The organism is Paracoccus shanxieyensis, assembly GCF_009711265.1.
Lineage (GTDB): Bacteria > Pseudomonadota > Alphaproteobacteria > Rhodobacterales > Rhodobacteraceae > Paracoccus > Paracoccus shanxieyensis.
This window is the reverse complement of sequence record NZ_WMII01000011.1, coordinates 57,484-112,357: the sequence shown is the minus strand read 5'-3', so window position 1 is coordinate 112,357 and position 54,874 is coordinate 57,484. Positions and strand designations below refer to the sequence as shown.

Here is a 54,874-nt window from a genome sequence, read left to right as displayed (position 1 = left end):
GGCTCCGGTTCCTGTGCATGTGCCCCGGTGTCGGGGGTCAGCCACCTTATACGCAGAAAGCGCCGGGATGGGCTACTGCACGGGGCGGGAAAAGTGTCGCATCGGCCCGGTTTGGGGCTGATTGCCGAATGCGGCCCGATCGCCTAAAGCTGCCCGCATGACGATACCCGCCACATATGCCGCCATCATCACCGCCGCCGGTCGCGGCACCCGCGCCGGGGGCGATCTGCCCAAGCAATGGCGCGACCTGCTGGGCCAGACCGTCATCGCCCGCAGCATCGCGGCCTTTGCCGACGCGCCGCGCATCGTCGTCACCCTGTCGCCCGAGGACATGGCGCGCGGCATCGCCCAGCTGTCCGGCCCCGTCACGCTGGTCGCCGGCGGCACGACGCGCAGCGAAAGCGTCCACGCCGCGCTCAAGACGCTGGAAGGCAGCGGCGTGACCCATGTGCTGATCCATGACGGCGCGCGGCCCCTTGTGTCGCAGGCGGTCATCGCGGGTGTGGTGCAGGCGCTGGAAAACGGCGCGGTGGCTGCGGCCCCCGCCTTGGCCGTCACCGATGCGCTGTGGCGCGCCGATGGCGGTGTCGTCACCGGCACCGCGCCGCGCGACGGGCTTTACCGCGCGCAGACGCCGCAGGGCTTCCGGCTGGACGCCATCCTTGCCGCGCATCGCGATTTCCCCGAAGGTGCGGCGGATGACGTGGAACTGGCGCTGCGCGCGGGCCACCCGGTCACCGTGACGGCCGGTGAGGATGACAATCTGAAACTGACATGGCCCGGCGATTTCGACCGTGCCGAACGTATTCTGGGGGGCGCGATGGATATTCGCCTTGGCAATGGTTTCGACGTTCACGCCTTTACCGAAGGCGACCATGTCTGGCTGTGCGGCGTCCGGATCGCGCATGACAAGGCGCTGCTGGGCCATTCCGATGCCGATGTGGGCATGCATGCGCTGACCGACGCGATCTATGGCGCCTTGGCGCAGGGCGATATCGGCCGGCATTTCCCGCCCTCGGACCCGCAATGGAAGGGCGCGGAAAGCCATATCTTCCTGCGCCACGCGGCGGATCTGGCGCGCGGCATGGGCTTTGCCATCGGCAATGCGGATGTGACGCTGATCTGCGAACAGCCCAAGATCGGCCCGCATGCCGGCGCGATGCAGGCGGAACTGGCGCGGATCATGGATGTCGCCCCCGACCGCATCAGCGTCAAGGCCACCACCTCCGAGCGGCTGGGCTTCACCGGACGCGGCGAGGGGATCGCGGCCATCGCCACCGCCACGCTTCTGAAAGGGTAACAGGATGGACAAGCAGATCGCCACGCTGTTCGGCATCGGCAGGATGCGCCCCGGCCCCGGCACATGGGGATCGGCCGCCGCGATCCTGCTGGGGGTCGCGCTGCACCGGATCGGGCATTTCCCGCTGCTGGCCGTGGCCACCCTCATCGCCACCGTCGCGGGCTTCTGGGCCGTGGGCCGCTTTACCGCCGACATGGCCGACAAGGACCGCCCCGAGATCGTCATCGACGAGGTGGCGGGGCAATGGATCGCCCTGCTGTTCCCCTCGGCCGGGTTCTGGCTGATGGGGCTGCCTGCGTCGATGTTTCCCTATCCGGGCTGGCTGGCGGCCTTTGCCTTCTTCCGCCTGTTCGACATCTGGAAGCCCTGGATCATCGGACGCGCCGACCGGCGCGGCGATGCAATGGGCGTGATGCTGGACGACATCATCGCCGGGATCTTCGCAGGCATCGCCACGATGATCGCCGCAGGCATCGCACACGGAGTTTTCATGTCATGACCACGGCCGCCGAAGTGCTTGATATCGCCCGCGCGCGCGGCGTCATGATCGCCACCGCCGAAAGCTGCACCGGCGGGCTGATCGCGGGACGGCTGACCGACACGCCCGGCTCCTCGGATGCGTTCGAGCGCGGCTTCGTCACCTATTCCAACCTCGCCAAGATCGAGATGCTGGGCATCCGCCCCGAAACGCTTGAGGCGCATGGCGCGGTCAGCGAACCGATTGCGGCGGAAATGGCCGCAGGCGCGCTGGCGCGTTCCAAGGCGGGGATCGCGGTGTCGGTCACGGGTGTCGCCGGGCCCGGCGGGACGGAACACAAGCCCGAAGGCCGCGTCTGCTTCGGCATCGCCAGCGCCTTCGGCATCCATACCGAGACCGTGGATTTCGGCGCGCTTGGCCGCGCACAGGTCCGCGCGGCCACCGTCGATCATGCGCTGGAGCTGCTGGCCGAACGCCTGCGAGCCTAACGCATCAGATCCAGAAACGCCGCCACATCCTGATCCGTGGTGGCCCAGCTGGTGACCAGACGCACCGCGACGGGCTGATCCTTTGCCGGCGGGCTGTCCTGCCACAGATGATAGGTCGCGCCATGCGCGCGGGCGCGTTCATGCGCCTCGAACGGAATGCGGGCAAAGACCTCATTGGCATGAACCGGCGCGATCAGGCTGCCGCCTACCTGCTGGACGCCCAGCCCCAGCCGCGTGGCGCAGGCATTGGCGTGGCCCGCCAGCCGCAGCCACAGATCGTCCTGCAACAGCGCCAGCATCTGCGCCGCCAGATAGCGCTGCTTGGAAAACACATGCCCCGATTGCTTGCGGCGATAGTCGAAGCCCTTGGCATGGGCGGGATCGAAGAACACCACGGCCTCGGCGGCCAGCGCGCCATTCTTGGTGCCGCCAAAGCTGAGCGCATCGACGCCCCGCAACAGATCGGGCAAGGCGCAGCCAAGCCCCGCCACGGCATTGGCCAGCCGCGCGCCGTCCATATGCACGGGCAGGCCCGCCTCATGCGCCACTTGGGCAATGTCGGCCACGTCCCCGGGTGTGTAGCAGGTGCCCCACTCGGTCGCATTGGTGATCGAGACCATGGCATTCGCGCCGTCATTCAGCCCGCCCGCCGCGCCGATGCGGATGGCCTGGGCCAGATCGGCGGGCGCGATGCGGCCCTGTTCGCCCGCGATCGGCACCAGCTTCGCGCCATGCGAAAAGAATTCCGGCGCGGCGCATTCGTCCAGATGGATATGCGCGGTCTGATGGCAATAGATCCGGCCATAGCTGGGCGACAGCTGCGCGCAGACCAAGGCATTGGCCGCCGTGCCCGTCGCCACGAAGCGCACCACGGCATCGGGCGCGTCCAGCACCTCGCGATAGGCGGCCTCGGCCCGCGCCGTCACCGGATCCGCGCCATAGGATCCGACCGCGCCGTCATTGCAATCCACCAGCGCCTGCATGATCGCGGGATGGGCGCCATGGGCGTTGTCGGATGCGAATTTCATGCCAGATCCTCGATGATATAGTCGTCCCAGTCGTCCTCGGTGACCGTGGCCTCGCTGACGGTCCAGCCCTGCACGCTTGCGCCTGCGCGGTGGATGGCGTCGCGGTCGCCCGCGATCAGGTGGTGCCAGTCGTAAAGCGGCTTGCCCTCGGCGCGCAACCGATAGGCGCAGGTCGCAGGCAGCCACCACGCGATTTCCTTCAGCTTCTTCGGCGTCAGGACGATGCAGTCGGGCACGAATTGATGCCGGTTGGCATAGCTGGAGCATTGGCAGCTTTGCCCGTCCAGCAGCTTGCAGGCGACGCGGGTAAAGGCCAGTTCGTTGGTGTCTTCATATTCGATCTTGTTCAGGCAGCATTTGCCGCAGCCGTCGCACAGCGCCTCCCATTCGTCGGGCTTCAGCGATTTCAGCGGCAATTCCCAGAAACGGTCGCGCATCACCGCGCCGCCAGAATCTCGCGGGCCTTGGCACTGTCGTCGTCCATCTGGTCGATCAGGTCCTGAAGGCTGGCGAATTTCAGTTCCGGGCGCAGGTATTCCACCAGCGCGACCGAAACATGCTGGCCGTAAAGATCACCTTTGAAATCAAAGATGTGGGTTTCAAAGTTCGGAACATTCTCGCCAAACATGGGCCGCACGCCCAGATTGGCCACGCCCTTGTAGCCGCCGCGTTCCGGGCCGGTCAGCACGTCGATCATCACCGCATAGACGCCCATTCGCGGCAGATGCAGGCCGGTGACAGCCATGTTCGCCGTCGGATAGCCCAGATCGCGGCCGCGCTTGTCGCCATGCAGAACCTCGCCGTCGATGCGGTGGAAATGCCCCAGCATGCGCTGCGCATCCTGCATCCGGCCTTCGGCCAGCGCCGCGCGGATCGCGGTCGAGCTGAACTGGTTTTCCCCGTCCCCGATCAGCGGCGCGACGGTCACGCCAAAGCCAAGCGCCCGGCCCAGTTCCGCCAGCGTCTGCGCATTGCCCGAGCGTTTGCGCCCGAAGCAGAAATCCGCGCCCACCGTGACATGCGCGATGCCAAGACCGTCGACCAGCACCTGCCGGGCGAATTCTTCGGGCGACAGTCCGGCCAGCACGGTGTCGAAGGGCAGTTCGTAAAGATGCTCGACCCCCAGCCGCGACAGGCGGTTGGCGCGGGCCTCGGCATTCATCAGGCGGAAGGGCGGCGCGTCGGATTGAAAGAATTCGCGGGGATGCGGCTCGAACGTGACGATGCCAAGGGGCGCATCCGCCGCCGCACGGGCCGCGTCGATCACCGAGCGGTGGCCCAGATGGATGCCATCGAAATTGCCCATGGCGACCGTCGCCCCGCGGGCGTCCAGCGGCAAGGCTTTCCAGTCGTGATGGATGCGCAATCAGGCCCCCATGGGCCGATCCGCGGCCCGGTCAGTCGAACTTGCGGCTTGGCGCCAGAACGACGGCCTCACCTTTCAGGACGACCGTATCACCGACAAGGCAGCGGGTTGCAAGGGTCACGCGGCGTTTGGCGTGATCGATTGTTTCAACCGTCACTTCCGCGCGCACCATGTCTCCGGGCCGGACAGGTGCCATGAATTTAAGCGTCTGGCCCAGATAGACCGTGCCGTGACCGGGCAATTGCTCACCGATTACCGCCGAGATCAGGCCCGCCGTCAGCATGCCATGCGCGATGCGGCCCTGAAAGATAGTGTCGCGGGCATAGTCGTCATCCAGATGCACCGGATTATGGTCGGTCGAGACCTGCGCGAACATCTGGATGTCGTCATCCGTCACCTGCTTTTGCAGATGACGGGTCATGCCGATTTCCAGATCTTCGATGACGATGGTGCCACGCGGCAAGTTGTCCAGCATCATTCACGGCCTCCGATTGATCGGTGCTGCATAGCAGAAGATCAACCGTCGCGCAACAAAACAACGCATGACGTCGCTTTGGTGAATATATATTACCGAAGCCTGCCGATGGCATATTTCGGATCTTCGCTGCGCATGGACAGCCATTCTTCCAGCATGGCGGCTTCCGGGTTCTCGATATCGTCGCCGAACTGGTCGAAGGCCAGACCGCCCGACACGAACAGCGCGTCGATCCCCTGCATCCGCGCACCGGGCACATCGGTCGGGATGCCGTCGCCGATGGCCAGAATGCGCGCATCCGCCGCCAGCCCCAGCCGCTTGCGGGCCAGATCATAGATCGGCGCATGCGGCTTGCCGAAATACAGCGAGGTGCCGCCCAGATCCTCATAGAACTCGGCCAGGGCACCGGCGCAATACAGCCGCTTTTCGCCCAGATCGACGATCAGATCGGGATTGGCACAAAGCAGCTTCAGCCCGCGCGCCTGCGCATCGGTCAGCCAGTTGCGGTAATCCTCGGGGGTTTCGGTTTCGTCGTCGAACAACCCGCAGCAGACGATGCCCTCGGCCTGATCCAGCGGCACGCGCTGGATCGCGGGGGCGTTCTGATGTTCAGCCGGGATGTCGGTGAAGAAGCCCTCATCCTTTTCCATGGCGATGGCCCAGACCTTGCGGCCGACCGCGCCGGAAAACATCGCATCCTGCGCGGCATCGCCGGAACTGACGATCACGTCCCAGGCGTCTTTTGGCACGCCCATCCGGTCCAGCTGCGCGGCCACGTATTTCCACGGGCGCGGCGCGTTGGTCAGCAGCACCACCTGCCCGCCCGTGGCGCGGAACTGGCGCAGCGCGGCAACCGCCGCCGGATAGGCTGCGACGCCATTGTGCAGACAGCCCCACAGGTCGCAGAACAGCACATCGTAATCGGCCGAGACCTCGGCCAGCGCGTTGATGATCCGGGTCATGCGCGCTTAGACCGCCAAGGCCGGAATGATCTGCTTCTTGCGCGACATGATGCCCGGCAGCACCACGCTGTCGCCGGTCACGGTGGCGTTGAAGCTTTTCTCGGCCACCGTTTTCACGAAATCATTCGGCACCAGCAGGGTGGCTTCCTCATTCAGGATGTCGATGATGAACAGCAGCACCTCATCGGCGCTGTCGGCGGCAGCGACCTGCGGCATGGCGGCGATCAGCGCGGCCTTACGGTCCAGCAGCACCTGCGGCGCGGTGGTTTCCAGAACCGAGACCCGCAATTGCTTGCCGCCCAGTTCGTATTCCTTGCTGTCCATGCGCAGCAGCGCGGCGTCGTCAAAGGCCGACACGTCCGATTTGGCGGCAAACATCTCGGCGGCATAGGCCGGGATCGAGACGCCCAGATCGCGGGCCAGCGTTTCGGCCACGAAACGGTCATGCGGCGTGGTCGTGGGGCTGCGGAATTCCAGCGTGTCCGACAGGATGCAGGTCAGCATCGCGCCCTTGATGCCACGCGGCGCGCGGGCCAGATCCTCGGGGCCGATCAGGTCATGCATGATCGTCGCGGTGCAGGCCAGCGGGCGGATGGTGATGTTGATGGGCAGGCGCGTCTTGATGCCGCCGGCCAGCAGGTGGTGGTCGATGATCTCGATCACTTCGGCCTCGGCCAGCGAGGCGGGCAGTTCGGCCGGGTTGTTGGTGTCGACGATGACGCATTTGTCGCCCGCCGCCACATCGTCGATGATCTGCGGCTTTGCCAGATCCCATTTGGTCAGCATCCACGCGGCTTCGGTGTTCGGCTCACCCTGCAGGACGGCGATGGCGGGCTCTTTGCGGACTTCGGACAGATACCATGCCCAGATGATGGGCGAGCCGGTCGAGTCGGTGTCAGGAGCCTTGTGGCCGAAAACCTTGATCATGGGATTACCCTTGCAAGCTGCGGGAAAAGTCGCGCGACTTATAGGACCGGGGGTGGGAAATGTCTATTGACCCAGCGATATTCCGGCATTCACCGCCAAAGCCAGCAGCACCGTATTATAGAAGAACGAAAACGCCGAATGCAGCATCGTGACGCGCCGCGCCCGCGTGTCCAGCACCGCCACATCCGAGGTCTGCGCCGTCATGCCAAGGGTGAAGCTGTAATACAGGAAATCCCAGATCCCGGCATCGGTGGCATCGCCCGGAAATTCCAGATTGCGCGATTCCTGCCCCTGCGCGTCGCGGGCATACCAGATGCTGGCATAGTGAAAGGCCATGACCGTGTGGATCATCGCCCAGCCCAGCGGCACCGACAGCAGCGCCAGCGCCGGGCGCAGCGCCAGCCCGGAATGCGGATCGGCGATGGTCAGCAGGATCGAGCCAAGGCTGATCGCGACCGAGCCTGCGGCGATCAGCACGATCAGCGGCATGCCTTCGTCATCCAGATCGGCGCGGCGGCGCAGGAAATCGACATTGGCGCGATGCAGCATCGTCGCCGTGATGCCCAGATAGATCATGCTGAAGGTCACGGAAAAGATCAGCACGCGGTCCACAAGCTGCAGATGCCAGCCGCCCAGCCCCGCCAGCAGGCCCAGCACAAAGGCCGCCAGAAAGCGCAGATGGTGACGCAGATCGCGGATCATGCCCCGATCATACCGGCGTCTGCTGATGCTGGATGATGCGCCAGTCGCCCTCGCGCCTGCGCCATGTCGTCGTGCACAGCGCGCGATAGGTCTTGGCCCCGGCACGGCGCGCGGTGGCGCGATAGGCCAGAACGCAGACCTCGTTGGTTTCCAGCACCGCCCGGTCGGTGATGGTGACTTCCTGCCAGCGAGGCGCTGCGCCAAGTGCTTCGATGACGCGGCGCCGCGTCAGGATGCCTGCCGGGCCAAAGGCCATCAGGCAGCCTTCGTCCAGCTTGCGCACCGCCTCGGCCACGCCAAGGGTCCAGAAGTCGCGCTCTTCGCGCCAAAGCTCATCCGCCATTCGCACCTCCCTGCGGCTGGACCTGCGTGATCGTCCAGCCATCGCGCTGCAACAAGGCCAGAACGCCGTTCTTGCCCGGAAGATGCAAGGCCCCGAAGCCCACCACGATGTCGCGCCCCTGCGCCGCAGCATCGGCTGCGGCCTGTTCGATGGGCGCGATCCATGCCTTGTTGCGCTGATCCATCAGCTTTTCCTGCGCCTGCGCCATCTGATGATCGACCTCGGCGCGGGTCATGCCGGAATTTTCATAGGCGTCGAAGCGGCCGAATTCCCAGATCAGCCAGCTGTCGCCGCTGAAATAGGCATCGGTCAGCGTCACGGTATAGTCATCGGCATATTCGGCGGCGGGCATGCTGGCGCGGATCATGTCGATTTCTTCGTCGGGCGTCATGCCTTGGAACAGCGTGAAGACCGTATCCCATGGCTCCAGCGCGCGCACGGGCACATCCGCCGCCTGCGCGCGCGCGATCAGCTGATGGTCCAGCCCGCCGGTGTCGCCATTCGCCTTGACCTGCGCCATCATGCAGGGCGAGATCCCCAGCATCATCGAGACATACCACGGCCGCATCCGGCTGGTAACGACCGCAGGCAGGCCGCGCAGTTCCAGCGCCTTCCACAGCGTGTCCCATTCCTCTTTCTCCATCCGCTCGGGCAGCGTCGGGCCGGTGGAATCAAGGATCAGCGCCGGGTTTTCGGCCATGGCACGGCCCAGCTTTTCCTCTTCCTCGGGACCGGCTTCGACCAGAAGGGCCGCGGCCTTGTCGATCAGCGGGCCGAACTGCGCCATGGTCGCGGCGTGGCGCGGATCGTCGAAATGATAGGTGCCCAGCAGCGTCACCGTCTGATCGCCCTTGGTCGCGCGCCAGAACAGGCCCTGATGGAACGGGATGTCCTGCGTTGCCGCGTGCAGCGCCGTCAGTTGATCGGGCGTCATGTCCTGAAACAGGTTGCGGCCCACGCAATCCTGCGCGGCGGCAGGCAGGGCAAGGCAAACCAGGGTCAGGGCAGCAGGCAGGGTCAGGCGCATCGGGTCCATCCGTGGTGATGGGGTCAGGATGGCACGGCGCGGCCAGACACGCCAGACCGCGCCGGATCGCGCCAGATCGGCGACCACGGGCGCGGGGCGGACTAGCGGCGGCGGGGCAATTCCTGCGGCAGCGGGCGCTTGTCCAGAACAGCGCGCCAGATGCGTTCGATCTGCGCGGCTTTGGCGGCCCATGTAAACTGCCCCATGACCTTGGCCTGCCCGGCCTGCGCCATGGCGGGCAGCACGGCCGGATCTGCGGCAATCGCCTCAAGCCGGGCGCGCAGCCCTGCGACGATCTGCGCCCGGCTGCCCATCGGAATGCGGAACCCCGTGGCGTCATCGACCAGCTCGCCCGGCCCGGCGTAATCGGCGATGACCGGCACGACGCCAAGCGCCATCGCCTCCAGCACGACGCCGCCGCCGAATTCGCGGACCGAGGGGAAGACCAGCATCTGCGCGGTCGCCGCCACCGATTGCACCTGCTTGTGGTCCAGCCAGCCATGCATGGTGACCGCGTGGCCCACGGATTCGCGGGCGATCAGCGCGCGCAAATCATCCGCCTGCGGCCCGTCGCCGATGATGTCCAGATGCAGCGCGCCGCTGCGCAGCAAAGGCAGCGCCGCCTCGATCGCCATATCCGCGCCCTTATAGGGCACCAGCCGCCCGATGAAGCAGCCCCGCAGAGGCAGCGTGCCGGGTTGCGGTGCGGTCAGGCTGAACCGCGCGGGGTCGATGGCGTTTTCCGGCAGCCAGACGGTTTTCGCGTGATATTTCGCCGGGATCTCGCTGAAGGTGAATTCCGAGCCGCAGATGATCGCGCTGGCGGCGTCCAGCGACGCCCCCCGCCCCGGCATCGCCTTGTAGGCGCCGCGAATATAGGACAGCCATTCCTTTTCGCGCCGCCGTTCGGCATCGAACCCCTTGGGCCATGGCACGCCGCCATTCAGCGGCCCCATGACGAAAGGCACGCCCGCGCGACGGGTGCGCGCGCCGATCAGGCTGTTGGCGGTAGGGGTCAGGGGCGTCACCCGATGCACGATGTCATAATCGCCCGCCCGGATCGCCGCGCCGAATTGTCGCCAGACCAGCCGTTCAAAATAGCCATAGCCCAGCGTGGTCACGGCGGTCTTCATCGTCCAGCCGACGCCCTTGCCCATGCTCAGCCGTTCGGCCAGTTTCCACAGGGGTGCTGCCAGCTTTTCGCTGTCGATGGCGGTGAAATCGCGGCCCTCGACAAGGCCCGCACGGATGAAGGCGTCGCGGTTGCGGATCTGGGTGACGATATGGACATCCGCCACCTCGCGCAGCGCCGAGGACAGCGACCAGCCGATCAGCGGAACCGAAACCCATTCGGGATTTGCCGCCTCGGCAATGACAAGCGCCCTGATCCGCCGTTCCATCATTCCCCCGTCTGCGACCAGGATTTGCCTAGCCGCGCCCGTCAAACACAGTCAAGCGGATTTCCCGGCAATTTTTCTGGGCCGACCACGTTGACAGCAAAAGACGTGCTGCCTAGATGTTCCGGCACTGGCACTCACCAAGCCCGAGTGCCAACAACATACAGCAACCTGTAACACCGGAGTGTTCACATGGCTTTCACACCGCTGCACGACCGCGTTCTGGTCCGTCGCGTCCAATCGGACGAGAAAACCAAGGGCGGCCTGATCATCCCCGACAGCGCGAAAGAAAAACCCGCCGAAGGCGAAATCGTTTCGGTCGGCGCCGGCGCGCGCAAGGACTCGGGCGAGCTGATCGCACCCTCGGTCAAGTCTGGCGACCGCGTCCTGTTCGGCAAATGGTCCGGCACCGAAGTGACGGTCGACGGCGAAGAGCTGCTGATCATGAAGGAAAGCGACATCCTGGGCATTATCGCCTGATCGTCCTTTCCCAATAACCCCTTACAGGAGAAGAACAAATGGCTGCTAAAGAAGTCAAGTTCAACACCGACGCCCGCGACCGTATGCTGAAAGGCGTGAACATCCTGGCCGATGCGGTCAAGGTCACGCTGGGCCCGAAAGGCCGCAACGTCGTCATCGACAAATCCTTTGGCGCACCGCGCATCACCAAGGACGGTGTGTCGGTTGCCAAGGAAATCGAACTGTCCGACAAGTTCGAGAACATGGGCGCCCAGATGGTCCGCGAAGTCGCTTCGCGCACCAATGACGAAGCTGGCGACGGCACCACCACCGCCACCGTTCTGGCGCAAGCCATCATCAAAGAAGGCATGAAGTCGGTTGCGGCTGGCCTGAACCCGATGGATCTGAAGCGCGGCATCGACCTGGCCACCGCCAAGGTCGTCGAAGCGATCAAATCGGCCTCGCGTCCGGTCAACGACTCGGCGGAAGTCGCGCAGGTCGGCACGATCTCGGCCAATGGTGAGCAGTTCATCGGTCAGCAGATCGCCGAAGCCATGCAGCGCGTCGGCAACGAGGGTGTCATCACCGTCGAAGAAAACAAGGGCATGGAGACGGAAGTCGAAGTCGTCGAAGGCATGCAGTTCGACCGTGGCTACCTGTCGCCCTATTTCGTCACCAATGCCGACAAGATGATTGCCGAGCTGGAAGACGCCTACATCCTGCTGCACGAGAAAAAACTCTCGTCGCTGCAGCCGATGGTCCCGCTGCTGGAAGCTGTCATCCAGTCGCAAAAGCCGCTGATCATCGTCGCGGAAGATGTCGAAGGCGAGGCTCTGGCCACGCTGGTCGTCAACAAGCTGCGCGGCGGTCTGAAAATCGCTGCCGTCAAGGCTCCGGGCTTCGGCGATCGCCGCAAGGCCATGCTGCAAGACATCGCGATCCTGACCGGCGGTCAGGTCATCAGCGAAGATCTGGGCATGAAGCTGGAAAACGTGACCATCGACATGCTGGGCCGCGCCAAGAAAGTTTCGATCAACAAGGACAACACCACCATCGTCGATGGCGCCGGTGACAAGCCCGAGATCGAAGCCCGCGTGTCGCAGATCCGTCAGCAGATCGAGGAAACCACCTCGGACTATGACCGCGAGAAGCTGCAAGAGCGTGTTGCCAAACTGGCAGGCGGCGTTGCCGTCATCCGCGTCGGCGGCATGACCGAAATCGAAGTCAAAGAGCGCAAGGACCGCGTTGACGATGCGCTGAACGCGACCCGTGCGGCCGTTCAGGAAGGCGTTGTCGTCGGTGGCGGCGTGGCTCTGGTTCAGGGCGGCAAATCGCTTGACGGCCTGACCGGCGCGAACTCGGATCAGGACGCAGGCATCGCCATCGTCCGCCGCGCTCTGGAAGCTCCGATGCGCCAGATCGCTGAAAACGCTGGCGTCGACGGCGCTGTCGTGGCTGGCAAAGTGCGCGAGTCGACCGACAAGGCGTTCGGCTTCAACGCCCAGACCGAAGAATATGGCGACATGTTCAAATTCGGCGTCATCGACCCGGCGAAAGTCGTGCGCACCGCGCTGGAAGACGCAGCCTCGGTCGCAGGTCTGCTGATCACCACCGAAGCGATGATCGCTGAAAAGCCCGAGCCGAAAGCTGCGGCTGGTGGCGGCATGCCCGACATGGGCGGCATGGGCGGCATGATGTAATCAGCCCCCTGCCTTCGCAGGATCGGCCGTCCCGAAAGGGGCGGCCTTTTTCATTGCACTGGAAAAAATGTCAGTCTCTGCCATGCTACCCCTGACCCGGCAATGGATCAGATGGTTTATTCATGAGCTTTTTTGCAGATCTGAACGAACTCGATCGCTTCGGCGTCGAAAGCAACACCAACAAGGCCAGCAGCTGGGTTCCACCCGGTCGTCAGCGGGAAAGCTGCGAGGGGCTGTTGAAACGCTATGATTTCTTCCTGTCGCGCCTGCGCCAGCAAGGGGCCTCGCGGATTCTGGAACTGGGTGCGGGACCAGATGACAATATCGGGGCGTCGCTGCGCATGTGGAAACGCTATTTCCGCGAGGGCGCCGAAATCCATGTGGCAGACAACAAACCCTCGGCGATGAACCTGCGCGACGAAGGCTTTCATCCGCATGTCGGCGATGTCGGCAATATCTCGTTTCTGAACATGCTGGCGCGGCAGACATGGGATTTCGTGATCGACGATGCCTCGCATATCTGGACGCATCAGATCCTGGCGTTCCGGGCGCTGTTTCCGGCGCTGCGCAGCGGTGGGATTTTCATCTGTGAGGATCTGTGCACATCCTTCGGCCAGATGCGCGCCGCTTATTCGCAGGGCTTCGACATGAGAGACCCGGTGCAGTATTTCATGGCCCTGTCGCGACGCACCTGCGACGGCCGGGGCCGCGAGCCCGACCCGCCGCATGACGGCTATGCCTTGTCCAAGGCCGATTTTGACCTGGTGGGCCAGATCCATATGATCGCGTGGATGAACAACGCGGCCATCGTCATCAAGCGTTAGCGCAGCACAGGCCGGGCGGTGAGCCCAACCGACCGGGCTGCGCCCCCCGTCAGCCGTCGCGTTCGGCCAGTTCCAGCCATTCTTCTTCGGCGGCGGCCAGCGCGGTCTGACGTTCGCTCAGCCCTTCGCTGGCCTTGGCGAATTTCGCCGGTGCCGAGGTGAACAGATCGGGCTGGGCCAGAAACTCCTCAAGCTTGGCGATTTCTGCCTGCAGGCGGTCCATCAGGCCGGGCAGCGTATCAAGGCGCTTCTTTTCCGTGAAGCTCAGCCCCGAAGGCTTGGGCGCGGCGGGTTGAACCTGAACCGGGGCGACCTGCGCGGGCTTGGCATCGACCGAGGCACCGACCGCAAAGACCGCGCCGGTTTCCTCGCGCTGCGCGCGATAGTCAGACCAGCCGCCGGGATAGATCACCGCACGGCCGTCGCCCTCCATCGCCACGGTGGTCGTGGCCACGCGGTCGATGAAATCGCGGTCGTGGCTGACCAGCAGCACCGTGCCGTCATAGTCGCCCAGAATGTCCTGCAACAGATCCAGCGTTTCCACGTCCAGATCGTTGGTCGGTTCGTCCAGCACCAGCACGTTCGAGGGATGCGCCATGATCCGCGCCAGCAGCAGCCGCGCCTTTTCACCGCCCGACAGGCTGCCGACCGGCGCGCGGGCCTGCGCGTCGTCGAACAGGAAATCCTTCAGATAGGCCACGACATGCTTGGGATTGCCCCGCACCATGACCTGATCCGACCGCCCCGACACCCGCATCGAGGGATCGCCGGTCAGCGCGTCCCACAGGCTGACCTTGTCATCAATGGCCGAGCGCGCCTGATCGAAGACGGCGATATCCAGATTGGTGCCATGCTTGACCTCGCCCGTGTCGGGGGCGATCTCGCCGGTCAGCATCTTGATGATCGTGGTCTTGCCCGCGCCATTGGGGCCGACAAAGGCCACGCGGTCGCCGCGCAGCACACGCAGATCGAAGGCTTGCAGGATGGTGCGCTCGCCAAAGCTCTTGCTGATGCCTTTGGCGTCGATCACCCGCTTGCCCGAGACCTGACCCGATTCCAGTTCCAGCGCCGCCGTGCCCTGACGCCGGATCTGCCCCGACCGTTCCTCGCGCAGCGCAGCCAATGCCCGCACGCGGCCCTGATTGCGCTTGCGCCGGGCGCTGATGCCTTCGACGGCCCATTTCGCCTCGGCCTTGATCTTGCGGTCCAGCTTGTGGCGGGCCTCATCCTCGGCGGCCCATGTGGTTTCGCGCCAATCCTCGAAATGCTCGAAGCCGCGTTCCTGACGGCGCACGTCGCCCCGGTCGATCCACAGCGTCGCGCGGGTCAGCGCGCGCAGGAAGGCGCGGTCGTGCGAAATCAGCACGAAGCCCGCCCGGGTGGTGGACAGCTGCTCTTCCAGCCAGCCGATGGCTTCGATGTCCAGATGGTTGGTCGGCTCGTCCAGCAGCATCAGCTCGGGCGCCTCGGCCAGCAGACGGGCCAGAGCGGCGCGGCGGCGTTCCCCGCCCGAGGCCGTCGTCACCGCCCGGTCGGGATCGAATTTCAGCCCCTCGGCCGCCATTTCCACGCGGTAGCCTTCGCTGTCATCCAGCCCGGCGCGGGCGAAATCGCCCAGCGTGGCAAAGCCCGACAGATCCGGCTCCTGCTCCATATAGCCGACTTTGACCCCGGCGGGCGTGATGACCTGCCCGGCATCGGGTTCAACCAGCCCGGCCATGACCTTCATCAGCGTCGACTTGCCCGACCCGTTGCGCCCCACAAGCGCGACACGGTCGCCTTGCTGGACGGTCAGACCCAGCCCGTCGAAAACAGGATTGCCGCCGAAGGTCAGCGAAATATCGGTAAGTTGCAAAAGCGGTGCGCGTGCCATGGCCCGCAGATATGATGCCCGCCAGCGACGGTCAACGGGGCTTCACAGCGATTGCACCAGTTCCCCCGCCAGCCGGTGCAGATCGTTGCGATAGCCCGACCGCGCCGAGGGCAGATCCGGATCCGAGGTCATGGCGATCGCCACCGGATCGCGGCCCGGAAAGACATAGATCATCTGCCCGCCGTAACCCCAGCCATAACGCACCGCCCGCCCGCCGATACGCGACAGGAACCAGCCATAGCCGTAATCCTCGCCGTTGAAGAAGGATTGCGTGCGGCGCTGCCAGCTTTCGTCGATCCAGCCGGGCGGGATGACGCCATGCCCGCCCGCGGCATAGGCCGCGCCAAAGGCCAGCAGGCTGCGGGTGGACATGGCCATCTGATTGCCGCCCAGATAGATACCCTGCGGGTCGCGTTCCCATGCGGTGATGCGAAAGCCGGGGATGGTCAGCCAGTCTTGCGCCAAGGCCAGCGTGGTGCGGCCCGTCGCCTGCGTCAGCATGGCCGACACCAGATGGGTCGAGGCGGTGGAATACAGCATCCGCCCACCCGGGTCGGTCTCGAACGGCGCGGCAAGGGCCGTGCGCACCCAGTTCCGGCTGCTGACCCAGCGGCCGTAATTCGGCCCGGACTGGCGTTGCAGCCCGGCCTGCATCGACAGCAGATTGCCCAGCGTCAGCTGCGCCAGCCGCGGATCGGGATCGCGCGGCAGATCAGCGCGCAGCACCTCGGCCACCGGCTGATCCGCGCCGCTGAACACCCCGCGCTGGATGGCGATCCCCGCCAGCGCCGAGACGATGCTCTTCGAGGCGGATTTGATGTTCGTCTGACGGTCCGGCGTGAACCCGCCATAGCCCTGCGCCGCGATCTCGGAGCCGCGCCAGATGGCGATGGCGCGCAATTGCGGCAGGCGGGCGGCCTGCGCCAGCGTGGTGTCGGTTGCGGCCCGCGCAAGGGCGGGGGCGGCGAATGGCAAGGCCGCAAGGCCCGCAAGGATTGAACGTCGCTGCATGGGCATTATATGGGATGGCGCAGACCGCTGCCATGCACAGTTCACGCGTTCGTGACGCAAGGCATTGTATCTGCCCGATTTCCCGCCAGCCCCCTGCCAGCCGGGATGATTTAGCGCAAGGAAACATCATGCTTCAGACCCGCTGCGACGTGCCGACCGAACATGGCAGCCGCTATCTGCAACAGCTGGCCAAACACTGGACCCACAAATTCGACGTCAGCTTCGATCCGACACAGGCCCGCATCGCCATGCCCGAAGACCGCGTGATCGAGCTGACCTCTTCGGCAGATACGCTGTCGATCCGCCTGACCGCCCCGCCCGACGCGATGGCGCATCTGCAACAGGTCACCGACAGCCACATCGCCCGCTTCGCCTTCCGCGAGGAACTGGTCTTCGACTGGCAACCGGCCTGAATCGGTTGCCGCCCCCCGGACCTGCGGCTAATCTGCCGGCCAGCAACAAGGCCGGGACATGACCGAAAGCGACAAGACCTATCAAGTGCTGGCGCGGAAATACCGCCCCGAGACATTCGCCGATCTGGTCGGTCAGGATGCCATGGTGCGGACGCTGGAAAATGCCTTCGCCGCCGACCGCATCGCGCAGGCCTTCATCATGACCGGCATCCGGGGGACCGGCAAGACCACCACCGCCCGCATCATCGCCAAGGGGCTGAACTGCATCGGCCCCGACGGCGCGGGCGGCCCCACGACCGAGCCTTGCGGGGTCTGCGAACATTGCGTGGCGATCAGCGAAGGCCGCCATGTCGATGTCATGGAGATGGACGCCGCATCCCGTACCGGCGTCAATGACATCCGCGAAATCATTGAATCGGTGCATTATCGCGCGGCCTCGGCGCGCTACAAGATCTATATCATCGACGAAGTGCACATGCTGTCGACCAGCGCCTTCAACGCGCTTTTGAAGACGCTGGAGGAACCGCCGCCGCATGTGAAATTCATCTTTGCCACCACGGAAATCCGCAAGGTTCCGGTCACGGTGCTCTCGCGCTGCCAGCGCTTCGACCTGCGCCGGATCGAGCCCGAGGTGATGATCGCGCTGCTGCGCAAGATCGCCGACCGCGAAGGCGCGCAGATCACCGATGACGCGCTGGCGCTGGTGACACGCGCCGCTGAAGGCTCGGCCCGCGATGCGACCAGCCTGCTGGATCAGGCGATCAGCCATGGCGCGGGCGAAACCACCGCGCCGCAGGTGCGCGCCATGCTGGGTCTGGCCGACCGGGGCCGGGTGCTGGACCTGTTCGACATGATCCTGCGCGGCGATGCGGCACAGGCTCTGGCGGAATTGCAGGCGCAATATGCCGATGGCGCCGATCCCATGGCCGTGCTGCGCGATCTGGCCGAGATCACGCATTGGATCAGCATCGTCAAGATCACCCCCGAGGCGCTGGACGATCCCACCATCGGCCCCGACGAACGCACGTGCGGTCAGGACATCGCCGAACGCGTGCCGATGCGCGCGCTGACGCGGTTGTGGCAGATGCTGCTGAAATCCCTTGAAGAAGTGGGCATGGCCCCAAATGCGATGATGGCTGCGGAAATGGCCATCATCCGCCTGACCCATGTGGCCGACCTGCCCGACCCCGAGGCGCTGATCCGCAAGGTGCAGGCCTCGGCGGCGGCGGGCGAATTCACCCAGCGCACCGCGCCGCAGGCCAGCCGCAGCGACGCGCCCCGCGCCGCAGCGCCGCGCGCGCCGATGGCCGTGCAGCCCTCCGGCAGCGCGGCGGCGATCGCGGTTTCGCCCGATGCGCTGGCAGGCTTTCCCGATTTCGATGCCGTGGTCGATCTGATCCGCCGCATGCGCGACATGAAGCTGCTTCTGGATGTCGAGGATCACCTGCGCCTTGTGCGCTATGCGCCGGGCCGGATCGAATTCAACCCCACCGATACCGCGCCGCGCGACTTTGCCCAGCGTCTTGCCGAACGCCTGCGCGGCTGGACGGGCGGGCAACGCTGGGCGGTCGTCGTGGTCTCGGAACCCGGCCAGCCCACGGTGACGGAACAGCGCCTTGCCCGCGAGGCGGCGGTGCGCGCCCGCGTCATGGACAATCCCGCGGTGCAGGCGATCTTCACCGCTTTCCCGCAGGCGAAAATCACCCGCATCCGGCCGGTTCCGGTGCCGGTCACGGTTGAAAAGCCCGCGGGCGAGGATACATCCCCGCATGAGCTGACCGAAGGCCCGGTGGCCGAGGTCGAAGAATGGGATCCCTTCGAGGACGAGGAATAAGCAATGTTCAAAGGATTGGGTGGCCTCGGCGATCTGTCGAAAATGATGGAAACCGCGCAGCAGATGCAGACCAAGATGGCCGAAATGCAGGACGGGCTTGCCAAGCTGACCGTCACCGGCGAATCCGGCGCGGGGCTCGTCAAGGCGACGGCCACGGCCAAGGGCGAACTGACGGCGCTGGATATCGACCCCTCGATCTTCGTCGCCTCGGAAAAGGAAGTGGTCGAGGATCTGATCCTTGCCGCGATCAAGGACGCGCAGCGCCGCGCGCAGGACAAGGCACAGGACGAAATGGCCCGGCTGACCCGCGAAATGGGCCTGCCCGCCGATATGAAGATGCCCTTCTGAATGGCGTCTTCGGACGATGACATCCAGACATTGATCGCCACCATGGCGCGGCTGCCGGGCCTTGGCCCGCGCTCGGCCCGCAGGGTGGTGCTGCATCTGATCCGCCGCCGCACCGGACAGATGGCGCAACTGGCGGGCCTGATGGCCAATGTCGCGGAACAGGCGCGCGAATGCATCGTCTGCGGCAATGTCACGGCGGGCGATATCTGCCCGATCTGCGAAGATCCGGCTCGCGCCACCGGCGAAATCTGCGTCGTGACCGATGTGGCCGACCTCTGGGCCATGGAACGCGGCCGCGCCTTCCGGGGCCGCTACCACGTCCTCGGCGGCAGCCTCTCGGCTCTGGATGAAATCGGCCCCGACGATCTGCGCATCCCGGCACTGATCGACCGCATCGCGGATGAAAACATCACCGAGGTCATCCTCGCCCTCTCGGCCACCGTCGATGGCCAGACCACCGCGCATTACATCGCCGAGGCGCTGGCCCCCACGTATGTCAGCGTCACCGGACTTGCCCAGGGCGTGCCCATCGGCGGTGAGCTCGACTATCTCGACGACGGCACCATCAGCGCCGCCCTGCGCGCCCGCCGAAAATTCTGAACCGCAAATTCTGAACCAAAATTTCGAAGGGCGCCACCACAGCGCCCCTCCCGTCTTCCTTGTTTTGCAAATACCCCCGGGGGTCCGGGGGCAGCGCCCCCGGCGACGCCGGTCAGGCGTCCAGCTTCTCGACCGATTTCAACGATTTGGCGATCTCGATGCGGCGCGGTTTCAGCGATTCCGGGATCTCGCGCACCAGATCGATGTTCAGCATCCCGTCCACATGGCTCGCGCCCTCGACGCGGACGTGATCGGCCAGCGTGAAGCGGCGCTCAAAGGCGCGGGTGGCGATGCCGCGATGCAGGAAGCTCCGGCCCTCATCCTCGGCGGCCTTGCGCCCCGAGACGATGACGGCACCATCCTTGACCTCGACATTCAGATCATCGGCCCCGAAACCCGCGACGGCAATGGCGATGCGATAGGCATTCTCGCCGGTTTTCTCGATATTATAGGGGGGGTAGCTGGCGATATCGGCGGACAGCGCCCGGTCCATGACATCGGCCATACGGTCAAACCCGACCGAGGCACGGTAAAGCGGGGTCAAATCGAAGTTACGCATTTTCGCATCCTTATTAAAGCGATACAAAGGCAAGCCCCCCGATGCGGGCGGGCATTGCGTCGGCGCCCATCCGGGCCGTCCGACAGGCTTCAGGTGGGGATGGCAGGTGCCTGCGTCAAGGCCGCTGGGCGCGGCCCGCCGCTGGCCCAATCCAGCAATTCGACCGTATGCACCACCGGAACCCCGGTCCCCGTGCCGATCTGCATCATGCAGCCGATATTGCCCGCCGCGATCACCTGCGGCGCGACCGCCTCAAGCGTGGCGACCTTGCGGCGCTTCAATTCGCCAGAAAGCTCGGGCTGCAGCAGGTTATATGTCCCGGCCGATCCACAGCACAGATGCGGGTTCTCGGGCTCGACCACGGTAAAACCCGCCTGCACCAGCAGGGATTTCGGCGCGGACCGGATTTGCTGGCCATGCTGCAGCGAACAGGCCGAATGATAGGCCACGCGCAGATCCGGCGCGGTGCCTTCGGGCAGGCCATGCGCCTCCAGAAACTCGGTCACGTCGCGGGCAAGCCCCGCCACCTTCGCGGCTTCGGGCTGCATCGGATCGCCCGCGAAGATCTTGCCGTAATCCTTGATCGTCGTGCCGCAACCCGAGGTATTGATGACGATGGCATCCAGCGGCCCGGCTGCCAGAAAGCTGCGGATCGTCGCGCGGGCCGAGGCAAGCGCGTCATGCTCGCGGCCCATGTGATGGGTCAGCGCGCCGCAGCAGCCAAAGCTTTCGGGCACCACCACCTCGCAGCCGGCGCGTTGCAGCAGGCGGATGGTGGCGGCGTTGATGTCGGTGTTCAGCGTGCGCTGCGCACAGCCCGGCATCAACGCGACGCGGGCGCGGCGCGGGCCTTCGGCCGGATGCACGCCATCCTCGCGCGTGGGCGCGGGCAGCGATCCGGGGGCCATCTCCAGCATGGCGCGCAGCCGGGCATCGGGCATCAGCCGCGCGAAAGGCCGCGCCAGTTTCGCCGCCATCAGCGCCAGCCGGAAGCGCCCGGCATGCGGCAGGACCCGCGCCAGCATCCAGCGCAGCGCCCGGTCGCGCCACGGGCGGCGATAGGTCTGTTCGACATGCAGCCGGGCATGGTCGATCAGATGCATGTAATCCACCCCCGAGGGGCAGGTCGTCATGCAGCTTAGACAGCCAAGGCAGCGATCCAGATGCTTGACGGTCTTTTCATCCGCATCCCGGCCGTTCTCCAGCATGTCCTTAATCAGATAGATCCGGCCGCGCGGGCTGTCCAATTCATCGCCCAGCACCTGATAGGTCGGGCATGTGGCGGTGCAGAACCCGCAATGCACGCAGGCGCGCAGGATCTTGTTGGACCGCGCGACAAGCGGATCGGTCAGCTGCTGAGGCGTGAAATTTGTCTGCATGTTCCGTCGCTGGCAAAAATCCCGCGCGGATCGAACCGCTCGCGGAGGCTGGCGTTCAGGCGCGAGACCACAGGGTTCAGCGCCGGGAGGGTCAGGGCAGCATCGCCCGACACGCGGCTGGCATGGCCCGACCATGCGGGCAAATCGGGCATCCGACCGGGCGGCAAGGCCACCCAGATCAGCCCGCCGCCCCAGTCCAGCGCCAAGGGTTCGGGCAGCGCGGCCAACAGGCGCGGCGCCTCGGACGGGCGGCAGATGATGCGCCACAGATCGCCCGACACATCCCGCGGCACCGTGGCCCAGTCGCAGGCCACGGGGTCCGCGCCCAGCTTTTCGGCCAGCGCCTTGCTGCGGATCGCGACCGAGCCCTCAAGCCCCTCGACCCGGACCAGCGCGCCCTGCCCCGGCAGCCATGCCGCCCCCGAGATGTCATAGGGTCCGGTCAGCGCCTGTGTCAGCACCCCGACCGCAGCCGTTGCCGACCCCGGCACGGCCAGCGTGACCGATACGGGCGGCTTTGGCGCGGTTTTCAGCGCCACCTCGGTCAAGACCCCAAGCTGCCCGCGCGACCCGGCCATCAGCTTGACCAGATCATAGCCGGTGACGTTCTTCATCACCCGGCCACCATTGGCGATGATCTGCCCCTGCCCGTCGACAAAGCGCACGCCCAGCAGCGCATCGCGGCACGCCCCCGATTGCACGCGCCGCGCGCCCGAGGCATTGGCCGCAACCACGCCGCCGATGGTCGAGCCGTCGCGCGCGTCCGGCTCGAAGGCCAGCATCTGCCCTTCGGCGGCCAAGGCGGATTGCAACTCGGCCAGCGGCGTGCCCACCCGCGCCACCACGGTCAGCGCGGCGGGCTCATAAAGCGTGATGCCGCTGAGCCCGCGCAGATCCAGCCGCGCCGCGCCGCCTTCGCCGGGGTGCAGCCGCGTGCCGCCACCGACCGGGGATAGCGGGCTGCGGGCATCGCGGATCATCTGCGCCAGTTCGGCCTCGGTCTCAGGCCGCATTGCGCAGCCCTTCGCGGCGCGGGGCCGAGACCGCCAGCGGAAACACCTTGGCCGCGTTCAGCAGCCAGAACGGATCGAAGACATCCTTGACCTGCATCTGCGCCTCAAGATCGTCTGCGGTGAATTGCGCGGTCATCAGCTCGCGCTTTTCGACGCCGACGCCATGTTCGCCGGTCAGGCAGCCGCCGACCTGCACGCACAGCTTCAGGATCTCGGCCCCCAGCGCCTCGCAGCGCTCCAGATCGCCGGGGGTGTTGGCGTTGTAAAGGATCAGCGGATGCATGTTGCCATCGCCCGCATGAAAGACATTGGCCACATCCAGACCGAATTCCTGCGACAGCCGCGCAATGCCCGCCAGCACCTCGGGCAGCGTGCTGACGGGGATGGTGCCGTCAAGGCACATGTAATCGTTGATCTGGCCCATCGCGCCAAAGGCCGATTTGCGGCCCAGCCAGATGCGGCGGGATTCGTCCTCGGACCGGCTTTCGCGGAATTCGACGGGGGCAAAGCCGTCGGCAATGCCGCGGATCAGCGCCAGCTGTTCGTCGATCTCGGGCGGGCTGCCCTCGACCTCGATGATCAGCAGCGCCTCGCAATCGGGATAGCCCGCGCCGGCAAAGGCCTCGGTCGCGCGGATGCAGGGGCGGTCCATGAATTCGATTGCGACGGGCAGCACACCCGCGCGGATGATCGCCGCCACACAGGCCCCGGCGGTTTCCGAGGCGTCAAAGCCCACCAGCACCGGCCGCGCGCCCACCGGCTTGGGCAGGATGCGCAGCGTGGCTTCGGTAACGATGCCAAGCTGCCCTTCCGAGCCGCAGACGACGCCCAGCAGATCCAGCCCGGCGGCCTCGCCCATCGGGCCGCCCAGTTCGACCACGCTGCCATCCATCATCACCATGGTGACGCCCAGCAGGTTATTGGTGGTGACGCCGTATTTCAGACAATGCGCGCCGCCGGAATTCATGCCGATATTGCCGCCGATCGCACAGGCCAGCTGGCTGGAGGGATCGGGCGCATAGAAAAACCCCGCCGCATCCACGGCGCCCGACACCGACAGGTTGGTGCGCCCGGCCTGCACCCGGATGAAGCGGTCGTCGAAATCGGTCTCAAGCACGGCATTCATCCGCGACAGCCCCACCACCACCGCATCCGCCGTGGGCATCGAGCCGCCCGCAAGGCTGGTCCCCGCCCCGCGCGGCACGACCGGCACGCGTTCGTCATGACAGATGCGCAGAACGGCTGCGACCTCTTGGGTCGTGCGGGGCAGGACCACCGCCAAGGGCGGGCAGCGATAGGCCGACAGCGCATCGCATTCATAGGCGCGCGTTTCCGTCGGATCGTCGATCACCGCGCCCGGAACGGCCGCCGACAACCGGGCCGAGATCTGCGTCCGCCGTGCGATGATGCCCTGATCGGGCGCAGGCATCTGCATCAGAATGCTGTCCCTGCAAGCGCCATTTTCTTCCTCCCCGAATCAAATCGCGACTCTTTGGATAGTCGGCGTGGTGCAGGCTGGCAACCTTTGACGACCGCGGCTAGAGTTCGGCCATGACGACATTATTCGCCCTGCCCGGTTCCTTTTCGCCCGCCGACGCCCTTGCGCTGTTCTGGCTGTTCTTCAGCTGGTTCGCCATCGGCTGGTTCATCGAACACCCGCCCAAGAACCATCCCTCGGTGTCGATCCTGATGAAGGAATACCGCCGGGACTGGATGCGCCAGTTCGTCACCCGCTCACCGCGGATCTTTGACGCCAATATCCTGACCACATTGCGCGAAGGCACGGCATTCTTCGCCTCGGCCTGTCTGATCGCGATTGGCGGCGGGCTGGCGCTGATCGGCAAGACCGACCAGCTTGCCGGGGTGGCGCGTCAGTTCGACATCGACCACGTTCCCGCGCTGATGTGGGAAATCAAGATCGTCGTCGTGCTGTTCTTCGTGGCCAATGCGCTGCTGCGGTTCATCTGGTCGCACCGGCTGTTCGGCTATTGCGCGATCCTGATGGGGGCGGTGCCGAACGATGTCACCGATCCGACGGCGATCCCCCGCGCGCTGAAAGCGGCCGAGATCAACATCACCGCCGCCAAAAGCTTCAACTCGGGGCTGCGCTGCGTCTATTTTTCGCTGGGCGCGCTGGGATGGCTGGCGGGACCGCTTTGGCTGGCCATCGCGACCACCGCCGTTCTGGCCATGAACATCCGCCGCGAATTCGGCTCAGGCTCGCGCCGGGCGATCCTGCACGGTCCGGGCTGAGGCGCGGGCCTGCCACCAGCACAGGCCCAGGGCGCCGATACCCGCGAAGGACAGCGCCACGCCGACGATCCCCGACGACCGCCAGCCCCAGCCCGCCGCCAGCGCCATGCCCGCAAGCCACGGCCCAAGCGCGTTGGCCGCGTTGAAGGCCGCGTGGTTCATGGCAGCCGCCATGGATTGCGCATTGCCCGCGACATCCATCAGGCGGGTCTGAAGCGGCACCACCATGCCCGAGCCCAGCCCCAGCAGGAAGGATGACAGGATCATCACCGCCCAGTCGCCCACCGCGTAGGAGGCAAAGGCCTGCGTCGCCGCCATGAACAGCATCAGGACCAGCGCCGCAGGGAAATTCCCCAGCCGGATCGCCAGCCGCGCCGACAGGATGCTGCCCAGCGTGCCGCCAACGCCGAACATCGCCAGCAGCACGGTCAGCGCCCATGCGGGCGGCGTCGTGGTGGCCAGCATGGCGGCGGACAGGAAGGAATAGACCGCAAACAGCCCGCCAAAGCCCACCGTGCCCACCAGCAGCGTCAGCAGAACGGCAGGGTTGCCAAGCGCGCGCAGCTCGGCCATGGGGCGGGCATCGGGATCGGCGCCGACGCGGGGGGCGACGCGCAGGATCAGCCAGCCCGCCAGCAGCGCCAGCACGCCCGGCAGCGCAAAGCCCCAGCGCCAGCCAAGGCTCTGCCCCAGCGCGGCGGCCAGCGGCACGCCAGCGATATTGGCGATGGTCAGCCCCAGCAGCACCTGCGTCACGCCCTTGGCCCGCTGTTCGCGCGGCAGCGCATCGGCGGCAAACAGCATCGCCACGCCCAGAAATCCGCCATGCGGCAGGCCCGCCAGAAACCGCGTCGTCACCAGCGTCGCATAACCGGGCAGCAGCGCCGCCGCCAGATTCATCACCCCGAAGACCGCGATCAGCCCCGCCAGATAGCGGCGCCGCGGCAGCTTTGCCCCAAGGATCGAGGTGACGGGCGCGCCCACCACCACCCCCAGCGCATAGGCGCTGACGACATGGCCCGCGCCGGTATTGGTGATGCCCAGATCGTCGCGATACATGGGCAAAAGCCCCATGGCGGCAAATTCCGAGGTGCCGATGGCGAAGGCGCCAAGGCCGAGCGCAAGAATGGCAAGCCTGATATTGGGCTGGGGCGACATGGCAGCAGCTTCCGGTCGATATGGGCAGGGAAATAAGGGTATGTTCGCGATAACAGATGCCCGAAACTTCCACCAGCCTCAAGCGGGCGGCGTGCTGCCATGCAGCGGGTGCAAGGCTATTGCCAGCGCGGCTTGCGCTTGGCGAAGAAGGCCGAGACGCCTTCGGGGGCCTCATCGCCTTCCCAGACGCTGACCAGTGCCTGAATGCTGTGATCGATGGTGGCCTGATCGATGCGCGGGCCAAGACTGCGGGCAAGTCGCTTGGCGGCGGCGACGGCGGCGGGGGCACAGTCCAGACAGGGCGCGACTTCGGCGGCGATGGCCGCGTCCAGATCGTCGGTCACATCGGCCAGCAGATCCAGCCGCACGGCCTCGGCGGCATCGAAGATCCGCCCGGACATGAAGACGCGCCGCGCCTTGCCCTCGCCCATGCGGGCCAGCACATAGGGGCCGATGGTGGCGGGGATCAGCCCCAGCCGGGTCTCGGTCAGGCCAAAGCGGGCCTGTGGCACGGCGACCGCCACATCGCAGACCGCGATCATGCCGACCCCGCCCCCGAAGGCATTGCCCTGCACGCGCCCGATCAGCGGCTTTGGCAGGGTGTTCAGCGCCTCCAGCATGCCCGCCAGCCGCACCGCGCCGTCGCGCCGCGTGGCCGCATCAGCCTGCATCTGGTCCTGCATCCAGCCCAGATCCCCGCCGGCGCAAAAGCTTTTGCCCTCGGCGGCCAGCACCACGACACGCACGTCGGGATCGCGGCCCAGTTGGTCCGCCGCCTGCGTCACCTCGTCGATCATCTGCGCCGACAGCGCGTTGTGTTTCTCGGCGCGCGCCAGCCACAGGGTGGCGACGCCGCGGGCGTCTGTCTGAATACGGATGGTCTGCATCATGCGCTCCTGAGGTTGCGGGCCATATCGGCGGCGCGGGCGATCACCGCCATGTCCAGATCGGTGCGATATCCCAGCGCGGCCAGATGGGCGGCCAGCGCCTCGGTCGCGACATTGCCCTTGGCGCCGGGGGCATAGGGGCAGCCGCCCAAGCCCCCCACCGCGGCGTCAAAGACCCGCAGGCCGCGGGCAAGGCTGGCCTCGACATTCTGCAACGCGCGACCGGCGGTGTCGTGGAAATGCCCGGCCAGTGCGGTGGCGGGCAGTTCGTCCAGCACCGCCGACAGCATGGCATCGACGGTTTCCGGGCGGCCCTGCCCGATGGTGTCGCCAAGGCTGATCTCGTGACAGCCCATGTCGCGCAGCGCCGCCACCACCTGCGCCACCGCCTGCGGCGGCACGGCACCGTCAAACGGGCAATCCGTCACGACCGACACATAGCCGCGCAGCGCCACCCCATCGGCCCGCGCCGCCTGCGCCACCGGGGCCAGCCGTTCCAGACTTTCGGCGATGGTCGCGTTCAGATTGGCGCGCGAGAAGCCTTCCGAGGCCGAGGCAAAGATCGCCACCTCATCCGCCCCGGCATCGCGGGCCGCCTGATAGCCGCGCAGGTTCGGCGTCAGGACGGAATAGGCCGTGCCCGCGCGGCGCGCGATCCCCGCCATGACCTGCGCCGCATCGGCCATCTGCGGCACCCATTTTGCCGGAACGAAGCTGGTCACCTCGATCCGGCGAAAGCCTGCGGTGGACAGCAGATCGACCAGCGCGATCTTGTCTTCCGTGGCGATCTGGCGTGGCTCGTTTTGCAGACCGTCGCGCGGTCCGACCTCGAAAATTTCAACGAACATCCGGCAACTCATAGAAATCGCGTTGATATATGACCGCCTGACCCGGCGCAGGCAGGGCGCGCTGAAAGGCCGGGCGGGCGGCGCAGCGGTCGCGATAGGCGGCCAGCGCCGGGCGGTCGTCCAGCCGCACGAAGCGCGCCGAGATCCAGACCGAAAAGCCCAGCTGACAGTCCACGCCCGAAAATTCGCCCATCAGCCAGTCGCGGCCCGCCAGCCGCTGTTCGACCAGGCTGAGGGCCCGCGACAGGCGCGCGGTTTCCAGCTTCATCACCGTCGGAGAGCGCTGCCATTCCTCGCGCAGGAAGACATGCGACTGGGTCAGTGCCGCGACATGCTGGGCCAGCGTTTCGCCGTAATGCAGCCAGTCCAGCCATTCGGCCCGGTCAGTCGCCCCCGGCGCGCGTCCCAGATGCCGGGCGCGGGTTTCGCACAGCCATTCGGTCATCGCGCCGGATTCGTGCAGCATCACGTCGCCATCGCGCAGCGCAGGCACGCGTCCGGCCGGATGGATGGCGTCATAGGGCGGCCGCCGCATCGAACCATCGGTCATGTCCATCTGCACCAGATCATAGGCGCAGCCGATTTCCTCAAGCAGCCACAGGATCCGCATCGAACGCGACAGCGGCACATGCCAAAGCGTCAGATCAGCCATCGCCCTCCTCCTCCTCCAGCCGGATCAGAGGCGCGCCGGCCTCGACCTGATCGCCGGGCCGGGCCATGACCTCGGCCACGCGACCGGCGCGGGCGGCGGTCAGGCTGTGTTCCATCTTCATCGCCTCAAGCACGGCCAGCCGGTCGCCTGCGGCCACCTCTTGCCCGGCCTCGACAAAGACCGCCTTGACCAGCCCTGGCATGGGCGACAGCGTCAGCCCGCCGCCCGCATGGGCCATGTCGCGATCCAGCGGGTCCAGCGGGTGCAACGTCAGCCGGGCGTGCCGCCCGAAGACGCTGACCCCGGCGGCATGGCGCTGGATGCGGGCGGGATGCGGGCTGCCGTCGATCCACCAGACGCCCTGTCGCAGGGTCAGATCGTGCTGGCTGTCGCCCAGATCGACCGTCGTGCTGCCGGGCCGGACCGCGATCACCGCCTGCCCGCCCTGCCATGCGATGGTGCGGCGCAGCGGCTGCCACAGGGTAAAGCCCGCCTGCGGCGGCAGTTGGTCCAGCCCCGCCAGCCCCAGCACCGCCAGAGCAAGGTCGCGCGGATCGGCATTGGCGGGGTGGGTCAGATCGGCGATGTCGCGGGCGATCAGGCCGGTATCGACCTGTCCCGCCGCAAAGCCCGGATGCCGGGTCAGCGCGGTCAGGAAGTCGATATTGGTGACGGTCCCCGCCACCTCGGTGTCACACAGCGCAATGTCCAGCGCCCGCAGCGCCGCGTCGCGGGTCGCGGCATGGGTGACGATCTTGGCGATCATCGGATCATACCACGGGCTGATCGTATCGCCCGCGCGCACCCCGGTTTCGATCCGCGCCGAGGCCGGGAATTGCAGATGCGCCAGCGTGCCGGTGGCGGGCAGGAAGCCTGCCGGCACGTCTTCGGCATAAAGCCGCGCCTCGAAGGCATGGCCCGAGATGGTCAGATCCTGCTGGCGCGCGGGCAAGGGCTGGCCCGAGGCCACGCGCAACTGCCATTCGACCAGATCGACGCCGGTGATCGCCTCGGTCACGGGATGTTCGACCTGCAGGCGGGTGTTCATCTCCATGAACCAGAAGCCGTCCGGGCGCAGGCCCTGCGTGCCGTCGACGATGAATTCGACCGTGCCCGCACCGCAATAGCCGATGGCGCGGGCGGCGCGCACCGCCGCCTGTCCCATCGCCGCGCGCATCTCCGGGGTCATGCCGGGAGCCGGGGCTTCCTCGATCACCTTCTGATGGCGGCGCTGCAGCGAGCAGTCGCGTTCAAAAAGATGCACCGCATCCGTGCCATCGCCAAAGACCTGAATTTCGATATGGCGCGGCGAGAGGATGTATTTTTCGATCAGCACATCGGGATTGCCGAAGGCGGTCGCGGCCTCGCCCTGCGCCGAGGCCAGCGCAGCGGCGAAATCCTGCGCGCGGTCCACAAGCCGCATCCCCTTGCCGCCGCCGCCCGCCACCGCCTTGATGAGCACTGGCCAGCCGATCGCCTGCGCCTGCGCGGCCAGATGGTCTGCATCCTGATCGCGGCCGTGATAGCCCGGCACGACCGGTACGCCCGCATCGGCCATCAGCGCCTTGGCCGCGTCCTTGAGCCCCATCTTGCGGATCGCCGCCGCCGAGGGGCCGATGAAGACCAGCCCCGCCGCGGTGACGGCATCGACGAAATCAGGATTTTCGCTGAGAAAGCCATAGCCCGGATGGATGGCCTGCGCCCCGCTGTCCAGCGCGGCGCGGATGATCGCGTCGCCGCGCAGATAGCTGTCCCTGGGGGCGGAGGCACCGATATGGACCGCCTGATCCGCCATGGCGACATGGCGGGCATCGCGGTCGGCATCGGAAAACACCGCGACGGTTTCGACCCCCATGCGGCGGGCCGTGTCGATGATGCGGCAGGCGATCTCGCCCCGGTTGGCAATCAGGATCTTGTGAAACATCAGCTTACCTTTCGCCGGGGTGCTGCACACACGGCGCGTGGCTCATGCGGCAAGCCGGGGGTTTCACACCCCCGGACCCCCGTGGAGTATTTGCGGAACGAAGAAGGCATCGGCGCGTCGCCTGCTGGGGTGTGGCGGGGCTGGATCATTTGGATCATTCCGGGCCGTCACATGCGGAAGATGCCGAAGCGTGTCGGCTGGATAGCGGCATTCAGGCTGGCGGCCAGAGACAGCGACAGGACCTGACGGGTGTGGCGCGGGTCGATGATGCCGTCATCCCAGAGCCGGGCCGAGGCATAGAGCGGGTGGGACTGCTTCTGGAACATCTCGATGGTGGGACGTTTGAATTCGGCCTCATCCTCGGCGGACCATGTGCCGCCCTTGCGTTCGATGCCGTCGCGGCGCACCGTGGCCAGCACCCCCGCCGCCTGTTCGCCGCCCATGACAGAGATGCGGGAATTGGGCCATGTCCACAGGAAGCGTGGGCTGTAGGCGCGGCCCGACATGCCGTAATTGCCCGCCCCGAAGCTGCCGCCGACCAGCATGGTGATCTTGGGCACGCTGGTCGTCGCCACCGCCGTCACCATCTTGGCACCGTGGCGCGCGATGCCTTCGTTTTCGTATTTGCGCCCGACCATGAAGCCGGTGACGTTTTGCAGGAACACCAGCGGGATGTGGCGCTGGCTGCAGAGTTCGATGAAATGCGCGCCCTTTTGCGCGGCCTCGGAGAAGATCACGCCGTTATTGGCGATGATGCCCGCCGCCATGCCGTCGATATGGGCAAAGCCCGTCACCAGCGTTTCGCCGAAGCGGGGTTTGAATTCGTCAAAGCGCGAGCCATCCACGACGCGGGCGATCACCTCGCGGATGTCATAGGGGGTGCGCAGATCGGCGGGCACGATGCCGAGGATCTCCTCGGGGTCATAGGCGGGCGGCTCGGAGGTCTGACGCGGTACATGGCGGGTGCGGTTCAGGTTGCCGACGGCGCGGCGGGCCATGGCAAGGGCATGGGCGTCGTCTTCGGCCAGATAATCGGCCACGCCCGACAGCCGCGTATGCACATCGCCGCCGCCCAGATCCTCGGCGGTGACGATTTCGCCGGTGGCGGCCTTGACCAGCGGCGGGCCGGCCAGAAAGATCGTGCCCTGATCGCGCACGATGATGGTCACATCCGACATGGCCGGGACATAGGCCCCTCCCGCCGTGCACGAGCCCATGACCACCGCGATCTGGGCGATGCCCTTGGCCGACATGCGCGCCTGATTGTAGAAGATGCGCCCGAAATGGTCGCGGTCGGGAAAGACCTCATCCTGATTGGGCAGGTTCGCGCCGCCGCTATCGACCAGATAGATGCAGGGCAGTTCGCATTCCTCGGCGATTTCCTGCGCGCGCAGGTGTTTCTTGACGGTCATCGGGTAATAGGTGCCGCCTTTGACCGTCGCGTCATTGGCCACGACCATCACATCCTGCCCCATCACGCGACCGATGCCCGCGATCACGCCCGCCGCAGGGGCTGCGCCGTCATACATGCCATGCGCCGCCGTCGCGCCGATTTCCAGAAACGGCGCGCCGGGATCCAGCAGGTTCGCCACCCGGTCGCGCGGCGCCATCTTGCCGCGTGACGTATGGCGGGCCAGCGCCGCCTGCCCGCCGCCTGCCGCGGCCACCTCGGCGGCCTCGCGCATCTGGGCCAGCATATCCAGATGCGCCTGTCGGTTGGCGCGGAAGGTTTCAGAAGCAGGCAGGGCGCGGGTCGGCAGTTTCATGATGGCTCCATCGAGATCAGCAGCGCCGTCTGGCGGGCGGTTTCGTCGCGGATGCAGCGGGCCTTGGCCAGATCCCCCGTGGGGACGGCGCAAAGTGCCGCGCGGAAGGCGATCCAGTCGCGTTCCGCCGCGCGCAGGGGCTGGGCGGGCAGTTGCGCCACAGCATCGGCATAGGTGGCGGTCAGCTTCGCTTCCCATGCCTGATGCGCGGCATCGAGGCAATTCGCCATCGGGAAATCGGCGTCGTCGCCCGTATATCGCGCGGTCGCATAGTCAAGGCAGGCCTGCATCCCGGCATCGGCACAATCGGCGCGCGCGCCCTGCGTCTGCGCGGCCTCAAGGCATTGGTCGATCGCCGCCGGGTCAAAGCCGGAACTGTCCCCGGCAAAGGCCGGGGGCGCGATCAGCAGGGCAAGGAGCGCGGCTTTCATGGCGTATCGCCCAGAGAGCTGCCCAGCCGCAGGGCCTGTTCGCCGGTCAGTTGCAGCAGGCAGCTTTCGCCCGCCGGGCCTGCCGCCGTGCCCCCCTGAAATTGCAGCGCCGCGAATGTGCAGCTTGCATCGCGAAAGGCGATCCAGTCGCGCTGCATGGCCTGCAAGGCGGGCAAGACAGGCTGCGCATTGCCTGCGTCGCTGTCCTTGGTCTGCGCAACCAGCTTGGCGTAATTGTCGTTCAGCAGCCTGTCCCAGTCGGCGCGTTCGTGACCAAGGCATTGCGTCATGCCGACCGTGCTTGCGCCACCGGGCGCCGCCATGCAGCCATCCGAGGCCTGTCCGATACAGGCCCAACGCTGGCCGTCATCGGTCGCCGCAGACAGGCAGGCCGTCACGGCGTCGGCATCATAGGTCACGACGTCCTGCTGGGCCAGCGCGGGCGCGGCGAAAGGCAGGGTTGCAAGAAGGGCGGCGGGCAGAATGCGCATCAGGTAAGCTCCATGAGTTGACGCCCGATCAACATTCGCCGGATCTCGGATGTTCCGGCGCCGATCTCCATCAGCTTGGCATCGCGGAACAGGCGGCTGACAGTGCTGTCGTTCAGAAAGCCCGCCCCGCCCAGCGCCTGCACGGCCTGATGCGCCTGCACCATGGCCTGTTCGCTGGCGTAAAGCACCGCGCCCGCCGCGTCCTGTCGCGTCACCCGGCCGGCATCGCAGGCGCGCGCCACCTCATAGACATAGGCGCGGGCGGTGTTCAGCGCGACATACATGTCGGCGATCTTGCCCTGCATCAGCTGGAACGATCCGATGGGCTGGCCGAACTGCCGCCGCTCGCGGACATAGGGCAGCACCTCATCCAGACAGGCCGCCATGATGCCAAGGCCGATGCCCGACAGCACCACGCGTTCAAAATCCAGCCCCGACATCAGCACCCGCACCCCGCCGCCTTCACGGCCCAGCACGTTGTCGAAGGGGACCTCGCAATCCTGAAAGATCAGCTCGCCCGTGCTCGAGCCGCGCATCCCCAGCTTGTCGAAATGCGGGCTGGTGGAAAACCCCGCCATGCCGCGTTCGACGATGAAGGCGGTGATGCCCTTGGATCCCGCATCCGGGTCGGTCTTGGCATAGACGACCAGCGTGTCGGCATCGGGGGCGTTGGTGATCCAGTACTTGTTGCCGTTCAGCACATAGCGGTCATTGCGCTTTTCCGCGCGCAGCTTCATCGAGACGACATCGCTGCCTGCGCCCTCTTCGGACATGGCCAGCGCGCCGACCGCGGTTCCGGCACATAGCGCGGGCAGGTATTTCGCGCGCTGTTCGTCGCTGCCGTTCAGCTTGATCTGGTTCACGCACAGATTGGAATGCGCGCCATAGGACAGGCTGATGCTGGCGCTGGCGCGGGCGATTTCCTCGGTCGCGACGACATGGGCCAGATAGGACATGCCCGCCCCGCCCCATTCTTCCGGCACGGTGACGCCCAGCAGGCCCAATTCGCCGAATTCCGGCCATAGCGCATTGGGAAACGCATTGTCGCGGTCGACCTGCGCGGCCATCGGCGCCAGACGGTCCTGCGACCAGCGATGCACCATGTCGCGCAGCGCGTTCACATCCTCGCCCAGATCGAACTGCATCCCGGTCGTGAACATTCGGCCTCCCCTCCGATTATTGAACACATGTTCATTTATTTCAGCACGCGGCGCGGCGCAGGTCAAGTCGCGTTGACAGCACAGGCGCTGCGGTTATCCATGCCCGGCATGAGCCATGCCCGTATCCTGATTGCGCGACACGCGCCGCTGGCCCGTCCGGGACTGGCGGGGCGGCGCGATGTGCCCGCCGATTGCAGCGATCTGGCGGCGCTGGATTGGCTGCGCGGCCAGCTTGGGGCGGATTGCGTGCTGACCAGCCCGGCACTGCGCTGTCGCCAGACCTGCGCCGCCATGGGCATGCGCGCCAAGGTGACCCCTGCCCTGTGGGAACAGGATTTCGGCGCATGGGAAACCGGCCCGATTCCCGATCTTGGCCCGCTGCCTGTCGCCGATCTTGCCGCCCATCGCCCCGATGGCGGCGAAAGCTTCGATGACATGGCCGCGCGGGTGCAGCCGGTGCTGCAGGCCGCACAGGGCAGCGTCGCCATCGTCGCCCATGCGGGAACGGTGCGCGCGGCGCTGGCACTGGTCGTCGGCCCAGACGCCCTGTCCTTTGCCGTGGCCCCCCTGTCGCTGACGATCCTGACCCGGCATTCCGGCATCTGGGCGGTCGAGGCCGTGAACCGGGTCGCGCCCCCATGAGGCCCCCAATAAGCCATGCCCATGAGCCATGAGACACTGACCATCGCGCTGACAGCCCTGCTGGCGGATGCGGCCTTTGGCTGGCCGCAGGCGCTGTATCGCCGCGTCTCGCATCCGGTGGTCTGGATCGGGCGGCTGATCGGCGCGCTGGACCGACGCTGGAACAAGGGCGGCCACCGCATCCTGCGCGGCGGGCTGGCCGTGCTGGTCGTTCTGCTGGCCGCCATCCTGCCCGCATGGGCGCTGACCGCGCTGCTGCGCCCCCTGCCCATGTCCGAGTTGCTGCTGGGTCTGCTGGCATGGCCTTTCGTCGCCAGCCGGTCGCTGCACGATCACGTCACAGCGGTCGCCCGACCTTTGGCGGCAGATGACATGGCCGGGGCAAAACAGGCGGCGGCGATGATCGTCGGGCGCGATCTGCCCGATGATCCCGCCCCCATCGCGCGGGCAGCGCTGGAAAGTCTGGCGGAAAACACCTCGGACGGGATCACCGCGCCGGTCATTTGGGCGGCCATTGCCGGGCTGCCGGGGATTGCCGCCTACAAGGCCATCAACACGCTGGATTCGATGATCGGCCATCGCAGCCCGCGCCATCTGCTGTTCGGGCGCATCGCGGCGCGGCTGGACGATGTGGTGAACATCCCGGCCTCGCGGCTGACGGGGCTGCTGTTTGTAGCGGCGGCATGGGCGGCGGCATGGTCTGGGCAGGCGGGTGCGCGACAGGCCTGGCGGGTCATGCGCCGCGATGCGGGCAAGCACCGCTCGCCCAATGCCGGCTGGCCCGAGGCCGCGATGGCAGGCGCGCTTGGCATCCGCCTGTCAGGCCCCCGCAGCTATCAGGGCCGCCCGACCGACGAGCCATGGCTGAATGCCGAGGCCCGCGATCCGGGGGCTGCGGATCTGCTGGCCGGTCTGGCGCTCTACCGTCGCAGCATGGCGCTGCTGGCGCTGTTGCTGGCGGTTCTTTTGACGCTTTAGGACCAGTCGAAGAAATCGGCAGGCGCGCGCGTGCGCAATTCCGCCGCCAGATCGTCGCCCATGGCGGCACCGTCGCTGGCCGGGCCGACCCGTTCGCCCGCGATGACTTCGGTGCCGTCCGGGCGCAGGATCTCGCCGCGCAGGCGCAAACGGTCGCCCTGCAATTCGGCAAGCCCCGCGATGGGCGTCTGGCAGGACCCGTCCAGCCGGGCAAGAAACGCCCGCTCGGCCACGACACGCAGCGTGCTGTCGGCATGGTTGATCGCCGAAAGCAGCATGGCCGCGCGGGCGTCCGCAGCCCGACGCTCGACCCCGATGCAGCCCTGCGCGACGGCGGGCAGCATGTCTTCGGGGGACACCGCGCTGCGGGCGACATGGACCATGCCCAGCCGCGACAGCCCCGCCATGGCCAGAAAACTGGCCACCGCCACGCCGTCCGCCAGCTTGCGCAGCCGGGTCTGCACATTGCCGCGAAACTCGACCAGGTGCAGATCGGGCCGCCGCGACAGCAATTGCGCCCGGCGGCGCAGGCTGGACGAGCCGACGACCGCCCCTTGCGGCAGATCCGCGATGCCGTCGACATGCGGCGAAACAAAGGCGTCGCGCACGTCTTCGCGTGGCAGATAGCAGTCGATCAGCAGGCCACCCGGCTGCGCCACCGGCATGTCCTTCATCGAATGCACGGCGATGTCGATCTCGCCCGACAGCAGCGCATCCTCGATTTCACGGGTGAACAGGCCCTTGCCGCCGATCTCGCTTAACGCGCGGTCCTGCACGCGGTCGCCGGTGGTCTTGATCGGCACGATGACAAAGGCTTCGGCGGGCAAACCATGCGCGGCCATCAGCCGGTCGCGGGTCTCATGCGCCTGCGCAAGCGCCAGCGCCGAGCCGCGCGTGCCGATGCGAAGGGGGGTGCGGGTGTCAGGCATCTGGGTCATGCCCAAGGGATTAGCGCCCCCTCGCGGCCTTGACAACGGGGGCGCACATCCCTTGAAGGGTCGGAACCCCGAGGTGAACATGACCCAGAAAACCATCCTGCGTGCCCTTGCGGGCGAGCGTCTGCCCACTCCTCCGGTCTGGATGATGCGGCAGGCGGGGCGCTATCTGCCCGAATACCGCGCCACACGCGCGCAGGCGGGCGACTTTCTGTCGCTGTGCTACAACCCCGAGCTTGCCGCCGAGGTGACGCTGCAACCGATCCGCCGCTATGGCTTCGACGCGGCGATCCTGTTTGCCGATATCCTGCTGATCCCACAGGCGCTGGGGCTGGATCTGTGGTTCGTGCAGGGCGAAGGCCCGCGCCTGTCCACGGTGACCGACATGCGCGGCTATGCGCAATTGCGCTATGTCGATGACATCCACGACACGCTGGCCCCGGTCTATGACACCGTGCGCATCCTGTCGCGCGAATTGCCGCGCGACACCACGCTGATCGGCTTTGCCGGTGCGCCATGGACGGTCGCGACCTATATGATCGCCGGTCGCGGCACGCCCGATCAGGCCCCGGCGCATGCCTTCAAGGATACCGATCGCGAAGGCTTTGCCGCGCTGATCGACCTGATTACCCGCGCGACCGTCGAATATCTCTCGGCCCAGATCGAGGCCGGGGCCGAGGTGGTCAAGCTCTTCGACAGTTGGGCCGGGTCGCTGAAGGGGCAGGACTTCGACGATTTCGCGCTGACGCCCGCAACCCGCATCATCTCGGCGCTGAAGGCCCGCCACCCGGATGTGCCGGTCATCGCCTTCCCGCGCGAGGCCGGGCCGCGCTACCAAGGCTTTGCCCGCGCGGTCGGCGCAGATTGCGTGGCGCTGGACAATTCGGTCGATGCGGAATGGGCGGCGGCACATGTGCAGACCGACGGCTGCGTGCAGGGCAATCTGGACCCGCGCCTGCTGGTGACGGGCGGCCCGGCCTTGCAGGCCGAAACGCGCCGCGTGGTTCAGGCCTTCCGCGGCGGCCCGCATATCTTCAACCTTGGCCATGGCATCACCCCCGATGCCGATCCCGACAACGTGTCGCGCATGCTCGAGGCGATCCGCGGCTGACGCCATGTGGATCGCAGCCACTCTGATCGCCGCGGCCGCCCAGACCGCCCGCAATGCGGCGCAGCGCGGGCTGACAGCCGAGATCGGCACCACGGGGGCGACGGCGGTGCGCTTCCTGTTCGGGCTGCCCTTCGCGGTGCTGTTCCTGCTGCTCTGGTCGCTTTTTCACGCGATTCCCTTGCCGGGTCCGCAGGTGCTGGCGTGGACGGCCATGGGCGGTCTGGCCCAGATCGCGGCGACTGCACTGATGCTGATCACCATGCGCCGCCGGGCCTTCGGCGTCACCACGGCGCTTCTGAAGACCGAACCGGTGACGCTGGCCATCGCGGGCGCCGTGCTGCTGGCCGAACCGCTTGGCCCGGCGCGCATGGCCGCCATCGCAATTGCCACGTTTGGCGTCGTGCTGATGTCGGGGCTGAACTGGCGCAGCGGCGGTTGGGGCGCAGCCGCGCTTGGCGTTCTGGCAGGCGGGCTGTTCGGCCTGTCCGCCATCGGCTTTCGCGGCGGAATTCTGGCCTTGCCGCAGGGCGATTTCGTCACACGCGCGGCCACGGTGCTGGTACTGGGCCTTGCCCTGCAAAGCGCGGTCATGCTGGTCTGGATGGCCTGCGCCGACCGCGCCGGTCTGGCGGGCATTGCGCGCCATGGCCGCGATTCCCTGAAGGCCGGGTTTCTGGGTGCCTTCGCCTCGCTTTTCTGGTTCATGGGCTTTGCGCTGACCGCTGCGGCCAATGTGCGCACGCTTGCGCTGGTCGAGGTGGTGATGGCGCAGATCGTCTCGGGGCGCGTGCTGCGCGAGGGGGCGGCACCGCGCCAGTTGCTGGGCATGGCGCTGATCGTTCTGGGCGTCGCCTGGCTGATCTGGATCAGTGCCTGAGCACCGGCAGCATCGACAGGATCAGCAAGACGGCCATCGCGATGTTGAAGATCCGCAGCCGGACAGGATCGGCCAGCCAGCCGCGCAGCGCCTGCCCCATGGCCGCCCAGACCGCGACAGCTGGCAGATTGACGGCAGTAAAGACCAGCGCCACGCCCAGCACGCCGCCCGCGCCCGCCGCATAGGCCGACAGCGCCCCCAGCGCCATCATCCATGCCTTTGGATTGACCCATTGAAAGGCAGATGCCGCCAGAAAGCCCATCGGGCGGGCCTGCGGGTCACCTTGCGCCACAGGCGGGGCAGATCTGGCGATTTTCCATGCCAGCCAAAGCACATAGAGCAGACTGATCCATTTCAACCCTTGCGCGACAAAGGGTGCCTGCGCAATGATCCGGTCGAGGCCAAGCCCCAGCAGACCGACCATCGCTCCAAACCCGAAGGTCACGCCCAGCATATGCGGCAGCGTGCGCCGCATTCCGAAATTCGCACCCGATGCCATCAGCATCAGGTTGTTCGGACCGGGCGTGATCGAGGTCACGAAGGCAAAGGCGGCAAGCGCCAGAACGATGTGCTGCGACATGTGGATGTCTTCCGATGAAATCTCGGCGGATCATATGCCGTTTTGCACGCAATTTATGATTTATGTTGTGAGACGAGGATCAGATGCTGCAACCCACGCCCGAGAAAGACCCCGTCTCCGCGCGGATATTGCAGATCCTGTCGCGCAATGGCCGCATCCCGAATCAACAGCTGGCCGCCGAGATCGGATTGTCGCCCTCGGCCTGCTTGCGGCGGGTGCAGGAACTGGAACGGCGCGGCGCCATCACCGGCTATCGCGCGGTCATCCATCCCGCCGCGCGTGAGGCAGGCTTCACGGCCTATGTCACCGTCGGCCTGTCCCAGCATTCCAACGAGGCGCAGCAATCCTTTGAACGCGCCTGCCTTGCGGCCCCGCAGGTCCGCGAATGCCATAACATCACCGGATCGGTGGAATACCTGCTGCGGGTCGAGGTGCGCGATCTGGAATCCTATCGCCGCTTCCACACTGAGGTGCTGGGCGCATTTCCGCAGATCTCGACCATCACCACCCATGTCGTGATGGGCTCGGCCAAGGATGATCGCGCCTGACATGCACCGCCGCGCCTGACCGCAGCCCTGGCATGGGTATTTGAAAAACAAGGAAACCAAGAACGGCGCCTCAGGCATTCCTTGTTTTACAAATACCCAAAACGCGACATTGGCGGCAGGAACGGCCTTTCCGAGGTCGCGCGGCGGGGCTACAAGATCGCATGACCCTGCCCACCCTTTCCCCCGATCAGGCCGAAGCCTGGGACGCCATCGCTGCCGCGTTGGAGGGCGTGGGGGTGGATCTTTTATCCGAGGAGGTGCAGCCGCCAACCGAGGGCAAGGGCCGCGTCATGGCGGTCATTGGCAAGGCGGGTTCGGGCAAGACGCTTCTGCTGGCGCAGCTGACTGCGGCTTTGAAAGCCGCCGGCGTCGAGATCGTGTCGGGCGACTATGAGGGCAAGAAGCGCAAGGAACGGCGCACCGTCGCCATTCTGGCCCCGACGAACAAGGCGGCATTCGTCCTGCGCACGCGCGGCGTGCCTGCGACGACGATCCATCGCATCCTGTATACGCCGGTCTATGATCCGGATTACGAGCGCATCGCCGATTGGCTGACCGGCGCGGGCGAGCGTCCGGTGGTCGAGGGCGTGATCGAGGGGCTGACCGATGCGGCGCTGGACCGGGCGAAGGCGTTTTACGACCAGCATGCCTCGATCCCCGGCGCGCTGGCTGCGGCGGGACTGCGGGGGTCGGATTTCATCCGCGGCTGGAAACGCCGCGAGGATGGCCTGGATATCGGGCTGATCGACGAATCCTCGATGCTGGATGAAAAGCAATTCGACGATCTGCGTGAGATCTTTCCGCTGCTGATCTTGTTTGGCGACCCTGCGCAGCTGGCCCCGGTGGGGCAATCTGGGGAAATGGTCTTTGACCGGCTGGCGGCCTCGCAGAAGTTGATGCTGAACCGCGTTCACCGCCAGACGACGGACAGCCCCATTCTGGATCTTGCGCATGCTCTGGCCGATCCGGCGCTGGATTTCGCGGGTTTCGAGCGCATGGTTCAGGACGCCGCGCGCCGCGATGAGCGCGTGGTCTGGGCCGAGCGTGTGGAATCCGATCTGATGGCGCAAAGTCCGGTGCTGGTCTGGCGCAATGCCACCCGCATCAAGCTGATCCAAGCCTTCCGCACGGCCTATGGTGCGCCGGGGGATGCGTTGCTGCCGGGCGAGCCGTTGATCTGCGATGGGCTGGAACTGCCGCTGAAGCATCGCAAGAAGCGCATCGATCTGGAAGCGCGGGGCCTGATCAAGGGCGCTCAGGTGGTCTATCTGGGGCCTGGACGCAAGCCCGGCTTTTCGCGGCTGCATGTCGTGGGTGCCGAGGATCCTCGGTTGTCTGCGGCAAGCATCGTCAAGATCGAGATGCCGGATGTCGAGGAGCCGTTTATTCCCTTTGCCGCGCGGATGGGCGCGACATTCCTGCATGGCGCTGCGGTCACCATCCACAAGGCGCAAGGGTCGCAATGGCCCGATGTGCAGGTCTTTGCGCCCGATATTTCCGCCGCGGCATGGTCGAACCGCACCGAGGCCGGGGTGCCGTTGTGGAAACGGCTGACCTATGTCGCGATCACCCGCGCGCAGGAGCGGCTGTTGTGGATTGTCCGGTCGCGGCTGGCGCGGCCCAGCGCGCCCTTGGGAATTGCGCATCTTGAAGCCGGGGCATCACCGCTGGAACTTGCCGCCGAGTAATAGCGGCCGGACCGGGGCGCTGCCCCGGACCCCGGGGTATTTAGAAAACAAGGAGATCAGGCGCGGCGCAGCGTCTTGCGGGTCGAGCCGGGGCGGCGCTGTTCCATGCGCAAGAGCAAGGCTTCGACCAGGGCTTCGCGCGGGACGCCGGTTTCCTCGGACAGGCGCAGCAGGCCGAACTGGACGCGGGCGATTTCCTGATAGTAGCGGGTGAAATTGTAGTTGATGGCCGCGCCCGCCACGGCACCGAACAGCGGAACGGTCTGCGCCGCAAGCTTCTGGGCCAGCGAAACCGAGAGCTTGGGCGCCACCTTGGCGATCAGGGTCTGCACCGTCTGGCCGGTGATGGCCATGCGCGCGGCCAGCAGGCCCAGATCCGCGCCCTCGTCGCTGGCCAGCGGACCGGCCGAGGCGAAGACATGCAGCGCCTCGCGCCGGGCAACGTCGCTGTCGGGATCGAAGCCGTGTTCGGCGGCGATATCCATGATGGCGCGCAAGAGCAGCGTCACCGTGACGGGCATTTCGACCGTGGCGCCCGCGATGCCCGCAAAGCCGCCGGCCGCGCCCGAGGCAGTCGAGAGCGCGCGGTTGAACCAGTCGCCCCGGTTACGCAGCATTCCGCGCGAACGGGAGGCGGCATCGAACGCCCGATCAAGCGCGGCATAGGTGATCTTGTCGATGCGCCCGCGCACGGGTTTCGGTAGGCGCTGGATCAGATCCTCGGCCCGGCCGCCGACGGCGTTCATCACCTCCATGGCGATGCCGCCCGCGCTGAGATAGCGCTGGGCCAGCCGGTCGATTTCGGCGTGAATGGTCGGATCGTTGATCGGCGGCAACACGGCCTGCCGCGTGGGGATCGGCGTGTGATCGGTCATCCCTTGGATACCTTGGCTTTTTGCATTCGCTATAAAACGAGATAGGGCGCGCGGGGTTCCTTGTCATCCCCGGCCATGCCAGATTGGCCAGACCGAGCGATATGAGGTGTCCCGATGAAAACCCTGACGATGCTTTTCGCCGCCATGCTGCCTGCGGCGGCATTTGCCCAAGACGGGCTGACGCTGGCCGATCTGGACAAGGATGCCGGGCTTGCCGCAGCCTATGCCAAGATGGCGCAGGGCCGGACCATGCCGGACTGGCTGCGCACGGGCGCGGTCGTCACGCCTGCGGTTCCCGTGCGCTTCGGCGGGCGCGAATGGCTGGCGATGACGGCCTGCAAGCCGCATGACTGCGCGGCCCATCAGATTGCCGTGGTCTATGCCGAAGGCGGTCCGATGCATGGCGTGATCTCGGACCAGCCCGAGGAGAACGGCCCGCAAAGCCTGACATGGCTGAATATCGGCGGCGGCGCGGAATCGATCGATGGCCGCACCATCCTGTTTGCCGCGCTGACGGGCAGTCTGGAGAACCACCCCGAGGCGTTCACTTTCCCCGAATGATCGCCCGGGCCTGCGGGTCGTAATCCACCCCGGCCTGACTTCTGGGGGGATCGCGGCGGATTTCGGCAAGGCCCGCGACGACATCGCGCCGTGTCTCACGTTCGACATCGCCCTGAATGCCTGCCCAGGCGCCGTCGTCCAGATCAAGCCCCAGCACGCGGTCGGGGTTGGTGGGCGGCGGCATCACCACGCCCTCGAGCTTGGCAAAGCCGAAGCGCTGGTAATAGGGCAGATCGCCCACCAGCATGACCCGCGCCCAGCCCAGTTCATCCGCGCGGGCCAGACTTTCGCGCATCAACAACGCACCCAGCCCCTCGCCCTGGGTCGTGGGGTGCACGGCGACCGGCCCCAGCAGCAGCACGGGCTTGCCCGCCACGCGCACCGGCCAATAGCGGATCGCCCCCAACAACACCCCGGCATCGTCGCGCAGCACCAGACACAGCGCCAGCACGGGCGGCACCCCCTCGCGCAGGCGATAGGACGACAGCGCGCTGCGGCCCGGCGCGAAGCACAGATCCATCAGCGCCTCGACCTCGGGCGTGTCCTGAGATGTTTCGGGGGAAAGGTGATACATCCTGCCTCAAATCAGTCGGGGGTCAAAGCGGGTGCGTCGGTCAGAAGCGCGGCCCCCCTAACATCAAAGCGCCGATACGAAAACAGCCGATCTGGCATCTGCGCATAATTTTATCGCAGCCTGTCGCCCTGACCGTGCCGACGCTTGACGGGGAACGACCGGGCAGGCAGATCGTTCCCTGAGACGCGGCGTGGAAAATCCGCGCCCGGCAATCGGATAGAAGGAAAAGCCCATGTTCTACCGACCCGAGACCGGCCATGGCCTGCCGCATAATCCGCTGAATGCGCTGGTGGCCCCCCGTCCCATCGGCTGGGTGTCCAGCCGCGGCGCGATGGGAGACAACCTTGCGCCCTATTCGTTCTTCAACCTGACGGCCTATGTGCCGCCGCAGCTGATGTTCAGCTCGACCGCGTCCAAGCCCGACCGGCCGGGCACCAAGGACAGCGTGGCGCAGATCGCCGAAAGCCGGGTCTTCTGCATCAACATCGCCGATGGCGCGATGCGCGAACAGGTCAATGCCAGCAGCGCCGCCCTGCCAGCGGGCAGCAGCGAATTCGAGGCCGTGGGCATCGAGATGGCCGAATGCGAAACCATCGACTGCCCGCGCGTGGCCCATGCCGCCGCCAGTCTGGAATGCCGCATGACGCGGGTGGTGCGGCTGGCGGGCGAGGCGAACATCATGGTGATGGGCGTCGTCACCGGCATCCATATCCGCCCCGATTGCCTTGTCGACGGCCGCTTTGTCCCCGCCTCGGGCTATCTGTCGCGGCTGGGCTACAAGGATTACGCTATCACCACCGACACCTTTGAAATGGAGCGTCCCTGATGCCGCCGCGCGATACCCGCAGCGTGCGCGACTATATCCGCACCATCGCGGATTTCCCCAAAGAGGGCATCCTGTTTCGCGACGTGACCACGCTTTTCGCCGATGCGCGCGGCTTTCGCATGGCGGTGGATCAGTTGCTGACGCCCTATGCGGGCGAACGCATCAGCAAGGTCGTCGGGCTTGAGGCGCGGGGTTTTATCCTTGGCGGCGCAGTGGCGCATCAGCTTTCGGTGGGCTTCGTGCCGATCCGCAAGAAGGGCAAGCTGCCCGGCGCCGTCATCAGCGAGGCCTATGCGCTGGAATATGGCGAAGCGGTGATGGAGTTGCATGACGATGCGCTGCAGCCGGGCGAACGTGTGCTGATCGTCGACGATCTTCTGGCCACCGGCGGCACGGCGGCGGCGGCGATCAAGCTGTGCGAACGCTTGGGCGCGCAGATCGTCGGTTGCGCATTCGTGATCGACCTGCCCGATCTGGGCGGGCGCACCCTGCTTGAGGGGTTGGGCCATGATGTCCATGCGCTGACCGAATTTGACGGGCACTAGCCTTGCGGCAGCGCGGGCGGAACGCTAGGTGATGGGCATGGACACGAAACCGCCCCTTACGCTTTATCTGGCAGCGCCGCGCGGCTTTTGCGCCGGTGTCGACCGTGCGATCAAGATCGTCGAAATGGCGCTGCAGAAATGGGGCGCTCCGGTCTATGTCCGTCACGAGATCGTGCACAACAAATTCGTCGTCGACAGCCTGCGCGACAAGGGCGCGGTCTTTGTCGAGGAACTGCATGAATGTCCCGATGACCGCCCGGTGATCTTTTCGGCGCATGGCGTGCCCAAGGCCGTCCCCGCCGAGGCGCGGCGGCGCGAGATGGTGTTTGTCGACGCCACCTGCCCGCTTGTCAGCAAGGTCCATGTCGAGGCCGAGCGTCACCACGCGGCGGGCCTGCAGATGGTCATGATCGGCCATGAAGGCCACCCCGAGGTGCTGGGCACCATGGGCCAGTTGCCCGAGGGCGAGGTGCTTCTGGTCGAAACCGTGGACGATGTGGCCCATATCACGCCGCGCGATCCGGGCAGGCTGGCCTTCATCACCCAGACCACGCTGTCGGTCGATGACACCGCAGCCATTGTCGCGGCCCTGCAGGCGCGCTTTCCTGCCATCGTCGGCCCCGCCAAGGAAGATATCTGCTACGCCACCACGAACCGTCAGGCCTCGGTCAAGGCGATTGCCGACCGCATCGACGCGCTGTTCGTGATCGGTGCGCCGAACAGTTCCAACTCGCGCCGTCTGGTCGAGGTGGGGCGTGCGGCGGGCTGTGCCTATTCGCAACTGGTCATGCGTGCCGATCAGATCGACTGGCGCGCGATCGAAGGCGCGCGCTCGGTCGGGGTGACGGCCGGCGCATCCGCCCCCGAGGTGCTGGTCAATGAGGTGATCGACGCCTTCCGCGCCCGCTATGACGTGACGGTGGACATGATCGAAACCGCCCGCGAAAACGTCGAATTCAAGGTGCCGCGCGTCTTGCGGGAAGCCTAAGGTCGCGATTGCCCGATCCGCGCTGCCGCCGCTATGCTGGCGGCAGTTTCGTTTTGGGGAGGAAACGACCATGACCGCATTCCTGATCGCCGAGGTGAAGATCACCGATGACGCATGGGTGCCCGATTACGCCACGCATGTGCACGACATCGCGGCCAGACATGGCGGGCGTTACCTGTCGCGCAGCGGCAATATCGAGACGCTGGAAGGCGCGGCGACGGACGAAACCCTGATCGCGCTGATCCAGTTTCCCGACCGCGCCTCGGCCCATGCCTTTGCCAATGACCCGGATTACGCGCCCTATGGCAAGGCGCGGCAGGATGGCTCGGTCAGTCATTTCCGGGTGATCGACGATACCGATCTGGCCGGGGCGATCCCCTATCTGCCCAAAGCCTGATCGCGGGTTCCGGCGCGCGGCATTCACGCCTATACTGCTGCCCTGAACATCCAAGGCAGGTAAGAAAATGCGTCTGTATTCAATGCCCTCGTCCGGGAACAGCTATAAGGTGCGGCTGCTTTTGTCGCTGCTGGGGCGCGACGTGCCGACGGTGGATGTGGAATATCAGACCGACGCGCTGGACAGCGCCAAGGCCGAGGGGCGGCTGCCTTTCGGCAAGGCACCGGTGCTGGAACTGGACGATGGCCGCCTGCTGCCGGAATCGAACGCGATCCTGTTCTGGCTGGGCGAAGGCACGGCCTTCGTGCCCGCCGACCCGTTCCAGCGCACCCAGATGCTGTCATGGCTGTTTTGGGAACAGAACCAGCATGAGGGCACGATTGCCGTGCGCGCCGCGCTTCTGAGCTATCCCCACCGCCGCGCGCAGGCGACGCCCGACCGGCTGGCCGCGCTGCTGGAGGCGGGCCATGCCAATCTGCAGATCATGGAGGACCGCCTGTCGCGCCGCGACTGGCTGGTGGGCGATGCCCCCTCGCTGGCCGATATCTGCCTTTATGCCTATACCCATTCGGCGGGCGACCGCGGCGGCTTCGACATGGCGCGGTTTCCGGCCATTGCCGCATGGCTGGACCGCATCGCCGCCCTGCCCGGCCATCGGGCGCTGACGGCATGAGCGCGCTTTACGCATGGACCGATGGCGCCTGCAGCGGCAATCCCGGACCCGGCGGCTGGGGCGTGCTGATGCGCGCGATGGACGGCGCAGCCATCCTGAAGGAACGCGAACTGTCGGGCGGCGAGCCTGACACCACCAATAACCGCATGGAACTGATGGCCGCAATTCAGGCGCTCGAGGTGCTGACCCGCGCCAGCCAGATCACCGTGACCACCGACAGCGCCTATGTCAAAAACGGTGTGACGCAGTGGATCCATGGCTGGAAACGCAATGGCTGGCGCACGGCGGACAAGAAGCCGGTGAAGAATGCCGAACTGTGGCAGCGCCTTGACGCCGCGCAGGCCCGCCACAGCGTGCGCTGGGAATGGATCAAGGGCCATGCGGGACATGCCGAAAACGAACGTGCCGATGAACTGGCCCGCGCCGGAATGGCCCCCTTCAAACCCGCAAAGGTGAAAGCCGGTGAGCCTTAGCCATCTGCTGCCCTTGCTGGATTACGCCAGCGTTCTGGTCTTTGCGCTGACCGGCGCGCTGGTCGCCAGCCGGGGTCAGCTTGACATCACGGGCTTCATCTTCTTCGCGACGCTGACCGGCATCGGCGGCGGCACGCTGCGCGATCTGCTGCTGGGCCGCACGCCGTTCTGGATCGAGCGGTCGGAACTGCTGCTGCTGACCTCGGCCGCGGCGGTGCTGGTGTTCTTTACCGCGCATCTGCTGGAAAGCCGCTACCGGGTGCTGATCTGGCTGGACGCCTTTGCCTTGGCGGTGGCGATCCCGGCAGGCGTCGGCACGGCGCTGGCTGCGGGCGCGGATCCGGTGGTGACGGTCGCCATGGGGGTCATCACCGGCACGCTGGGCGGCATGATGCGCGATGTCGTCGGCAATGAGGTGCCGCTGGTGCTGAAACAGGGCGAACTTTACATCACCGCCGCCTTCGGTGGCGCGCTGGCGGCGGTCATCCTGATCTATGTGGGCATGCCGCGCGGCGCTGCGCTGATCGTCTGCGGCATGGTGGTTCTGGCGCTGCGCGCGGGCAGCATGACGCTTGGATGGCGGCTGCCGACCTATAAGGCGCGGCCGCCGCGGGTCTAACGCTCGGACCAGACGGCCATTTCCGTGCCGCCCGGCTCGCGGAACTGGAACCGCTTGCCGCCGGGAAAATCGAAGATCGGCTTGGTGATCTGCGCCCCTGCGGCGGTCACGCGCGCCAGTGCGGCGGGCAAATCATCGGTTTTCAGAATGATCAGCGGCGGCGCCGAGCCCCCCGCCGCAATCCCGCCCGAGATACCGCCATCGACGATTTCCTGATAGTCCGGGCCGTAATCGTTGAAGCCCCAGCCGAAGGCATCGCTGAAGAACTGCTTCGTCGCGCCCAGATCGGCCGAGTTGAATTCCACATAATCGATTTTCATGGCGTTTCCTTTCATCGCAAGACCGGAGGCATGGCGGCATCGCGATGCATCCCTTCGACGCCCATGCGCAGTCCCGCGCCAATGCGATGGGCCAGTGCCGACCATGCCCGCGCCGCGTCATCGGGCAACGAGCGGCGCAGGGTTTCGTCAAACAGCGCCAGCCAGTCGGGGAAATGCCGCGCCTGAACATTGCCCGCCTGCAGATGCGCACGCATCGGGCTGCCGTCATAGCCGCGCTCATACAGGATGGCATTGCGCCAGAAGGCGGCGATCTTTGCCTCATGCGCGGGCCAGTCGGTGATATGGGCGGCAAAGACCGGGCCCAGCACCTCGTGCCGCCGGATCGCGCCATAGAAGGTGGCGATAACACGGTCGATCTGGTCGGGTGTGACGGGAATGCGCGGCGGGATCATGCCCGCGATATGGGGCGCGCGGGCGGGCAAGGTCAAGGCCGCCGGTTCAAGGGCACTTGGTCAAGGCCGCCCGGTCAAGCTTAGCGGTTCAAGGCCATCTGGTCCCGGCCAAAGGCGGCAGCATCGTGCCCGCCACCAGATGCGTCAGCACAGGGCGCACGAATGGCAGGTTCGAGCTGCGGGCCAGCGCCAGATCGCGCAGCCATGGCAGGCTGCGGCTGCCCGACTGATACATGGGCGTGAACATCGCGCTCATCCCTTGATAGATCCGCACATGCCAGCGCCGCATGGCGGCATAGTCCGACAGGACCTCATGCGTGTCACGCAAGGCATCGCCTTTGCCGCGCAAGGCATGGGCCAGCGCCATGGCATCCAGCAGCGCCATATTCGCCCCCTGACCCAGTTGCGGGCTGGCGCGATGCGCCGCATCGCCGATATGCACCAGCCCCGCCGACCAGGGGCGACGCAGCGTGCCATGGCCATAGCGCGCCACCGTCATCTGCTCATTGCGGGTGATCGTGGCCAGAAACGGCTGCATCTGCGGCCAAAGCGCCGTGACCTCGGCCTGCCAGTCGCCGATGGGGCGGTGCGGCCATGCGTCCAGCTCGGCCAGTGGCATCGACCAGAAGATGGCGGCAAGCGGCGTCGGATCGTCCGCAAGCCTGCCGATGGGCAGGACACCCGCCATGCGGCTGGCGCCGCGATACTGCTGGCGCAACTGGTCGCGGCGCAGCGCGGTCCGGGGCCATGGCACCGTGCCCCAGATCGCGCCATAGCCCAAGGCCCGTGCCCGCATCGGCGACAGGTCCGACCCCGCCCCCGCCGCATCCACCACCAGATCGAAGCGCCCGGCATCGCGCCCGTCATCCAGAACCAGCCGCCGCCCGCGCCCGTCGGGCGTCGCGGCGGTGACCCTTGCCCCGCAGATGATCGGCACGCCCTGATCCTGCACCCCCTGCCACAGCAGTTGAAACAGCGCCGCGCGGTGGATGCCGCGTCCCGGCGCATCGGCAGGATAATGCACATCCAGCGCCACCCGGCGCGCGGAATGGCCCAGCATATGCGCGATGGGACTGGACAGCGCCCGGGTCTTATGCCCCAGCCCCAGATGATCCAGCACCGCCAGCCCCACCGGCTGGATCACCAACCCCGAGCCTAGCGGGCGCGGCGCGGGGAAACGCTCGAACAGGGTCACGTCATGCGCATCGCGCGCCAGCAAAGCCGCGGCGGCCAGCCCGCCGATCCCGGCCCCGATGATGGCGATCTTGAAACCCATGCGCAGGACTTGCCCCAGCGACGGGCGGGCTGCAAGCCGCGCTTGCAGGCATGCGGGCGGTTTCCTATAACCGCGACCATGTTCAGCACGGGCTGCATCATTCGAATTACCCGCCCGGCGGCTTAGGGGTTCCTTCGCCGTCGGGTTACGCATGCCAGCCCTGCCACCGAAGGATCCCCGCCAGATGAGCGACACGACCACCGACGCGCCCGACTATCGCGACACCGTTTTCCTGCCCCAGACCGATTTCCCCATGCGCGCCGGCCTGCCCCAGCGCGAGCCGGAATGGCTGGACCGCTGGGCACGTCTGGGCATCTATGACCGGCTGCGCCGCAAAGAGGGCCGCACGCCCTTCATCCTGCATGACGGCCCGCCCTATGCGAATGGCAACCTGCATATCGGTCACGCACTGAACAAGGTGCTGAAGGATTTCATCACCCGCAGCCAGCAAATGATGGGCCGCGATGCGCGCTATGTCCCCGGCTGGGACTGCCACGGCCTGCCGATCGAATGGAAGATCGAGGAGCAGTATCGCCAGAAGCAGAAGAACAAGGACGAGGTCGATGTCGTCGAGTTCCGGCAGGAATGCCGCGCCTTCGCGCAGGGCTGGGTCGATATCCAGCGCGACGAATTCAAGCGTCTGGGCATCATCGGCAAATGGGACGATCCCTATCTGACGATGAACTATCACGCCGAGGCGGTGATCGCGGCCGAGTTCATGAAGCTTCTGATGAACGGCGCGCTGTATCAGGGCTCGAAGCCGGTCATGTGGTCCTCGGTCGAAAAGACCGCGCTGGCCGAGGCCGAGGTCGAATATCACGACCATACCAGCCACACGATCTGGGTGCGGTTCGGGGTGCAGGCGCCGCAGAGTATTTGGGGAACAGAGAAGCCGGTCAGCGTGGTGATCTGGACCACGACGCCGTGGACCATTCCGCAAAACCGCGCCGTGGCCTTCAATCCGGCCATCGCCTACGGGATGTATCAGGTCGATGAGGCGGCCGAGACTGCCAGCGCCAAGCCGGGCGAATTGCTGCTGCTGGCCGATGCCCTGGCCGAAGGCGTGATGGGATCGGCCAAGGTGACGGGTTTCCAGCGCCTGCGCGATGTGACCGCCGCCGAGATGGACGGCGTGACGCTGGCCCATCCCTTCCACGGCATCGAAGGCGGTGCGGGCGAGTGGGATTTCGACGTGCCGCTGCTGCCCGGCGATCATGTGACCGAGGATGCGGGCACGGGGTTTGTGCATACCGCCCCCAGCCATGGCGACGACGATTATCAGCTGGGTCTGAAGTTCGGCCTGCCCATGACCTATAATGTCGAGCCGGACGGTTCCTATCGCGCCGATCTGCCGATCTTTGGCGGGCAGGCCATTCTGACGCCCGAAGGCGCGGAAGGTCCGGCCAATGTCAGCGTCATCAAGCAACTGGCCTATGCCGGTGCCCTGCTGGCCAAGGGCAAGATCAAGCACAGCTATCCGCATAGCTGGCGGTCAAAGGCGCCGCTGATCTTTCGCAACACGCAGCAATGGTTTGCCGCCATCGACCGCAGGCTGGATGACGGCATGGGCGAATATGGCGACACGATCCGCACGCGCGCACTGACCAGCATCGACAAGCTGGTGCGCTGGACGCCGCAGACCGGGCGCAACCGTCTGTATTCGATGATCGAGAACCGCCCCGACTGGGTGCTGTCGCGCCAGCGCGCCTGGGGTGTGCCGCTGACCTGTTTCGTCAGGAAGGGCGCGCGGCCCGATGATGCGGATTTTCTGCTGCGCGATCAGCGCGTCAATGACCGCATCATCGAAGCTTTCGAGAAAGACGGCGCAGATGTCTGGTATCACGCCGATTTCAAGGCGACGATGCTGGATGGCGTGGCCGATCCCGAGGCTTACGATCAGGTCATGGACGTGCTGGATGTCTGGTTCGATTCAGGCTCGACACATGCTTTCGTGATCCGCGACCGCGCCGATGGCAGCCCGGACGGCATCGCCGATCTGTATCTGGAAGGCACCGACCAGCATCGCGGCTGGTTCCATTCCTCGCTGCTGCAAGCCTGCGCGACCAAGGGGCGCGCGCCCTATAAGGGTGTGCTGACGCATGGCTTTACGCTGGATGAAAAGGGCATGAAAATGTCCAAATCGCTGGGGAACACCGTTTCTCCGGCCGATGTCATCAAGGAATACGGCGCCGACATTCTGCGGCTGTGGGTGGCGCAGGCGGATTACACCGCCGATCTGCGCATCGGCAAAGAGATCCTGAAGGGCACCGCCGACAGCTATCGCCGGCTGCGAAACACGCTGCGCTTTGTTCTGGGCAATCTGGACGGGTTCACCGATGCCGAACGCGTGCCGCTGAAGGACATGCCCGAGCTGGAGCAATGGGTGCTGCACCGTCTGGCGCAGATCGACCATCATCTGCGCAAAAGCTATGATGCCTATGATTTTCAGGGCGCGTTCCAGACCGTGTTCCAGTTCGCGACCGTGGATCTGTCGGCCTTCTATTTCGACATCCGCAAGGACGCGCTGTATTGCGACGCGCCGGGCAGCCTGCAGCGCCGCGCGGCGCGCACGGTGCTGGATATGCTGTTCCACCGTCTGGTGACGTGGCTGGCGCCGATCCTGCCCTTTACCATGGAGGATGTCTGGCTGAGCCGCTTCCCAGGTGAGGATGACAGCGTGCATCTGCACGACTTCCCGGTGACGCCCGCCGATTGGCTGAATGAGCCCTTGGCGCAGAAATGGGACGGCATCCGCCGCGCCCGCCGCGTGGTGACGGCGGCGCTGGAGATCAAGCGCAGCGACAAGACCATCGGTGCCAGCCTTGAGGCGGCCCCCGTGGTTCATGTCGAGGATGCGCAGGCACTGGCGGCGCTGAAATCGGTGGATTTCGCCGATATCTGCATCACCTCGGGTCTGAGCCTGACCGGCAATCCCGCCCCGTCCGAGGCGTTCCGACTGTCCGACGTGCCGGGCGTCGGCGTGGTGTTCGAGCCTGCCGAGGGCGAAAAATGCCAGCGCTGCTGGAAGATCCTGCCCGATGTCGGCAGCCACGCGCATCCGGGCACCTGCGCCCGCTGTGACGCGGCGCTGGGATAAGGTGACAAGGCCCCGGAGCATTCTCCGGGGCCTTTTTCGGTTCAGCGGAACCAGAAACCTTCGCGTTTCAGTTTCTGCCGGATCGGCTGTTCGGACTGGTTCGCGGCGTCAGAGAACATCGGGCGGACCTTGCTGCGACCTTCGCCGCCCGTCACCAATTGCTGCGCTGCCTTGTCCGCCGCAAACAGCGGGGCGATCTGCGGGTCGCGCAGCAGATCCTCGACCAGCGCAACGGCTGCGTCGGATTCGCGGGCATAGAGCAGCGACAGATTGCGATAGTGGCAGCTTGCCGCGCCGTCCAGCCCGTTCAGTTCAGGACCGGGACGACCGCCGCCCAGCGAATGGATGACCAGCGGCAGCACGATCTGATCCAGCCAGGGATCAAGGCTCTGACAGGCCAGCGCGTCGCCCGGATCATTGCGCACCGCCAGCGACCAGTCCAGAAAGCGGCGACCGAATTCGGCGGGATCGGCGCCGAAGAACCAGCCCGCGTTGAAATAAAGATAGCGTTCCCAATGTTCGTCATGCTGGCCCGCATCCAGCGAGCTGTCGAAATCCAGCCCGAAGCGGTCATAGAGCGAGCGCCAGATCTGCGTATAGCCCGGCCCGTAAAGCGGCGGCTGGGGCCAGCTTCCCGACCGGCGCATCGAGGCCGAGGGACGGTTGAAATCGAAACCCACCTGATCCAGCGGCCCGGTGATCAGCGTGTCGCTGTCGAAGAACACGAAGGGCTGACCCGGCGGCAGCAGCGCCAGCGCCTCGATCTTGTTGCCATAGGGATAGGCGCGGCCGAAATGCTGCGCGGTGAAGGGCAGCACTTCGGCGCCATAGCCGGTCAGCAGGGCGCGGCTGTGGTCATCAAGCTGCGTTCTGGTGCCCTGCCATGCCTCGGCCTCGCGCGGCTCGGCGACGATCAGGCGGCCTTTCCAATCGGGGGCATTGCGCCGCAGGCTGGCGGCGAACAGCACCGCCTCGGCGGCCAGACGGCCCTGCTGCGCGACGATCAGGATATTGAACGGGACCGCGCTGCGGGCTGCGGGCTTTGAAACGGGGGCGGCAGGGGCCGCGATGGGGGCTGGCGACGCTTCTGCGGCTTCGGCGGGCGGTTCCATGAAGGCGGGGGCCGGGGCCTTCTTGCGTCCGGCATTGCGGGCGTTGCCCCGCGCCTCGCGTTCGGCCACGCGGTCTTGCTTGCGCTGTGCGCGTTCAGCCTCATTGGCAAGCTTGCGCTGTGCGCGGATTTCCGCCTTGCCACTGTTTTCGCTGGGGTTCCCGCGCCCTTTTTTACCATCGGGGCCTTGCTGCCCCTTGCCAGAATCTGTCACGTTCTTTACCTCGGCATGCACCGTGGGATTCGACATCATGCCGCTTCCCTGTTCTGGACATACGACACAAATGACGGGCGTGACCAGACCGCTGATTTAGTCAGGAAAACAGAACGCAATTCCAAGTTGAAACCTGCAAACGGTTTCATCAGAAATTGCAAGAGGCTCGCTTATAGCGCGTAAATTTAGTTAAAAAACCGGCTAAAAAGTCAGCTTTAACGTCTAAGACTTTAAGGGCAGTCTCCTGAGGAGCCGTTTTAACGATTTCCTCTTTTGCATGTACGGCCAAGCCGGGTGAGGCTGGGCACTGTTCTCACCCGGTCGCCTGCATCGGATAATCAAATCTCTGCCGAACGTCGAGAATGCGCAGACGGTTCCGGCATGAATTTGCTGAAAAATCCAGAAAATCAGGCAGAACTTGGGGCCGACATGAGTTTGTAGGCAAACAAGCGCATGTTCTGCAAGGACATAGCAGGA

59 protein-coding genes are annotated in these 54,874 nt (G+C 66.1%); 26 read left to right on the top strand and 33 right to left on the bottom strand.

Annotated elements, in window-relative coordinates; genetic code table 11:
- The first annotated feature begins 157 nt into the window (after nt 1-157).
- The 3 genes from GL284_RS12925 to GL284_RS12915 are packed head-to-tail and all read left to right on the top strand — an operon-like array spanning nt 158 to nt 2,266.
- Nucleotides 158-1,300, top strand: a complete 1,143-nt coding sequence (locus GL284_RS12925; protein ID WP_155045046.1) for a bifunctional 2-C-methyl-D-erythritol 4-phosphate cytidylyltransferase/2-C-methyl-D-erythritol 2,4-cyclodiphosphate synthase — start codon at nt 158-160, stop codon at nt 1,298-1,300.
- Between the two features lie 4 nt (nt 1,301-1,304).
- Nucleotides 1,305-1,799: a phosphatidylglycerophosphatase A family protein gene (locus GL284_RS12920; protein WP_155045045.1), complete on the top strand. Its 495-nt coding sequence runs from the start codon at nt 1,305-1,307 to the stop codon at nt 1,797-1,799.
- Entirely contained in the window at nt 1,796-2,266 is a 471-nt protein-coding gene (locus GL284_RS12915; protein ID WP_155045044.1) for a CinA family protein, read from the top strand. The genes GL284_RS12920 and GL284_RS12915 overlap by 4 nt, the downstream gene beginning before the upstream one ends.
- On the opposite strand, the gene GL284_RS12910 is transcribed toward GL284_RS12915, so the two are convergent.
- From GL284_RS12910 to GL284_RS12865, 10 genes are all read right to left on the bottom strand, one after another.
- Entirely contained in the window at nt 2,263-3,294 is a 1,032-nt protein-coding gene (locus tag GL284_RS12910) for a threonine aldolase family protein (protein ID WP_155045043.1), read from the bottom strand. The two genes, GL284_RS12915 and GL284_RS12910, sit on opposite strands and share 4 nt — an antisense overlap.
- Nucleotides 3,291-3,731: a YcgN family cysteine cluster protein gene (locus GL284_RS12905; protein WP_155045042.1), complete on the bottom strand. Its 441-nt coding sequence runs from the start codon at nt 3,729-3,731 to the stop codon at nt 3,291-3,293. The genes GL284_RS12910 and GL284_RS12905 overlap by 4 nt, the downstream gene beginning before the upstream one ends.
- On the bottom strand, nt 3,731-4,660 hold the full coding sequence (locus GL284_RS12900; protein ID WP_155045041.1) for a bifunctional riboflavin kinase/FAD synthetase: 930 nt from the start codon (nt 4,658-4,660) through the stop codon (nt 3,731-3,733). Before GL284_RS12900 ends, GL284_RS12905 begins: the two co-directional genes overlap by 1 nt.
- Nucleotides 4,661-4,691: 31 nt before the next feature.
- Nucleotides 4,692-5,135, bottom strand: a complete 444-nt coding sequence (locus GL284_RS12895) for a MaoC family dehydratase (RefSeq protein WP_155045085.1) — start codon at nt 5,133-5,135, stop codon at nt 4,692-4,694.
- A 92-nt stretch (nt 5,136-5,227) separates the two neighbouring features.
- The gene (locus GL284_RS12890; protein ID WP_155045040.1) at nt 5,228-6,097 is read right to left on the bottom strand and encodes a TIGR01459 family HAD-type hydrolase; all 870 of its coding nucleotides are present in this window, start codon (nt 6,095-6,097) and stop codon (nt 5,228-5,230) included.
- Between the two features lie 6 nt (nt 6,098-6,103).
- The gene (locus tag GL284_RS12885; protein ID WP_155045039.1) at nt 6,104-7,024 is read right to left on the bottom strand and encodes a manganese-dependent inorganic pyrophosphatase; all 921 of its coding nucleotides are present in this window, start codon (nt 7,022-7,024) and stop codon (nt 6,104-6,106) included.
- Nucleotides 7,025-7,087: 63 nt separating this feature from the next.
- Nucleotides 7,088-7,726, bottom strand: coding sequence for a DUF1345 domain-containing protein (locus GL284_RS12880; RefSeq protein WP_155045038.1), 639 nt, complete (start codon nt 7,724-7,726; stop codon nt 7,088-7,090).
- 7 nt (nt 7,727-7,733) lie between these two features.
- Nucleotides 7,734-8,069, bottom strand: coding sequence for a nuclear transport factor 2 family protein (locus tag GL284_RS12875; RefSeq protein ID WP_155045037.1), 336 nt, complete (start codon nt 8,067-8,069; stop codon nt 7,734-7,736).
- On the bottom strand, nt 8,059-9,096 hold the full coding sequence (locus GL284_RS12870; RefSeq protein WP_155045036.1) for a TraB/GumN family protein: 1,038 nt from the start codon (nt 9,094-9,096) through the stop codon (nt 8,059-8,061). The genes GL284_RS12875 and GL284_RS12870 overlap by 11 nt, the downstream gene beginning before the upstream one ends.
- A 101-nt stretch (nt 9,097-9,197) precedes the next feature.
- Nucleotides 9,198-10,496 (bottom strand): glycosyltransferase family 4 protein, encoded by a 1,299-nt coding sequence (locus tag GL284_RS12865; protein WP_155045035.1) that lies wholly within the window; start codon nt 10,494-10,496, stop codon nt 9,198-9,200.
- Between the two features lie 189 nt (nt 10,497-10,685).
- On the opposite strand from GL284_RS12865, the gene GL284_RS12860 reads away from it, so the two are divergent.
- The 3 genes from GL284_RS12860 (at nt 10,686) to GL284_RS12850 (ending at nt 13,476) form a co-directional block, all read left to right on the top strand.
- Nucleotides 10,686-10,973 (top strand): co-chaperone GroES, encoded by a 288-nt coding sequence (locus tag GL284_RS12860; protein ID WP_155045034.1) that lies wholly within the window; start codon nt 10,686-10,688, stop codon nt 10,971-10,973.
- Nucleotides 10,974-11,011: 38 nt separating this feature from the next.
- Nucleotides 11,012-12,652, top strand: coding sequence for a chaperonin GroEL (gene groL / locus GL284_RS12855; protein ID WP_155045033.1), 1,641 nt, complete (start codon nt 11,012-11,014; stop codon nt 12,650-12,652).
- A gap of 122 nt (nt 12,653-12,774) precedes the next feature.
- Nucleotides 12,775-13,476, top strand: a complete 702-nt coding sequence (locus tag GL284_RS12850) for a class I SAM-dependent methyltransferase (RefSeq protein ID WP_155045032.1) — start codon at nt 12,775-12,777, stop codon at nt 13,474-13,476.
- Between the two features lie 49 nt (nt 13,477-13,525).
- Here the strand turns inward: GL284_RS12850 and GL284_RS12845 are convergent, their stop codons facing one another.
- Together GL284_RS12845 and GL284_RS12840 are read right to left on the bottom strand one after the other, a co-directional pair.
- Nucleotides 13,526-15,349: an ABC-F family ATP-binding cassette domain-containing protein gene (locus GL284_RS12845; protein WP_155045031.1), complete on the bottom strand. Its 1,824-nt coding sequence runs from the start codon at nt 15,347-15,349 to the stop codon at nt 13,526-13,528.
- Nucleotides 15,350-15,391: 42 nt separating this feature from the next.
- Nucleotides 15,392-16,360: a serine hydrolase domain-containing protein gene (locus GL284_RS12840; RefSeq protein WP_155045030.1), complete on the bottom strand. Its 969-nt coding sequence runs from the start codon at nt 16,358-16,360 to the stop codon at nt 15,392-15,394.
- Between the two features lie 128 nt (nt 16,361-16,488).
- On the opposite strand from GL284_RS12840, the gene GL284_RS12835 reads away from it, so the two are divergent.
- The 4 genes from GL284_RS12835 to recR are packed head-to-tail and all read left to right on the top strand — an operon-like array spanning nt 16,489 to nt 19,555.
- Nucleotides 16,489-16,773 (top strand): DUF2218 domain-containing protein, encoded by a 285-nt coding sequence (locus GL284_RS12835; protein ID WP_155045029.1) that lies wholly within the window; start codon nt 16,489-16,491, stop codon nt 16,771-16,773.
- 58 nt (nt 16,774-16,831) lie between these two features.
- Complete coding sequence (locus tag GL284_RS12830; RefSeq protein ID WP_155045028.1) at nt 16,832-18,607, top strand: DNA polymerase III subunit gamma/tau; 1,776 nt, start codon at nt 16,832-16,834, stop codon at nt 18,605-18,607.
- Nucleotides 18,608-18,610: 3 nt separating this feature from the next.
- Entirely contained in the window at nt 18,611-18,955 is a 345-nt protein-coding gene (locus tag GL284_RS12825) for a YbaB/EbfC family nucleoid-associated protein (RefSeq protein WP_155045027.1), read from the top strand.
- Nucleotides 18,956-19,555, top strand: a complete 600-nt coding sequence (recR, locus tag GL284_RS12820; protein ID WP_155045026.1) for a recombination mediator RecR — start codon at nt 18,956-18,958, stop codon at nt 19,553-19,555.
- A gap of 112 nt (nt 19,556-19,667) precedes the next feature.
- On the opposite strand, the gene GL284_RS12815 is transcribed toward recR, so the two are convergent.
- From GL284_RS12815 to GL284_RS12800, 4 genes are all read right to left on the bottom strand, one after another.
- Entirely contained in the window at nt 19,668-20,114 is a 447-nt protein-coding gene (locus tag GL284_RS12815; RefSeq protein ID WP_155045025.1) for an Hsp20 family protein, read from the bottom strand.
- 89 nt (nt 20,115-20,203) lie between these two features.
- Nucleotides 20,204-21,493, bottom strand: coding sequence for a glycolate oxidase subunit GlcF (gene glcF, locus GL284_RS12810; RefSeq protein WP_155045024.1), 1,290 nt, complete (start codon nt 21,491-21,493; stop codon nt 20,204-20,206).
- The gene (locus GL284_RS12805) at nt 21,463-22,506 is read right to left on the bottom strand and encodes an FAD-binding protein (protein ID WP_155045023.1); all 1,044 of its coding nucleotides are present in this window, start codon (nt 22,504-22,506) and stop codon (nt 21,463-21,465) included. Before GL284_RS12805 ends, glcF begins: the two co-directional genes overlap by 31 nt.
- Entirely contained in the window at nt 22,496-23,941 is a 1,446-nt protein-coding gene (locus GL284_RS12800; RefSeq protein WP_155045022.1) for an FAD-linked oxidase C-terminal domain-containing protein, read from the bottom strand. Before GL284_RS12800 ends, GL284_RS12805 begins: the two co-directional genes overlap by 11 nt.
- Before the next feature lie 116 nt (nt 23,942-24,057).
- On the opposite strand from GL284_RS12800, the gene GL284_RS12795 reads away from it, so the two are divergent.
- On the top strand, nt 24,058-24,759 hold the full coding sequence (locus tag GL284_RS12795) for a DUF599 domain-containing protein (RefSeq protein WP_155045021.1): 702 nt from the start codon (nt 24,058-24,060) through the stop codon (nt 24,757-24,759).
- Here GL284_RS12795 and GL284_RS12790 read toward each other — a convergent pair.
- The 9 genes from GL284_RS12790 to GL284_RS12750 form a co-directional block, all read right to left on the bottom strand.
- Entirely contained in the window at nt 24,721-25,917 is a 1,197-nt protein-coding gene (locus tag GL284_RS12790; protein WP_155045020.1) for an MFS transporter, read from the bottom strand. The genes GL284_RS12795 and GL284_RS12790 overlap by 39 nt on opposite strands.
- A 116-nt stretch (nt 25,918-26,033) precedes the next feature.
- The gene (locus GL284_RS12785; protein ID WP_155045019.1) at nt 26,034-26,807 is read right to left on the bottom strand and encodes a crotonase/enoyl-CoA hydratase family protein; all 774 of its coding nucleotides are present in this window, start codon (nt 26,805-26,807) and stop codon (nt 26,034-26,036) included.
- The gene (locus tag GL284_RS12780; RefSeq protein WP_230383058.1) at nt 26,804-27,652 is read right to left on the bottom strand and encodes a hydroxymethylglutaryl-CoA lyase; all 849 of its coding nucleotides are present in this window, start codon (nt 27,650-27,652) and stop codon (nt 26,804-26,806) included. Before GL284_RS12780 ends, GL284_RS12785 begins: the two co-directional genes overlap by 4 nt.
- Nucleotides 27,642-28,304, bottom strand: a complete 663-nt coding sequence (locus GL284_RS12775; protein WP_155045017.1) for a glutathione S-transferase family protein — start codon at nt 28,302-28,304, stop codon at nt 27,642-27,644. The genes GL284_RS12780 and GL284_RS12775 overlap by 11 nt, the downstream gene beginning before the upstream one ends.
- Nucleotides 28,297-30,228 (bottom strand): acetyl/propionyl/methylcrotonyl-CoA carboxylase subunit alpha, encoded by a 1,932-nt coding sequence (locus GL284_RS12770; RefSeq protein ID WP_155045016.1) that lies wholly within the window; start codon nt 30,226-30,228, stop codon nt 28,297-28,299. The genes GL284_RS12775 and GL284_RS12770 overlap by 8 nt, the downstream gene beginning before the upstream one ends.
- Before the next feature lie 167 nt (nt 30,229-30,395).
- A complete protein-coding gene (locus tag GL284_RS12765) occupies nt 30,396-31,994 on the bottom strand; it encodes a carboxyl transferase domain-containing protein (RefSeq protein WP_155045015.1) in 1,599 nt (532 codons plus the stop codon).
- Nucleotides 31,991-32,425, bottom strand: coding sequence for a lysozyme inhibitor LprI family protein (locus tag GL284_RS12760; protein WP_155045014.1), 435 nt, complete (start codon nt 32,423-32,425; stop codon nt 31,991-31,993). The genes GL284_RS12765 and GL284_RS12760 overlap by 4 nt, the downstream gene beginning before the upstream one ends.
- Nucleotides 32,422-32,916, bottom strand: a complete 495-nt coding sequence (locus GL284_RS12755) for a lysozyme inhibitor LprI family protein (protein WP_230383057.1) — start codon at nt 32,914-32,916, stop codon at nt 32,422-32,424. Before GL284_RS12755 ends, GL284_RS12760 begins: the two co-directional genes overlap by 4 nt.
- Nucleotides 32,916-34,076: an isovaleryl-CoA dehydrogenase gene (locus GL284_RS12750; protein WP_155045012.1), complete on the bottom strand. Its 1,161-nt coding sequence runs from the start codon at nt 34,074-34,076 to the stop codon at nt 32,916-32,918. The genes GL284_RS12755 and GL284_RS12750 overlap by 1 nt, the downstream gene beginning before the upstream one ends.
- Nucleotides 34,077-34,175: 99 nt before the next feature.
- Between GL284_RS12750 and GL284_RS12745 the strand changes: the two genes are divergently transcribed.
- Together GL284_RS12745 and cbiB are read left to right on the top strand one after the other, a co-directional pair.
- Nucleotides 34,176-34,718 carry a histidine phosphatase family protein gene (locus tag GL284_RS12745; RefSeq protein ID WP_155045011.1) on the top strand — a complete coding sequence of 181 codons (543 nt, stop codon included), beginning with the start codon at nt 34,176-34,178 and terminating at the stop codon, nt 34,716-34,718.
- A 15-nt stretch (nt 34,719-34,733) separates the two neighbouring features.
- A complete protein-coding gene (gene cbiB, locus GL284_RS12740; RefSeq protein ID WP_155045010.1) occupies nt 34,734-35,696 on the top strand; it encodes an adenosylcobinamide-phosphate synthase CbiB in 963 nt (320 codons plus the stop codon).
- On the opposite strand, the gene hemC is transcribed toward cbiB, so the two are convergent.
- Nucleotides 35,693-36,634, bottom strand: coding sequence for a hydroxymethylbilane synthase (hemC, locus tag GL284_RS12735; protein WP_155045009.1), 942 nt, complete (start codon nt 36,632-36,634; stop codon nt 35,693-35,695). The two genes, cbiB and hemC, sit on opposite strands and share 4 nt — an antisense overlap.
- Nucleotides 36,635-36,713: 79 nt before the next feature.
- Here hemC and hemE point away from each other — a divergent pair, with 79 nt between their 5' ends.
- Both hemE and GL284_RS12725 read left to right on the top strand, forming a co-directional pair.
- On the top strand, nt 36,714-37,742 hold the full coding sequence (gene hemE, locus GL284_RS12730) for a uroporphyrinogen decarboxylase (RefSeq protein ID WP_155045008.1): 1,029 nt from the start codon (nt 36,714-36,716) through the stop codon (nt 37,740-37,742).
- Nucleotides 37,743-37,746: 4 nt separating this feature from the next.
- Entirely contained in the window at nt 37,747-38,619 is an 873-nt protein-coding gene (locus GL284_RS12725) for a DMT family transporter (protein WP_155045007.1), read from the top strand.
- Here the strand turns inward: GL284_RS12725 and GL284_RS12720 are convergent.
- Nucleotides 38,609-39,199, bottom strand: coding sequence for a LysE family translocator (locus GL284_RS12720; protein ID WP_155045006.1), 591 nt, complete (start codon nt 39,197-39,199; stop codon nt 38,609-38,611). The genes GL284_RS12725 and GL284_RS12720 overlap by 11 nt on opposite strands.
- Nucleotides 39,200-39,282: 83 nt before the next feature.
- Here GL284_RS12720 and GL284_RS12715 point away from each other — a divergent pair, with 83 nt between their 5' ends.
- Complete coding sequence (locus GL284_RS12715; RefSeq protein WP_155045005.1) at nt 39,283-39,747, top strand: Lrp/AsnC family transcriptional regulator; 465 nt, start codon at nt 39,283-39,285, stop codon at nt 39,745-39,747.
- Between the two features lie 161 nt (nt 39,748-39,908).
- Nucleotides 39,909-41,435 carry an AAA family ATPase gene (locus GL284_RS12710; RefSeq protein ID WP_155045004.1) on the top strand — a complete coding sequence of 509 codons (1,527 nt, stop codon included), beginning with the start codon at nt 39,909-39,911 and terminating at the stop codon, nt 41,433-41,435.
- 56 nt (nt 41,436-41,491) lie between these two features.
- Here the strand turns inward: GL284_RS12710 and GL284_RS12705 are convergent, their stop codons facing one another.
- Complete coding sequence (locus tag GL284_RS12705; RefSeq protein ID WP_155045003.1) at nt 41,492-42,310, bottom strand: EcsC family protein; 819 nt, start codon at nt 42,308-42,310, stop codon at nt 41,492-41,494.
- A 114-nt stretch (nt 42,311-42,424) separates the two neighbouring features.
- Between GL284_RS12705 and GL284_RS12700 the strand changes: the two genes are divergently transcribed.
- Complete coding sequence (locus tag GL284_RS12700; RefSeq protein WP_155045002.1) at nt 42,425-42,871, top strand: Ivy family c-type lysozyme inhibitor; 447 nt, start codon at nt 42,425-42,427, stop codon at nt 42,869-42,871.
- Here GL284_RS12700 and GL284_RS12695 read toward each other — a convergent pair.
- Nucleotides 42,855-43,445, bottom strand: a complete 591-nt coding sequence (locus GL284_RS12695) for a GNAT family N-acetyltransferase (protein ID WP_155045001.1) — start codon at nt 43,443-43,445, stop codon at nt 42,855-42,857. The two genes, GL284_RS12700 and GL284_RS12695, sit on opposite strands and share 17 nt — an antisense overlap.
- Nucleotides 43,446-43,677: 232 nt before the next feature.
- Here GL284_RS12695 and GL284_RS12690 point away from each other — a divergent pair, with 232 nt between their 5' ends.
- The 7 genes from GL284_RS12690 (at nt 43,678) to GL284_RS12660 (ending at nt 47,966) form a co-directional block, all read left to right on the top strand.
- Nucleotides 43,678-44,271: a flavin reductase family protein gene (locus GL284_RS12690; RefSeq protein WP_155045000.1), complete on the top strand. Its 594-nt coding sequence runs from the start codon at nt 43,678-43,680 to the stop codon at nt 44,269-44,271.
- A complete protein-coding gene (locus GL284_RS12685) occupies nt 44,271-44,816 on the top strand; it encodes an adenine phosphoribosyltransferase (protein WP_155044999.1) in 546 nt (181 codons plus the stop codon). The genes GL284_RS12690 and GL284_RS12685 overlap by 1 nt, the downstream gene beginning before the upstream one ends.
- Before the next feature lie 37 nt (nt 44,817-44,853).
- The gene (ispH, locus tag GL284_RS12680) at nt 44,854-45,804 is read left to right on the top strand and encodes a 4-hydroxy-3-methylbut-2-enyl diphosphate reductase (protein ID WP_155044998.1); all 951 of its coding nucleotides are present in this window, start codon (nt 44,854-44,856) and stop codon (nt 45,802-45,804) included.
- Between the two features lie 70 nt (nt 45,805-45,874).
- Nucleotides 45,875-46,201 carry a DUF1330 domain-containing protein gene (locus tag GL284_RS12675; RefSeq protein WP_155044997.1) on the top strand — a complete coding sequence of 109 codons (327 nt, stop codon included), beginning with the start codon at nt 45,875-45,877 and terminating at the stop codon, nt 46,199-46,201.
- Between the two features lie 67 nt (nt 46,202-46,268).
- Nucleotides 46,269-46,874 carry a glutathione S-transferase family protein gene (locus GL284_RS12670; protein WP_155044996.1) on the top strand — a complete coding sequence of 202 codons (606 nt, stop codon included), beginning with the start codon at nt 46,269-46,271 and terminating at the stop codon, nt 46,872-46,874.
- Nucleotides 46,871-47,347: a ribonuclease HI gene (rnhA, locus tag GL284_RS12665; protein ID WP_155044995.1), complete on the top strand. Its 477-nt coding sequence runs from the start codon at nt 46,871-46,873 to the stop codon at nt 47,345-47,347. The genes GL284_RS12670 and rnhA overlap by 4 nt, the downstream gene beginning before the upstream one ends.
- Nucleotides 47,337-47,966, top strand: coding sequence for a trimeric intracellular cation channel family protein (locus GL284_RS12660; protein ID WP_341870370.1), 630 nt, complete (start codon nt 47,337-47,339; stop codon nt 47,964-47,966). Before rnhA ends, GL284_RS12660 begins: the two co-directional genes overlap by 11 nt.
- Here GL284_RS12660 and GL284_RS12655 read toward each other — a convergent pair.
- From GL284_RS12655 to GL284_RS12645, 3 genes are all read right to left on the bottom strand, one after another.
- A complete protein-coding gene (locus GL284_RS12655) occupies nt 47,963-48,286 on the bottom strand; it encodes a VOC family protein (protein WP_155044994.1) in 324 nt (107 codons plus the stop codon). The two genes, GL284_RS12660 and GL284_RS12655, sit on opposite strands and share 4 nt — an antisense overlap.
- Nucleotides 48,287-48,297: 11 nt before the next feature.
- Nucleotides 48,298-48,699: a group III truncated hemoglobin gene (locus tag GL284_RS12650; protein WP_155045083.1), complete on the bottom strand. Its 402-nt coding sequence runs from the start codon at nt 48,697-48,699 to the stop codon at nt 48,298-48,300.
- 88 nt (nt 48,700-48,787) lie between these two features.
- Nucleotides 48,788-49,975, bottom strand: coding sequence for an FAD-dependent oxidoreductase (locus GL284_RS12645; protein WP_155044993.1), 1,188 nt, complete (start codon nt 49,973-49,975; stop codon nt 48,788-48,790).
- A gap of 184 nt (nt 49,976-50,159) precedes the next feature.
- Between GL284_RS12645 and ileS the strand changes: the two genes are divergently transcribed.
- Nucleotides 50,160-53,072, top strand: coding sequence for an isoleucine--tRNA ligase (gene ileS / locus GL284_RS12640; protein WP_155044992.1), 2,913 nt, complete (start codon nt 50,160-50,162; stop codon nt 53,070-53,072).
- A gap of 41 nt (nt 53,073-53,113) precedes the next feature.
- Here ileS and GL284_RS12635 read toward each other — a convergent pair whose 3' ends face one another.
- Entirely contained in the window at nt 53,114-54,436 is a 1,323-nt protein-coding gene (locus tag GL284_RS12635) for a hypothetical protein (RefSeq protein WP_341870533.1), read from the bottom strand.
- Between the last annotated feature and the right edge of the window lie 438 nt (nt 54,437-54,874).

Coding starts and splice junctions, on each gene's coding strand:
- GL284_RS12925 (WP_155045046.1), top strand. CDS start 158: ATGACGATACCCGCCACATATGCCGCCATCATCACCGCCGCCGGTCGC.
- GL284_RS12920 (WP_155045045.1), top strand. CDS start 1,305: ATGGACAAGCAGATCGCCACGCTGTTCGGCATCGGCAGGATGCGCCCC.
- GL284_RS12915 (WP_155045044.1), top strand. CDS start 1,796: ATGACCACGGCCGCCGAAGTGCTTGATATCGCCCGCGCGCGCGGCGTC.
- GL284_RS12910 (WP_155045043.1), bottom strand. CDS start 3,294: ATGAAATTCGCATCCGACAACGCCCATGGCGCCCATCCCGCGATCATG.
- GL284_RS12905 (WP_155045042.1), bottom strand. CDS start 3,731: ATGCGCGACCGTTTCTGGGAATTGCCGCTGAAATCGCTGAAGCCCGAC.
- GL284_RS12895 (WP_155045085.1), bottom strand. CDS start 5,135: ATGCTGGACAACTTGCCGCGTGGCACCATCGTCATCGAAGATCTGGAA.
- GL284_RS12890 (WP_155045040.1), bottom strand. CDS start 6,097: ATGACCCGGATCATCAACGCGCTGGCCGAGGTCTCGGCCGATTACGAT.
- GL284_RS12885 (WP_155045039.1), bottom strand. CDS start 7,024: ATGATCAAGGTTTTCGGCCACAAGGCTCCTGACACCGACTCGACCGGC.
- GL284_RS12880 (WP_155045038.1), bottom strand. CDS start 7,726: ATGATCCGCGATCTGCGTCACCATCTGCGCTTTCTGGCGGCCTTTGTG.
- GL284_RS12875 (WP_155045037.1), bottom strand. CDS start 8,069: ATGGCGGATGAGCTTTGGCGCGAAGAGCGCGACTTCTGGACCCTTGGC.
- GL284_RS12870 (WP_155045036.1), bottom strand. CDS start 9,096: ATGCGCCTGACCCTGCCTGCTGCCCTGACCCTGGTTTGCCTTGCCCTG.
- GL284_RS12865 (WP_155045035.1), bottom strand. CDS start 10,496: ATGGAACGGCGGATCAGGGCGCTTGTCATTGCCGAGGCGGCAAATCCC.
- GL284_RS12860 (WP_155045034.1), top strand. CDS start 10,686: ATGGCTTTCACACCGCTGCACGACCGCGTTCTGGTCCGTCGCGTCCAA.
- groL (WP_155045033.1), top strand. CDS start 11,012: ATGGCTGCTAAAGAAGTCAAGTTCAACACCGACGCCCGCGACCGTATG.
- GL284_RS12850 (WP_155045032.1), top strand. CDS start 12,775: ATGAGCTTTTTTGCAGATCTGAACGAACTCGATCGCTTCGGCGTCGAA.
- GL284_RS12845 (WP_155045031.1), bottom strand. CDS start 15,349: ATGGCACGCGCACCGCTTTTGCAACTTACCGATATTTCGCTGACCTTC.
- GL284_RS12840 (WP_155045030.1), bottom strand. CDS start 16,360: ATGCAGCGACGTTCAATCCTTGCGGGCCTTGCGGCCTTGCCATTCGCC.
- GL284_RS12835 (WP_155045029.1), top strand. CDS start 16,489: ATGCTTCAGACCCGCTGCGACGTGCCGACCGAACATGGCAGCCGCTAT.
- GL284_RS12830 (WP_155045028.1), top strand. CDS start 16,832: ATGACCGAAAGCGACAAGACCTATCAAGTGCTGGCGCGGAAATACCGC.
- GL284_RS12825 (WP_155045027.1), top strand. CDS start 18,611: ATGTTCAAAGGATTGGGTGGCCTCGGCGATCTGTCGAAAATGATGGAA.
- recR (WP_155045026.1), top strand. CDS start 18,956: ATGGCGTCTTCGGACGATGACATCCAGACATTGATCGCCACCATGGCG.
- GL284_RS12815 (WP_155045025.1), bottom strand. CDS start 20,114: ATGCGTAACTTCGATTTGACCCCGCTTTACCGTGCCTCGGTCGGGTTT.
- glcF (WP_155045024.1), bottom strand. CDS start 21,493: ATGCAGACAAATTTCACGCCTCAGCAGCTGACCGATCCGCTTGTCGCG.
- GL284_RS12805 (WP_155045023.1), bottom strand. CDS start 22,506: ATGCGGCCTGAGACCGAGGCCGAACTGGCGCAGATGATCCGCGATGCC.
- GL284_RS12800 (WP_155045022.1), bottom strand. CDS start 23,941: ATGCAGATGCCTGCGCCCGATCAGGGCATCATCGCACGGCGGACGCAG.
- GL284_RS12795 (WP_155045021.1), top strand. CDS start 24,058: ATGACGACATTATTCGCCCTGCCCGGTTCCTTTTCGCCCGCCGACGCC.
- GL284_RS12790 (WP_155045020.1), bottom strand. CDS start 25,917: ATGTCGCCCCAGCCCAATATCAGGCTTGCCATTCTTGCGCTCGGCCTT.
- GL284_RS12785 (WP_155045019.1), bottom strand. CDS start 26,807: ATGATGCAGACCATCCGTATTCAGACAGACGCCCGCGGCGTCGCCACC.
- GL284_RS12780 (WP_230383058.1), bottom strand. CDS start 27,652: ATGTTCGTTGAAATTTTCGAGGTCGGACCGCGCGACGGTCTGCAAAAC.
- GL284_RS12775 (WP_155045017.1), bottom strand. CDS start 28,304: ATGGCTGATCTGACGCTTTGGCATGTGCCGCTGTCGCGTTCGATGCGG.
- GL284_RS12770 (WP_155045016.1), bottom strand. CDS start 30,228: ATGTTTCACAAGATCCTGATTGCCAACCGGGGCGAGATCGCCTGCCGC.
- GL284_RS12765 (WP_155045015.1), bottom strand. CDS start 31,994: ATGAAACTGCCGACCCGCGCCCTGCCTGCTTCTGAAACCTTCCGCGCC.
- GL284_RS12760 (WP_155045014.1), bottom strand. CDS start 32,425: ATGAAAGCCGCGCTCCTTGCCCTGCTGATCGCGCCCCCGGCCTTTGCC.
- GL284_RS12755 (WP_230383057.1), bottom strand. CDS start 32,916: ATGCGCATTCTGCCCGCCGCCCTTCTTGCAACCCTGCCTTTCGCCGCG.
- GL284_RS12750 (WP_155045012.1), bottom strand. CDS start 34,076: ATGTTCACGACCGGGATGCAGTTCGATCTGGGCGAGGATGTGAACGCG.
- GL284_RS12745 (WP_155045011.1), top strand. CDS start 34,176: ATGCCCGGCATGAGCCATGCCCGTATCCTGATTGCGCGACACGCGCCG.
- cbiB (WP_155045010.1), top strand. CDS start 34,734: ATGCCCATGAGCCATGAGACACTGACCATCGCGCTGACAGCCCTGCTG.
- hemC (WP_155045009.1), bottom strand. CDS start 36,634: ATGACCCAGATGCCTGACACCCGCACCCCCCTTCGCATCGGCACGCGC.
- hemE (WP_155045008.1), top strand. CDS start 36,714: ATGACCCAGAAAACCATCCTGCGTGCCCTTGCGGGCGAGCGTCTGCCC.
- GL284_RS12725 (WP_155045007.1), top strand. CDS start 37,747: ATGTGGATCGCAGCCACTCTGATCGCCGCGGCCGCCCAGACCGCCCGC.
- GL284_RS12720 (WP_155045006.1), bottom strand. CDS start 39,199: ATGTCGCAGCACATCGTTCTGGCGCTTGCCGCCTTTGCCTTCGTGACC.
- GL284_RS12715 (WP_155045005.1), top strand. CDS start 39,283: ATGCTGCAACCCACGCCCGAGAAAGACCCCGTCTCCGCGCGGATATTG.
- GL284_RS12710 (WP_155045004.1), top strand. CDS start 39,909: ATGACCCTGCCCACCCTTTCCCCCGATCAGGCCGAAGCCTGGGACGCC.
- GL284_RS12705 (WP_155045003.1), bottom strand. CDS start 42,310: ATGACCGATCACACGCCGATCCCCACGCGGCAGGCCGTGTTGCCGCCG.
- GL284_RS12700 (WP_155045002.1), top strand. CDS start 42,425: ATGAAAACCCTGACGATGCTTTTCGCCGCCATGCTGCCTGCGGCGGCA.
- GL284_RS12695 (WP_155045001.1), bottom strand. CDS start 43,445: ATGTATCACCTTTCCCCCGAAACATCTCAGGACACGCCCGAGGTCGAG.
- GL284_RS12690 (WP_155045000.1), top strand. CDS start 43,678: ATGTTCTACCGACCCGAGACCGGCCATGGCCTGCCGCATAATCCGCTG.
- GL284_RS12685 (WP_155044999.1), top strand. CDS start 44,271: ATGCCGCCGCGCGATACCCGCAGCGTGCGCGACTATATCCGCACCATC.
- ispH (WP_155044998.1), top strand. CDS start 44,854: ATGGACACGAAACCGCCCCTTACGCTTTATCTGGCAGCGCCGCGCGGC.
- GL284_RS12675 (WP_155044997.1), top strand. CDS start 45,875: ATGACCGCATTCCTGATCGCCGAGGTGAAGATCACCGATGACGCATGG.
- GL284_RS12670 (WP_155044996.1), top strand. CDS start 46,269: ATGCGTCTGTATTCAATGCCCTCGTCCGGGAACAGCTATAAGGTGCGG.
- rnhA (WP_155044995.1), top strand. CDS start 46,871: ATGAGCGCGCTTTACGCATGGACCGATGGCGCCTGCAGCGGCAATCCC.
- GL284_RS12655 (WP_155044994.1), bottom strand. CDS start 48,286: ATGAAAATCGATTATGTGGAATTCAACTCGGCCGATCTGGGCGCGACG.
- GL284_RS12650 (WP_155045083.1), bottom strand. CDS start 48,699: ATGATCCCGCCGCGCATTCCCGTCACACCCGACCAGATCGACCGTGTT.
- GL284_RS12645 (WP_155044993.1), bottom strand. CDS start 49,975: ATGGGTTTCAAGATCGCCATCATCGGGGCCGGGATCGGCGGGCTGGCC.
- ileS (WP_155044992.1), top strand. CDS start 50,160: ATGAGCGACACGACCACCGACGCGCCCGACTATCGCGACACCGTTTTC.
- GL284_RS12635 (WP_341870533.1), bottom strand. CDS start 54,436: ATGATGTCGAATCCCACGGTGCATGCCGAGGTAAAGAACGTGACAGAT.